General features: G+C 66.3%; 47 protein-coding genes and 1 pseudogene. 13 read left to right on the top strand and 35 right to left on the bottom strand.

Annotated features, from left to right (window positions below; translation table 11 throughout):
- Positions 1-186 (top strand): annotated as a pseudogene (locus AC07OC_RS25765) (DUF4148 domain-containing protein); the annotation flags it as partial.
- Between the two features lie 146 nt (positions 187-332).
- Positions 333-1,190, top strand: coding sequence for a hypothetical protein (locus AC07OC_RS25760; protein ID WP_218341839.1), 858 nt, complete (start codon positions 333-335; stop codon positions 1,188-1,190).
- Positions 1,191-1,321: 131 nt separating this feature from the next.
- On the opposite strand, the gene AC07OC_RS25755 is transcribed toward AC07OC_RS25760, so the two are convergent.
- From AC07OC_RS25755 to AC07OC_RS25715, 9 genes are all read right to left on the bottom strand, one after another.
- A complete protein-coding gene (locus AC07OC_RS25755; protein ID WP_218298036.1) occupies positions 1,322-1,738 on the bottom strand; it encodes a F0F1 ATP synthase subunit epsilon in 417 nt (138 codons plus the stop codon).
- A gap of 75 nt (positions 1,739-1,813) precedes the next feature.
- Complete coding sequence (gene atpD / locus AC07OC_RS25750) at positions 1,814-3,220, bottom strand: F0F1 ATP synthase subunit beta (protein WP_055396243.1); 1,407 nt, start codon at positions 3,218-3,220, stop codon at positions 1,814-1,816.
- 33 nt (positions 3,221-3,253) lie between these two features.
- Entirely contained in the window at positions 3,254-4,120 is an 867-nt protein-coding gene (gene atpG / locus AC07OC_RS25745; protein WP_218298035.1) for a F0F1 ATP synthase subunit gamma, read from the bottom strand.
- A gap of 18 nt (positions 4,121-4,138) precedes the next feature.
- Positions 4,139-5,692 (bottom strand): F0F1 ATP synthase subunit alpha, encoded by a 1,554-nt coding sequence (atpA, locus tag AC07OC_RS25740; RefSeq protein ID WP_055396240.1) that lies wholly within the window; start codon positions 5,690-5,692, stop codon positions 4,139-4,141.
- A gap of 42 nt (positions 5,693-5,734) precedes the next feature.
- Positions 5,735-6,277 carry a F0F1 ATP synthase subunit delta gene (locus tag AC07OC_RS25735; protein ID WP_218341840.1) on the bottom strand — a complete coding sequence of 181 codons (543 nt, stop codon included), beginning with the start codon at positions 6,275-6,277 and terminating at the stop codon, positions 5,735-5,737.
- 10 nt (positions 6,278-6,287) lie between these two features.
- On the bottom strand, positions 6,288-6,758 hold the full coding sequence (locus AC07OC_RS25730) for a F0F1 ATP synthase subunit B (RefSeq protein ID WP_007847746.1): 471 nt from the start codon (positions 6,756-6,758) through the stop codon (positions 6,288-6,290).
- Positions 6,759-6,792: 34 nt separating this feature from the next.
- Positions 6,793-7,062, bottom strand: coding sequence for a F0F1 ATP synthase subunit C (gene atpE / locus AC07OC_RS25725; RefSeq protein ID WP_099657604.1), 270 nt, complete (start codon positions 7,060-7,062; stop codon positions 6,793-6,795).
- A gap of 58 nt (positions 7,063-7,120) precedes the next feature.
- Positions 7,121-7,999 (bottom strand): F0F1 ATP synthase subunit A, encoded by an 879-nt coding sequence (gene atpB, locus AC07OC_RS25720; protein ID WP_218298033.1) that lies wholly within the window; start codon positions 7,997-7,999, stop codon positions 7,121-7,123.
- Between the two features lie 19 nt (positions 8,000-8,018).
- Positions 8,019-8,492, bottom strand: coding sequence for an ATP synthase subunit I (locus tag AC07OC_RS25715; protein WP_218298032.1), 474 nt, complete (start codon positions 8,490-8,492; stop codon positions 8,019-8,021).
- A gap of 276 nt (positions 8,493-8,768) precedes the next feature.
- Between AC07OC_RS25715 and AC07OC_RS25710 the strand changes: the two genes are divergently transcribed.
- Genes AC07OC_RS25710 through lipA form a run of 3 tightly spaced genes read left to right on the top strand, consistent with a single transcriptional unit; the run spans position 8,769 to position 10,836 of the window.
- Positions 8,769-9,086: a YbeD family protein gene (locus AC07OC_RS25710; protein WP_218298031.1), complete on the top strand. Its 318-nt coding sequence runs from the start codon at positions 8,769-8,771 to the stop codon at positions 9,084-9,086.
- 47 nt (positions 9,087-9,133) lie between these two features.
- Positions 9,134-9,832: a lipoyl(octanoyl) transferase LipB gene (lipB, locus tag AC07OC_RS25705; protein WP_218298030.1), complete on the top strand. Its 699-nt coding sequence runs from the start codon at positions 9,134-9,136 to the stop codon at positions 9,830-9,832.
- Between the two features lie 14 nt (positions 9,833-9,846).
- Positions 9,847-10,836: a lipoyl synthase gene (lipA, locus tag AC07OC_RS25700; RefSeq protein ID WP_218298029.1), complete on the top strand. Its 990-nt coding sequence runs from the start codon at positions 9,847-9,849 to the stop codon at positions 10,834-10,836.
- A 47-nt stretch (positions 10,837-10,883) separates the two neighbouring features.
- On the opposite strand, the gene AC07OC_RS25695 is transcribed toward lipA, so the two are convergent.
- Entirely contained in the window at positions 10,884-12,365 is a 1,482-nt protein-coding gene (locus tag AC07OC_RS25695) for a TolC family outer membrane protein (protein ID WP_218298028.1), read from the bottom strand.
- Between the two features lie 138 nt (positions 12,366-12,503).
- Here AC07OC_RS25695 and AC07OC_RS25690 point away from each other — a divergent pair, with 138 nt between their 5' ends.
- Both AC07OC_RS25690 and AC07OC_RS25685 read left to right on the top strand, forming a co-directional pair.
- Positions 12,504-13,202 carry a transglutaminase-like cysteine peptidase gene (locus AC07OC_RS25690; RefSeq protein ID WP_218298027.1) on the top strand — a complete coding sequence of 233 codons (699 nt, stop codon included), beginning with the start codon at positions 12,504-12,506 and terminating at the stop codon, positions 13,200-13,202.
- Between the two features lie 31 nt (positions 13,203-13,233).
- Entirely contained in the window at positions 13,234-15,147 is a 1,914-nt protein-coding gene (locus tag AC07OC_RS25685) for an EAL domain-containing protein (protein WP_218298026.1), read from the top strand.
- Positions 15,148-15,415: 268 nt separating this feature from the next.
- On the opposite strand, the gene AC07OC_RS25680 is transcribed toward AC07OC_RS25685, so the two are convergent.
- The 5 genes from AC07OC_RS25680 to AC07OC_RS25660 form a co-directional block, all read right to left on the bottom strand.
- Positions 15,416-25,258 carry a retention module-containing protein gene (locus AC07OC_RS25680; protein WP_494602550.1) on the bottom strand — a complete coding sequence of 3,281 codons (9,843 nt, stop codon included), beginning with the start codon at positions 25,256-25,258 and terminating at the stop codon, positions 15,416-15,418.
- Between the two features lie 141 nt (positions 25,259-25,399).
- Positions 25,400-25,630 carry a hypothetical protein gene (locus AC07OC_RS25675; protein ID WP_255591960.1) on the bottom strand — a complete coding sequence of 77 codons (231 nt, stop codon included), beginning with the start codon at positions 25,628-25,630 and terminating at the stop codon, positions 25,400-25,402.
- Positions 25,623-26,288, bottom strand: coding sequence for a response regulator transcription factor (locus AC07OC_RS25670; protein WP_218298024.1), 666 nt, complete (start codon positions 26,286-26,288; stop codon positions 25,623-25,625). Before AC07OC_RS25670 ends, AC07OC_RS25675 begins: the two co-directional genes overlap by 8 nt.
- Before the next feature lie 5 nt (positions 26,289-26,293).
- A complete protein-coding gene (locus AC07OC_RS25665; RefSeq protein ID WP_494602548.1) occupies positions 26,294-27,709 on the bottom strand; it encodes an HlyD family type I secretion periplasmic adaptor subunit in 1,416 nt (471 codons plus the stop codon).
- Position 27,710: 1 nt separating this feature from the next.
- Positions 27,711-29,873: a type I secretion system permease/ATPase gene (locus AC07OC_RS25660; RefSeq protein ID WP_218298022.1), complete on the bottom strand. Its 2,163-nt coding sequence runs from the start codon at positions 29,871-29,873 to the stop codon at positions 27,711-27,713.
- A gap of 136 nt (positions 29,874-30,009) precedes the next feature.
- On the opposite strand from AC07OC_RS25660, the gene AC07OC_RS25655 reads away from it, so the two are divergent.
- The 3 genes from AC07OC_RS25655 to AC07OC_RS25645 all read left to right on the top strand — a co-directional run bounded on the left by AC07OC_RS25655 (position 30,010) and on the right by AC07OC_RS25645 (position 32,417).
- Complete coding sequence (locus tag AC07OC_RS25655) at positions 30,010-30,756, top strand: AraC family transcriptional regulator (protein WP_218341843.1); 747 nt, start codon at positions 30,010-30,012, stop codon at positions 30,754-30,756.
- Positions 30,757-30,902: 146 nt separating this feature from the next.
- Positions 30,903-31,736 carry a DMT family transporter gene (locus tag AC07OC_RS25650; protein ID WP_369641153.1) on the top strand — a complete coding sequence of 278 codons (834 nt, stop codon included), beginning with the start codon at positions 30,903-30,905 and terminating at the stop codon, positions 31,734-31,736.
- Positions 31,737-31,811: 75 nt separating this feature from the next.
- Positions 31,812-32,417 (top strand): class I SAM-dependent methyltransferase, encoded by a 606-nt coding sequence (locus AC07OC_RS25645; RefSeq protein ID WP_492254415.1) that lies wholly within the window; start codon positions 31,812-31,814, stop codon positions 32,415-32,417.
- A 66-nt stretch (positions 32,418-32,483) separates the two neighbouring features.
- On the opposite strand, the gene AC07OC_RS25640 is transcribed toward AC07OC_RS25645, so the two are convergent.
- The 6 genes from AC07OC_RS25640 to AC07OC_RS25615 form a co-directional block, all read right to left on the bottom strand.
- Positions 32,484-33,728 (bottom strand): MFS transporter, encoded by a 1,245-nt coding sequence (locus AC07OC_RS25640; RefSeq protein WP_494602545.1) that lies wholly within the window; start codon positions 33,726-33,728, stop codon positions 32,484-32,486.
- A 185-nt stretch (positions 33,729-33,913) separates the two neighbouring features.
- Positions 33,914-35,671 carry a phosphoenolpyruvate--protein phosphotransferase gene (ptsP, locus tag AC07OC_RS25635; protein ID WP_218298017.1) on the bottom strand — a complete coding sequence of 586 codons (1,758 nt, stop codon included), beginning with the start codon at positions 35,669-35,671 and terminating at the stop codon, positions 33,914-33,916.
- Positions 35,668-35,937, bottom strand: a complete 270-nt coding sequence (locus AC07OC_RS25630; RefSeq protein WP_218298016.1) for an HPr family phosphocarrier protein — start codon at positions 35,935-35,937, stop codon at positions 35,668-35,670. Before AC07OC_RS25630 ends, ptsP begins: the two co-directional genes overlap by 4 nt.
- The gene (locus AC07OC_RS25625) at positions 35,906-36,358 is read right to left on the bottom strand and encodes a PTS sugar transporter subunit IIA (RefSeq protein ID WP_218298015.1); all 453 of its coding nucleotides are present in this window, start codon (positions 36,356-36,358) and stop codon (positions 35,906-35,908) included. The genes AC07OC_RS25630 and AC07OC_RS25625 overlap by 32 nt, the downstream gene beginning before the upstream one ends.
- A complete protein-coding gene (locus AC07OC_RS25620; protein ID WP_369641150.1) occupies positions 36,355-37,626 on the bottom strand; it encodes an MFS transporter in 1,272 nt (423 codons plus the stop codon). The genes AC07OC_RS25625 and AC07OC_RS25620 overlap by 4 nt, the downstream gene beginning before the upstream one ends.
- Positions 37,623-38,177: a hypothetical protein gene (locus AC07OC_RS25615; RefSeq protein WP_218298013.1), complete on the bottom strand. Its 555-nt coding sequence runs from the start codon at positions 38,175-38,177 to the stop codon at positions 37,623-37,625. Before AC07OC_RS25615 ends, AC07OC_RS25620 begins: the two co-directional genes overlap by 4 nt.
- A gap of 160 nt (positions 38,178-38,337) precedes the next feature.
- Between AC07OC_RS25615 and AC07OC_RS25610 the strand changes: the two genes are divergently transcribed.
- Positions 38,338-38,841, top strand: coding sequence for a TlpA disulfide reductase family protein (locus tag AC07OC_RS25610; protein WP_218298012.1), 504 nt, complete (start codon positions 38,338-38,340; stop codon positions 38,839-38,841).
- Positions 38,842-39,077: 236 nt separating this feature from the next.
- Here the strand turns inward: AC07OC_RS25610 and AC07OC_RS25605 are convergent, their stop codons facing one another.
- Positions 39,078-39,533 (bottom strand): c-type cytochrome, encoded by a 456-nt coding sequence (locus AC07OC_RS25605; RefSeq protein ID WP_218298011.1) that lies wholly within the window; start codon positions 39,531-39,533, stop codon positions 39,078-39,080.
- 169 nt (positions 39,534-39,702) lie between these two features.
- Between AC07OC_RS25605 and AC07OC_RS25600 the strand changes: the two genes are divergently transcribed.
- Both AC07OC_RS25600 and AC07OC_RS25595 read left to right on the top strand, forming a co-directional pair.
- Entirely contained in the window at positions 39,703-40,386 is a 684-nt protein-coding gene (locus AC07OC_RS25600) for a cytochrome b/b6 domain-containing protein (RefSeq protein WP_218341848.1), read from the top strand.
- Between the two features lie 49 nt (positions 40,387-40,435).
- A complete protein-coding gene (locus tag AC07OC_RS25595) occupies positions 40,436-40,927 on the top strand; it encodes a GNAT family N-acetyltransferase (RefSeq protein ID WP_218298009.1) in 492 nt (163 codons plus the stop codon).
- 67 nt (positions 40,928-40,994) lie between these two features.
- On the opposite strand, the gene AC07OC_RS25590 is transcribed toward AC07OC_RS25595, so the two are convergent.
- The 13 genes from AC07OC_RS25590 to AC07OC_RS25530 all read right to left on the bottom strand — a co-directional run.
- Positions 40,995-41,501 carry a peroxiredoxin gene (locus tag AC07OC_RS25590; protein ID WP_218341849.1) on the bottom strand — a complete coding sequence of 169 codons (507 nt, stop codon included), beginning with the start codon at positions 41,499-41,501 and terminating at the stop codon, positions 40,995-40,997.
- A gap of 134 nt (positions 41,502-41,635) precedes the next feature.
- Positions 41,636-41,905, bottom strand: coding sequence for a 30S ribosomal protein S17 (rpsQ, locus tag AC07OC_RS25585; RefSeq protein WP_218298007.1), 270 nt, complete (start codon positions 41,903-41,905; stop codon positions 41,636-41,638).
- Positions 41,906-41,914: 9 nt separating this feature from the next.
- Entirely contained in the window at positions 41,915-42,112 is a 198-nt protein-coding gene (rpmC, locus tag AC07OC_RS25580; protein WP_218341853.1) for a 50S ribosomal protein L29, read from the bottom strand.
- A gap of 17 nt (positions 42,113-42,129) precedes the next feature.
- Positions 42,130-42,546 carry a 50S ribosomal protein L16 gene (gene rplP, locus AC07OC_RS25575; RefSeq protein WP_218341850.1) on the bottom strand — a complete coding sequence of 139 codons (417 nt, stop codon included), beginning with the start codon at positions 42,544-42,546 and terminating at the stop codon, positions 42,130-42,132.
- Positions 42,547-42,548: 2 nt separating this feature from the next.
- Positions 42,549-43,430 (bottom strand): 30S ribosomal protein S3, encoded by an 882-nt coding sequence (gene rpsC, locus AC07OC_RS25570; RefSeq protein ID WP_218341851.1) that lies wholly within the window; start codon positions 43,428-43,430, stop codon positions 42,549-42,551.
- Positions 43,431-43,445: 15 nt separating this feature from the next.
- Entirely contained in the window at positions 43,446-43,778 is a 333-nt protein-coding gene (gene rplV, locus AC07OC_RS25565; RefSeq protein ID WP_007847806.1) for a 50S ribosomal protein L22, read from the bottom strand.
- A gap of 9 nt (positions 43,779-43,787) precedes the next feature.
- Positions 43,788-44,063 carry a 30S ribosomal protein S19 gene (gene rpsS, locus AC07OC_RS25560; RefSeq protein WP_010467177.1) on the bottom strand — a complete coding sequence of 92 codons (276 nt, stop codon included), beginning with the start codon at positions 44,061-44,063 and terminating at the stop codon, positions 43,788-43,790.
- A 10-nt stretch (positions 44,064-44,073) separates the two neighbouring features.
- The gene (gene rplB, locus AC07OC_RS25555) at positions 44,074-44,898 is read right to left on the bottom strand and encodes a 50S ribosomal protein L2 (protein ID WP_010467175.1); all 825 of its coding nucleotides are present in this window, start codon (positions 44,896-44,898) and stop codon (positions 44,074-44,076) included.
- A 2-nt stretch (positions 44,899-44,900) separates the two neighbouring features.
- The gene (gene rplW / locus AC07OC_RS25550) at positions 44,901-45,215 is read right to left on the bottom strand and encodes a 50S ribosomal protein L23 (RefSeq protein ID WP_007847815.1); all 315 of its coding nucleotides are present in this window, start codon (positions 45,213-45,215) and stop codon (positions 44,901-44,903) included.
- Positions 45,212-45,832 carry a 50S ribosomal protein L4 gene (gene rplD / locus AC07OC_RS25545; protein ID WP_010467171.1) on the bottom strand — a complete coding sequence of 207 codons (621 nt, stop codon included), beginning with the start codon at positions 45,830-45,832 and terminating at the stop codon, positions 45,212-45,214. The genes rplW and rplD overlap by 4 nt, the downstream gene beginning before the upstream one ends.
- A complete protein-coding gene (rplC, locus tag AC07OC_RS25540; protein WP_218298005.1) occupies positions 45,832-46,506 on the bottom strand; it encodes a 50S ribosomal protein L3 in 675 nt (224 codons plus the stop codon). Before rplC ends, rplD begins: the two co-directional genes overlap by 1 nt.
- A gap of 225 nt (positions 46,507-46,731) precedes the next feature.
- The gene (rpsJ, locus tag AC07OC_RS25535) at positions 46,732-47,043 is read right to left on the bottom strand and encodes a 30S ribosomal protein S10 (protein WP_005796953.1); all 312 of its coding nucleotides are present in this window, start codon (positions 47,041-47,043) and stop codon (positions 46,732-46,734) included.
- A 26-nt stretch (positions 47,044-47,069) separates the two neighbouring features.
- On the bottom strand, positions 47,070-47,146 hold a 77-nt coding region (locus AC07OC_RS25530; protein ID WP_198556962.1), incomplete at its 5' end, for an EF-Tu C-terminal domain-related protein.

Genomic DNA, 47,146 nt, shown 5'->3' with positions numbered 1-47,146 from the left:
AACCGCACCCGCGCCGAAGTGGCCGCCGAAGCCGCCACCGTGGCCCAGACCCGCTCCATCGAGCCCGCAGGTTCGCGCGTGGTGACCTACAAGTCCACCGCCGACCGCGCTGCCGTGCGTGCCCAGGCTGCTGAAGCCGTGCGCACCGGCCAGATTTCGGCGGGCGAAATCGGCAACGCCATGTAATGCCCAGATCCCGCATGCGGCGCATGCGGGACGGAAGGTGCAGATGCAAGCCAAAAAGGCTGGGGCCCCGCGAAGGGCCCCGGCCTTTTTCGCATGGGCCGGTCGGTCACAATGGCCGGGCTGATGGTTCCCGCCACGCCGCCGCCATGCCCCCCTTCCGATCCATCGACCACGTCATGCTGCGGCTCCCTGCGGCAGAGCCTCTGTTCGAACTGTTCAGCCGGACCTTCGGCCTGCCCGTGGCGTGGCCCCTGCAGCGCACCGGCTTCGCCACCTATGGCTGGGTGCACGTGGGCAACACGGACCTGGAGTTCTGGGCGGCAGCCGACAATGGCGACCTGCCGGCCTGCGCGCCGCCGCCGCTGGTCCATGGTTTCGCATTGGAGCCCTCCGGGCCCTTGCCCGGCGCCATGGCCCACGCCATCTCGCTGGGCATCGCCTGCAAACCTGCCCGCCCCTTCCAATCTGCAGGCCACCGAGGCGAAGTGGTCACGAACTTCACCAACTCTGTCCTGCTGGATCTGTCAGCCCCCAGCTGTTGCGTGTTCTTCTGCGAATGGGCACCGGGCGCCCCCATCTACCCCTGGGACGATGCCACCACACCCGTGGAACGCCGAATGCGGCACAGGCAGGTGCTGGAGGCAAGCGGTGGCGGCCCCCTGGGGTTGCTCGGGCTGCACGCGGTCCGCATGGGCACGCCGGATCTGGCGGCCCATCGGCGCCATTGGCAGGCGCTGAGCGGTTCTTCCCCCGGCGGCCACTCCATCGCGCTCACCCCGGAGGTCTCGCTGGAACTGGTGCCGGGCGAGCACCTGCGGATTGAATTGCTGTCCTTCAGGGTCCGTTCGCTGGCCGTGGCACGCACCTTTCTGGCCCACCACCAACTGCTGGGGGCCGGCACGGAGGATGGTCAGCTTGGCGTGGCCTGCGAAGGCCTGCACATCCATCTGGTGGAGGCACCGGCTCCGCCCGGCGTCCGCGGCTGCGGCTGCGGCAGTCCATGAAACACCTGCGCCCGCCCAGGCGCTGCAGCCCGGATGGCGCGGGGTGTGGAGGCTCCTTCATTGCATTGCGGCATAAAAAAACCCGGCAAAGCCGGGTTTTCTCTGGGCAGATCCGCGAGGGTCTGAATTGCTTACTTCTTCTGACGGAACTTGCGCAGTGCCGCGATCTGCGCAGCCATCACCGCCAGTTCGGACTGCGCCTTGGCCAGATCGATCTCGCTCTTGGCATTCTTCAGCGCTTCCTCGGCAGAGGCCTTGGCAGCATTGGCCTTCTCGTCGTCCAGGTCCTTGCCGCGGATGGCGGTGTCGGACAGCACGGTCACACAGTTGGGCTGCACTTCCAGAATGCCACCGGCCACGAAAACGAACTCTTCGCTGCCGTCGGCCATTTCGATGCGCACCGAGCCCGGCTTGATGCGCGTGATCAGCGGGGTGTGGCGGGGAAAGATGCCCAGTTCGCCAGCTTCGCCAGGCAGCGCGACAAAGCGTGCTTCACCGGAGAAGATGGACTCTTCGGCACTGACCACATCAACGTGGATGGTGTTCATCATTGCTCCTAGGAAAAGGTGGGTTGCTTGATTGCTGAAGGCCGAGCGGCGGTAGGCTGCTCAGCCGCCGGGCAATCAGGCCACCTTCTTGGCCTTTTCGAAGGCTTCGTCGATGGTGCCCACCATGTAGAACGCCTGTTCCGGCAGGTGATCGCATTCGCCGTTCACGATCATCTTGAAACCACGGATGGTTTCCGACAGGGGAACGTACTTGCCTGGCGAGCCCGTGAACACTTCGGCCACGTGGAAAGGCTGCGACAGGAAACGCTGGATCTTGCGCGCGCGGGCCACGGCCAGCTTGTCTTCAGGAGCCAGTTCGTCCATGCCCAGAATGGCGATGATGTCGCGCAGTTCCTTGTAGCGCTGCAGCGTGCCTTGCACCGCACGGGCCGTGGCGTAGTGGTCTTCGCCCACGACGTTCGGGTCCAGCTGGCGGCTGGTGGAGTCCAGGGGGTCCACGGCAGGGTAGATACCCAGCGAGGCGATGTCACGCGACAGCACCACGGTCGAGTCCAAGTGGGCGAACGTCGTGGCGGGCGATGGGTCGGTCAAGTCATCGGCTGGCACGTACACGGCCTGGATGGAAGTGATAGAACCCACCTTGGTGGACGTAATACGCTCTTGCAGGCGGCCCATTTCCTCGGCCAGCGTAGGCTGGTAGCCCACGGCGGAAGGCATGCGGCCCAGCAGGGCGGACACTTCGGTACCGGCCAGCGTGTAGCGGTAGATGTTGTCCACGAAGAACAGCACGTCACGGCCTTCGTCACGGAAGGACTCGGCGATGGTCAGGCCGGTCAGCGCCACGCGCAGACGGTTGCCTGGGGGCTCGTTCATCTGGCCGTACACCATGGCAACCTTGGACTCTTCGAGCTTCTCCAGGTTCACCACGCCGGAATCGGCCATTTCATGGTAGAAGTCGTTCCCTTCGCGGGTACGCTCGCCCACACCAGCGAACACCGACAGACCGCTGTGGGCCTTGGCGATGTTGTTGATGAGCTCCATCATGTTCACGGTCTTGCCCACGCCGGCACCACCGAACAGCCCCACCTTGCCGCCCTTGGCGAACGGGCACACCAGGTCGATCACCTTGATGCCGGTTTCCAGCAGCTCTTGCGAAGGCGACAGTTCGTCGTACGCAGGGGCCTTGCGGTGGATGGAGGCTGTCAGTTCCTGGCTCACGGGACCACGTTCGTCGATGGGCGCGCCCAGCACATCCATGATGCGGCCCAGCGTCGCCTTGCCCACGGGCACGGTGATGGAGTTGCCGGTGTTGGTCACCATGATGCCGCGGCGCAGGCCGTCGGACGAACCCAGCGCAATGGTACGCACCACGCCGTCGCCCAGCTGCTGCTGCACTTCCAGCGTCAGGGTCGAACCGTCGAGCTTCAGAGCGTCGTAAATCTTGGGCATCTGGTCGCGTGGGAACTCAACGTCCACCACAGCGCCGATACATTGAACAATCTTGCCTTGCACTTGAGCCATTTTTCGCTCCAATAAAGATGTTGGTTGAGCTGCTTACACAGCAGCGGCGCCAGCCACGATTTCCGAAAGTTCTTTCGTGATCGCTGCCTGGCGCGTCTTGTTGTAGACCAGCTTCAACTCGCCAATGACGCTGCCGGCGTTGTCGGTGGCGGCCTTCATGGCCACCATGCGTGCCGACTGCTCGGACGCCATGTTTTCCGCAACCGCCTGGTAGATCAGGGACTCGACATAGCGGACCAGCAGATCGTCGATCACGGTCTGTGCATCGGGCTCGTAGATGTAGTCCCAGCCATGCTCGGTCTTCTCGGCCTGCATCTGCGCGGACGACAGGGGGAGCAGCTGCTCCACCACCGATTCCTGCTTCATGGTGTTGATGAACTTGGTGTACGAGAGGTACACCGCGTTGATCTTGCCTTCCGCATAGGCGTCGAGCAGCACCTTGACCGGGCCGATCAGCTTGTCCAGATGGGGCGTGTCGCCCAGGCCCGTCACGTGCGAAACCACCTTGGCACCGACACGGTTCAGGAAACCCAGGCCCTTGTTGCCGATGGCAACCGCCTCGGTGGACACGCCAGCGCCCTGCAGCTCACGCAGCTTGGACGTCACGACGCGCAGCACGTTGGTGTTCATGCCACCGCACAGGCCCTTGTCGGTCGTCACCACGATCACGCCGGCCGTCTTGGCATCGTTCACCTTCATGAACGGATGCACATATTCCGGATTGGCGTGGCCGAGGTTGGCTGCAATGTTGCGGATCTTCTCGCTGTAAGGGCGGGCAGCCCGCATCCGTTCCTGCGCCTTGCGCATTTTGGATGCAGCCACCATTTCCATGGCTTTGGTGATCTTCTTGGTGTTTTCCACCGATTTGATCTTGCCGCGTATTTCCTTGCCTGCTGCCATGATGGATCCTCGTCCGGTTTAAGCGAACGACTTCTTGAACGCGGCGATGGCAGCGGTCAATTCGGCTTCTGCGTCCTTGTCCATGGCCTTGGCCTGTTCCAGCTTGGCCAGCAGTGCGGCGTGGCTGGTCTTCAGGAACTGGTGCAGGCCGTGTTCGAAGTCGAGAACCTTCTTGACGTCGATGTCGTCCATGAAGCCCTTGTTCACCGCGAACAGCGTGGAAGCCATCAGCGAGATGGACAGCGGGCTGTACTGTGCCTGCTTGAGCAGTTCGGTCACGCGGGCACCGCGGTCCAGCTGCTTGCGGGTGGCTTCGTCCAGGTCGGAAGCGAACTGCGCGAACGCAGCCAGTTCACGGTACTGGGCCAGGTCGGTACGGATACCGCCGGACAGGTTCTTCACCAGCTTGGTCTGGGCAGCACCACCGACGCGCGACACCGAGATACCGGCGTTGATGGCGGGGCGGATACCGGCGTTGAACAGGCTGGTTTCCAGGAAGATCTGGCCGTCCGTGATCGAGATCACGTTGGTAGGCACGAAAGCGGACACGTCGCCGGCTTGCGTTTCGATGATCGGCAGTGCGGTCAGCGAACCGGTCTTGCCCTTGACTTCACCCTTGGTGAAGGCTTCGACGTAGTCGGCGTTCACGCGGGCTGCGCGCTCGAGCAAACGGCTGTGGAGATAGAACACGTCGCCAGGGTAGGCTTCGCGGCCTGGTGGGCGGCGCAGCAGCAGCGACACCTGGCGGTAGGCAACAGCCTGCTTGGACAGGTCGTCATACACGATCAGGGCGTCTTCGCCACGGTCGCGGAAGTACTCGCCCATCGTGCAGCCCGAGTAGGCCGACACGTACTGCATGGCGGCCGATTCGGAGGCCGATGCGGCCACGACGATCGTGTATTCCATGGCGCCGGCTTGTTCCAGCGCGCGCACCACGTTCTTGATCGACGAAGCCTTCTGGCCGATGGCGACGTAGATGCAGGTCACGCCCTGGCCCTTCTGGGCGATGATGGCGTCGATGGCCACGGCGGTCTTGCCGGTCTGGCGGTCGCCGATGATCAGCTCGCGCTGGCCACGGCCCACGGGCACCATCGAGTCGATGGACTTCAGGCCGGTCTGCAGGGGCTGGTCCACCGATTTACGGGCGATCACGCCCGGCGCGACCTTTTCGATCACGTCGGTGAGCTTGGCGTTGATGGGACCCTTGCCGTCGATAGGCTGGCCCAGGGCGTTCACCACGCGGCCGATCAGCTCGGGGCCGACCGGCACTTCCAGAATGCGGCCCGTGCACTTGACGGTGTCGCCTTCGGAGATGTGTTCGTACTCACCCAGAATCACGGCGCCGACAGAGTCGCGCTCGAGGTTCAGGGCCAGGCCGTAGGAGGGCTGGCCGTCCTTGGTGGCGGGGAACTCGAGCATTTCGCCCTGCATCACGTCCGACAGGCCGTGAACGCGCACGATACCGTCGGACACGGACACCACGGTACCCTGGTTGCGGATATCGCTGCTGGCGGCCAGACCTTCGATGCGGCTCTTGATGAGTTCAGAAATTTCTGCGGGATTGAGTTGCATGACTCTTTCCTTCTTTCTTTGGTTCGCTGTCCTCGCCGCGCGTTACGCGGTGAGGGCCGCTTTCATTTGTTCAAGACGGGCCTTGACCGAAGTGTCCAGCACCTCGTCACCCACCACTACGCGAATGCCACCGATCAGGGATTCATCCAGCTGAACGGTGAGATTGAGCTTGCGGCCAAAGCGCTTTTCCAGCGCAGCGCTGACCTCGGCCAATGCTGCTGCGTCCATCGGAAAGGCGCTGTGCACCACGGCATCCGAAGAGCCGCTGCGGCGATTCACGAGGGCACGGAACTGCGCGGCGACTTCCGGCAGCGCGTTGAGGCGCCCGTTGTCGATGACCGTGCGCAGGAAATTCTTGGCCGTGTCGGACAGCGCCGAACGCGCAACCCCCGTGACAACGGCAAACACCTGGTCTGCCGTCACCTTGGGGTTGTCCGCCAGCTGACGCAACTGGGGGTTGGCGGCAATGGCCGCCAGTTCATCGACCCAGGCAGCGGTGCTGGCCAGGTCCATGCCCGCACCCGCGGTAGCGGCCTTGAACAGGGCATCGGCGTAGGGGCGGGCAATGGTGGCGAGTTCAGCCATGTGTGTCCCCTTACAGCTCGGTCTTCAGGCGGTTGAGCAGGTCGGCGTGAACGCCGGCATTGACTTCCTTGCGGAGAATCTGCTCAGCACCCTTGACGGCCAGCGCAGCCACCTGCTCGCGCAGGGCTTCGCGGGCTTGCACCGTTTGCTGTTCGGCTTCGGCACGGGCGGAAGCAACGATCTTGTTGCCTTCTTCCGTGGCGCGTGCCTTGGCTTCTTCGATGATGGCCTGGGCACGTCGGTCGGCGTCCGCAAGACGCGAGGCCGTTTCGTTGCGTGCCTGTGACAGTTCCTTCTCGACGCGCTGGTTGGCAGCGGTCAGTTCGGACTTGGCACGGTCGGCAGCAGCGAGGCCTTCGGCGATTTTCTGGGCTCGTTCATCCAACGCCTTCGCGATCGGGGGCCACACGAATTTCATCGTGAACCACACCAGGATCAGGAAGACGATGGCCTGAATGAACAGGGTCGCGTTGATACTCACGGCAACACCTTTCTAGAGTGGCGTTGAGTGGGAATTACTTGGGCAGGTTGACCAAGAACGTGGAGACGAAGGGGTTGGCGAATGCGAACAGCAGGGCGATGGCCACGCCGATCAGGAAAGCAGCGTCGATCAGACCGGCCAAGATGAACATCTTGGTTTGCAGTTCGTTGATCAGCTCAGGCTGACGTGCCGACGATTCGAGGAACTTGCCACCCATCAGTGCGATACCGATGGAAGCGCCGATAGCGCCCAGACCAACGATCAGACCACAAGCCAGAGCGACGAGACCGAGAATGTTTTCCATGATGACTCCTGAGTTAAAAAAGAAAGGTTGAAAAGGAAAGAGAAACGAAAGGGAACCGTTAGTGCGCGTTGTGCGCCTGACCGAGGTAGATCAGCGCAAGCATCATGAAGATGAAGGCTTGCAGCGAGATCACCAGAATGTGGAACAGCGTCCAGATGGTGCCAGCGATGACGTGGCCCACAGGCAGCAGCACACCCGACAGCGACAGTGCAGCCGCGCCACCCATCAGGGCGATCAGCATGAACACCAGTTCGCCAGCGTACATGTTGCCGAACAACCGCATGCCATGCGACACGGTGTTGGCGACATATTCAATGACCTGCATGAGCAGGTTCACCACGCCCAGGATCAGGGCGAAGATGGGATTCTTGCTGGTGCCGAACGGGGCCGACACGAGTTCGTGCGCCCAGCCACCGGCGCCCTTGATCTTGACGCTGTACCAGAAGCGCAGCACCAGGATGGCGAACGCCAGGCCCAGGGTAGTGGACAGGTCGGCCGTGGGCACGACGCGCAGGTAGGCGTGGTGCGGGTCGTGGCCGGCGGCGCCATAGATCTGGGCCCAGATCGCGGGCAGCAGGTCCACGGGCAGCATGTCCATGAAGTTCATCAGGAAGATCCAGACGAACACCGTGAGGCCCAGCGGGGCGATGAACTTGCGGCTTTCGGCGTTGTGGATGTTGGCCTTGGCCTGGTTGTCCACCATCTCGACCAGCATCTCCACAGCCGCCTGGAAGCGGCCCGGCACGCCGGAGGTTGCCTTACGGGCAGCTGACCACAGGATCAAAAGAGTGAGGGCACCCAGAACCAAACCCACGATGATCGAGTCATAGTTGATGACCGTGAAGTCAACAATCTTGGTCTGGTTGATGTTTTGAAGATGCTGCAGGTGGTGAACGATGTATTCACTTGCAGTCGGAGCGTGCGCTTCTGCGGCCATCGGACAACTCTTCTCTCTATCAATCGGTTTTTCGGACACCGGGCCGCACCAACAGTGCCACCCAGTACGTTTTCATTGTGATCACCATGCCTACCAGCAGGGCAATCCAGTTCAGGCCCGCCACCAGCCGGGGTGCCGCTGCGAGCAGCGCCACCGTCAACACGATCTTGGCGATTTCCCAACCAAAGAACCCCACCATGGCGGCACGCGGATTGGAAGACGCCTTGTGGCGCAACACCCCCCGTGCAAACAAGCCAGCCGGAACCACCACCGCCAGAGCGCCATAAGCCGCAGACCAGCCTACCGACGCCCTGCCCGTCAGAAGCCAGGCCACCAGGGCCACCAGCATCCCGACCAGCGCCTGACCCGCCACCACCTTCCATACGGAGATGGGAGGATTGCGACTGCGCCACTGTTCGGCCTCTTGGGCCGTCAGGGGCTTGAAGTCAGATTCTTCAGCCTCAGTTTCAGTCTCAGGCGCGATTGTTTTCATTGTTGAATGACGCCCGCGTTACAGACTGCAACTTTCACAAAGCCTCTAATTATAAGTAAAAACCCGTGGCGCTCGACAAAGACCCGCAACCCCGGTCCAAAACCGGTGCGCAAGCCTGCGCCGTTGTGGTGACGGGCCAACGGCTTTTTCCCTTTCCCTGCGGCCCCCGCGCACCGATCTGGCGCATGCCGCCCCGCCAGGGTTTTCACAACGGACACGCCGTTGAAGCACAATGGCAAAGCCCTGCCAGCTCCTGAAACCGAAGCACTTTCCGCCATGACATCCTCCAGCCTGCCGCCTGAAAACGGCCCCGACACACAGCCTAACGATCCCCGCAAGGACTCTCTGATCGAATACCCCTCCAGGTTCCCGATCAAGGTCATGGGTGCGAAGGTGGATGGCTTCGTGCATGCCGTGACGGAACTGGCCCGCCAGTTCGACCCGACCTTCGACGCTGGCACCATTGAACTGCGCGACAGCCGGGCCGGCAATTACCTCGGAGTTACCATCACCATCACCGCGACCAGCCGGGAGCAGCTCGACAATCTGTACCGCGCGCTGTCGTCGCACCCCATGGTGAAGGTGGTGCTGTAAGGCCCGCGCCCGCATCAGCCAGACAGAGATAGATAGAGATAGCACTCATGGCCATCGACCTTCGCGTGCTTGGCCGCGTGGACTATGCCGCCACGGTGCAGGCCATGCAGGACTACACGGCCACCCGCGCAGCCGAGACCGTGGATGCGCTATGGATATGCGAGCACGCGCCGCTGTACACCCAAGGGCTGGCCGGCAAAAGCGACCACCTCCTGCACCCCGGAGATGTTCCTGTCGTTGCCACCAACCGGGGGGGCCAGGTCACCTTCCATGGCCCCGGCCAGGTCGTGGCCTATCCCCTGATCGACCTTCAGCGCGCGGGCTACTTCGTCAAGGAGTATGTGTACCGCGTGGAGGAAGCCGCGATCCGCACGCTGGCGCACTTTGGCGTCACGGGCCATCGCGTCGCCGGGGCCCCCGGCATCTACGTGCGCCTGGACGACCCGCACAGCCATGCACTGCTGCCGCAGCGCCCCCAGAAGCGCCCGGAGAACGGCGCCATCGCCGCGCCGGACTTCACGGGCCTGGGCAAGATCGCGGCCCTGGGCATCAAGGTCAGCCGGCACTGCACCTACCACGGCGTGGCGCTCAACGTGGCGATGGACCTGGAACCCTTTGAGCGCATCAACCCTTGCGGTTACGCAGGATTGCGAACGGTGGACCTTTCTACAATCGGGGTCCACACCACCTGGGAGGAAGCCGCACAGGTGCTGGGCCAGCAGCTCAGCATCCGGCTCGCGCCCTGAACCGCCTACACGCCATGAGCACCCCTGAAGTCGTCCGCGAAGCGCAATCCACAGAAGCCTACAACCCGCTGGCCAAGCAGAAGGCCGCGGCCAAGCTGTCGCGCATCCCCATCAAGGTGGAGCAGGGCGAGGTGCTCAAGAAGCCTGAATGGATCCGGGTGAAAGCCGGCAGCCCGACAACGCGCTTCTATGAAATCAAGGAGATCCTGCGCGAGCACAAGCTGCACACGGTCTGTGAGGAAGCCTCCTGCCCCAACATCGGCGAATGCTTCGGCAAGGGCACGGCCACCTTCATGATCATGGGCGACAAATGCACGCGACGCTGCCCGTTCTGCGACGTGGGCCACGGCCGCCCCGATCCGCTGGACAAGGACGAGCCGCTGAACCTGGCCAAGACCATCGCCGCCCTCAAGCTCAAGTACGTGGTGATCACCAGCGTGGACCGCGACGACCTGCGCGACGGCGGCAGCGGCCACTTCGTGGAATGCATCCAGAACATCCGCGAACTGTCGCCCGCCACGCAGATCGAGATCCTGGTGCCCGACTTCCGGGGCCGCGACGACCGCGCGCTCGAGATCCTCAAGGCCGCGCCGCCCGACGTGATGAACCACAACCTGGAGACCGCGCCCCGCCTGTACAAGGAAGCGCGCCCCGGCTCCGACTACCAGTTCAGCCTGAACCTGCTCAAGAAGTTCAAGGCGCTGCACCCCAAGGTACCGACCAAGAGCGGCATCATGGTGGGCCTGGGCGAGACAGACGAAGAGATCCTGCAGGTGATGCGCGACATGCGCGCGCACGACATCGATATGCTGACCATCGGCCAGTACCTGTCGCCCAGTAACAGCCACCTGCCGGTGCGCCGCTACGTGCATCCCGACACCTTCAAGATGTTCGAGCAGGAGGCCTACAAGATGGGCTTCAGCCACGCTGCGGTGGGCGCCATGGTGCGCAGCAGCTACCACGCGGACCAGCAGGCGCACGCCGCAGGCGTCGCCGCCGCCTAGTCCGAACGCCTCGCGAAGCCAGGCGGCCGGGGCCTTCGCCCCGCCCCCTAGCGGGCAGCGGCGGGCCGGGGCGCACCCGTGGGCTGCGCGGGCAGCGTGGCACGCGGGCGTGCCGGCGTATCGGCAACCGCCCTCGCCTTGTCCACGGCGATCGATACCGGGACTTCGGCGGGACACAGGTCGGCGGGGTCGATGCCACTGCGCTGCTGGCCCGCGTCTGCGGGCGAGGGCATGTCGGCCCGGCTCACATTCAACGCGGCCAGCAGCTGCCCCATCGCGCCCAGGGTCCGCGCCTGCGCCACCACCTGGTCGTAGCGCGCGTTGACATAGGCCCGGCTCGCCTGGAATGCCTCGTTCTGCGTGTCCAGCAAATCCAGCAGGGTGCGCTGCCCGAGATCGAATTGCTGGCGGTAGGCTTCCCGGGCCTTTTCCGTCGACAGGCGGTGCTGGTCCAGATAGGTCATCTGCTCCACCAGCCTCCGCGCATCATTGAACGCGATCGCCGTGGTCTGGCGCACGTCCCTGCAGGCCTTTTCCTTCAGCTCCCGGGCCTGGAACTTGTTCTCCACCGCCTGCTGCTCCCGCGCCTTGTCGGCACCGCCCCTGAAGAAGTTGTAGGTCAGCACCAGCTCCACGGTGCTGTCGCGCGAGCGCCCCTGCTCCCCGATGAGGTTGCGGTCCCACGACTGGCGGGCCCTGAAGTCGACCCGGGGCATGAAGCCGGCCTTCTGCGATGCAATGCCTGCCTCGCTGGCCAGCATGTTCTCGATGGCAGCGTTGATCGTGGGACTGTTGTTGAGCGCAAGGGCCACCACCTCGTCGGTCTTTTGCGGCAGCTGGGTGAGCCGAAAGCCTTCGGGCAAGGGCGGCAGCGCGGGCGGCGGCAGCTCGCCCACCAGCCGCTGGTAGCGGGCGCTGACATCGTGCAGGTTGGAGATTTCCGTCAGCAGATTCGACTCCGCCAGCGCGAGGCGGCCCGTCGCCTGTTCGAGATCGACGCGGCGCCCCACGCCCGCGGAAGTGCGCTCGTCAATCTGGTTGGTGGTCAGCTTGTGCTCCACATAGTTCTGCTTGGCCTGCTCCACCAGTTCGCGGTACCGCGCCACATCGGCATAGGCGCGCACCGCTTCCAGCGCCGCTGTCTCGGAGGCCTCCACCAGTTCGTAGTACCGCGTGAGCTTGGCGTGGCCGAGCCGCCGCACTTCGCTGCTGGTGAAGAAGCCATCGAACAGCATCTGGTTCAGCGTGAGCGCCGCGCCGGTATGGTGGTACGAGCCCGTGCTGCCGGAAGGCCGCACACGGTTCTCGCGGCCGGTGCTGGCCACCGCGTCCAGCTGGGGAAGGAAGCCGGCGCGCGCAACGCTTCGCTCTGAATCGGCTGCCCGGAAACCGAACCATCGCGCCTGGACGTCCGGGTTGCTCACCACCGCCTTTCGGGCTGCGTCCACAAGGCCTTCCGGGAGAGCTTGTGCGGATGCACTAGTGCTGACCACGACGGCCGCGGCGATCAGGGTAAGAGGAAGTTTCATGACAACTCCGAATCATTTGTGATGCAGAATTGAAACGTAGCATTTCGATTGAAACTCGCACAGTTTTTTTTTACAACTCTGCAACCACTGGTTGAATCCAGTTACTTCCGCGCAAGGTAGCCGCGTTTCGCGTGTTCCATGCATTTCCTGCAGCCACTTTTCCAGCACGCGCCCCGGGCCACCGCGCACTTCCGGGTGGTGCTGGCATTGGCCGTCGCAACCCTGCTGGGGGCCGTATTCAGCGCCCCTGACCTGGACAGGATTCAAGCCCTCGCCCTCCAGCGCCACGGCCCCAAGGGGGCCGAGCAGATCAGCGCCTGGCGCGCCATGCTCAACGAGGGCCAGCACCTGAGCGAGGTGGACAAGCTCGCCCACGTCAACAGCTTCTTCAACCGCCGCATGCTGTTTGAAAGCGATGCGGTGGTCTGGCAGCAAAACGACTACTGGGCCACGCCGCTGGAATTCATGGGGCGCGGCGCGGGCGACTGCGAAGACTTCTCCATCGCCAAGTACATCACGCTGCTGCACATGGGCGTGCCCAACGACAGGCTGCGGATGATCTACGTGAGGGCCCGCATCGGCGGCCCCGGCAGCAGCAAGAGCGAAGCCCACATGGTCCTGGGCTACTACGCCCATCCGGCCGAAGAGCCGGTGGTGCTGGACAACCTGATCACGGCCATCCGCCCGGCCTCGTCCCGGCCGGACCTGTCTCCCGTGTTCAGCTTCAACAACGAAGGGCTGTGGGTGTCCGGCGCATCCACATCGTCGGCAGACCCGACGACGCGGCTGTCACGCTGGCGCGACGTACTCGAACGCATGCGGCAAGAGGGTTTCTGACCCCCTGCACCAATCACCGGAGATAGCGACCATGTCACTCACCAAACAACTCTGGCTTGCCATCGGACTGGTCATGGCGCTGGCCTTTGGAGGCAGCATGCTCGTCAGCGTCCTGTCCGCGCGGCACTACCTGCAGCAGCAGTTGCAGATCAAGAACTTCGACAACGCCACGTCGCTGGCGCTGGCGCTTTCGCAGCTCGACAAGGACCCGGTCACGGTGGAGCTGCAGGTCGCCGCGCAGTTTGACGCTGGCCACTACCGCTTCATCCGCATCGCCTCGCCCACGGGCCAGACGCTCGTGCAGCGCACCTTCGACGGGCAGCTGGAAGGCGCGCCCGGCTGGTTCGCCCGGCTGATCCCGATCAGCGCGGAGCCTGGCAGGGCGCTGATCCAGGATGGATGGAAACAATATGGAACGCTGACCCTCGCAAGCCACGACCAGTACGCCTACCGCAGCCTCTGGAGCGGCACGCTGGAGCTGCTGGCCTGGTTCGTCCTGGGCAGCCTTGTCGCGGGCGGCGCGGGAACCATCGCGGTGCGCCGCATCACGCGCCCCTTGCGCGATGTGGTCGCGCAGGCCGAGGCCATCGCGGAGCGGCGTTTCATCAAGATTACGGAGCCGCGGACACCCGAACTGCGCAGCGTGGCGCGGGGCATGAACGACATGGTCGCGCGCCTGCGGTCCATGTTCGGGGAGGAGGCGGCCCGCCTGGAAGGGCTGCGCAAGAAGGTCAACCGCGATGCAGTCACCGGCCTCTCCAGCCGCGAGTACTTCCTGTCGCACCTGCGCGAAGCCCTGGAAGGCGAGCAATTCCTCTCATCGGGCAGCCTGGTGATTGTCCGCCTGGCCAATCTGGAGAGGCTGAACGCGCAACTGGGCCATCAGCGGGTGGATGCCCTGCTCAAGCACCTGGGCTCCGTGCTCTACAAGAGCGGCGAGGGCAAGCCCGGCCAGCGCGCGGGGCGCCTCAACGGCGGTGAGTTCGGCGTCCTGTGCCCCTCCACGCCGTCCCCGTCCGAGGCCGCGCAGGATATCTTCGCGCGCCTGTCATCGCAATGGCTGCCCCACTGGTCTGCCACGGCCCCCGACCTGTTCCACATCTGCGCCGTGGGCTACCGGCGCCAGGAAACCCTGGGCGCGCTTTTCAGCAGGGCGGATGAGGCGCTGGCGCGGGCGCAATCCCTGGGCCCCAACAGCATGTTCGCCGACGAAGGCGAGCACCCCGCCGAGGCCCGGCCCGCCGAACAATGGCGCACGCTGCTGACCGAAGCCGTCACCGGTGGCAGGCTGCAGCTGGCCTTCTACCCCGTTGTCGACGGACGCGGCGAAGGCGCCATCCACCAGGAAGGCGTGATCCGCCTGGCGTCCGACGCCTCGGGCGCCCTGCTGTCCGCGGGCGACTTCATGCCGATGGCAGCGCACCTGAACCTCACGGCCCCCATCGACCTGCGCGTGGTGCGCCTGGCCATCGAGCACCTGCGCGGCACGGCCGGCGACATCGCGATCAACCTGTCGTCCGAGACCATCGCGGACTTCCACTTCCGCAACGAGCTGATGCAGTTGCTGCGCGCCTACCCCGACATCTGTCCACGCCTGCTTTTCGAGGTGCCGGAGTACGGGGTGTTCCGCGCCTTCGATGCGTTCAAGGAGCTTGCCCACACCCTGCAGCAACTCGGATGCCGCGTGGGCATCGAATACTTCGGCCAGCGGTTCACCGAAGGCAACAAGCTCGCCGACCTGGGGCTGGACTACATCAAGGTGCATCCCAGCTACGTGCGCGGCATCGCGGGCAATCTGGGCAACCAGGAGTTCCTCAAGGGGCTGTGCAGCATCGCCCATGCCATTGGTATCCAGGTCATCGCGCTGGGGGTCGAATCGCGGGACGACCTGCCCCTGCTGGCCTCGCTGGGCTTTGATGGCGCTACGGGGCCGGGCATCCGTTGAGGCGTTCGGCGGCGCCTGGCATCTTCCTTGCCATCCTCGCGCGCTGCCGCACGCAAGGGATGCCGCTCTGGCGCGGCGTCATGCGCCGCGGCGGCTCCGCGCGACATGAAGGGTCCGGTGCCAGCGAGGGCGAAGGCACTCTGCCGCCGGCCTCTTGCCTGTCATCAAAACAGATAGCTGCCACCGCTTGATCCACAAGCGGTGGCAGCCTTTTTCTTGCCCATCCACAACCCACGCACCCCAGGCCCTTGCGCCTGGGGTGCGTGGCTCAGTCGTCGTTCGGCTTGGTCACCGTCGCCACATCGGGGGTCCCCAGGGCCAGGTCCACGGCCAGGGCCTCCGGCGTGGTGTCTTCCACCACCACGGTCTGGGACGCTCCGCCCGCCGCCGGTCCGTTGCTGTCCACCGCGATGTTCGTGTCGCCCGAGGCATCCGCCGCCAGAGGCAGGCTTGCGAGCAGGTCGCCACCGTCGTCCGTCAGCAGGTCCGCCACCTCGATCTTGTCGCCCTCCTCCAGGTCCTTGACGACATCCTTGTCGGTGCCGCCGGGGCTGCTGTCCGCGAGGTTGATCTCGATGGTGTCGTCGCCATCGCCGCCGGCCAGGATGTCGCTGCCAGGGCCCCCATCCAGCACATCGTCGCCGTCACCTCCCTGCACGGTGTCATTGCCCTCGCCAGCCTGCACGGTATCGTCGCCCGCGCTGCCCACGATGGTTTCCGGCGCATCGCCACCCTTGATGGCCAGCCCGCCCGCCGCCGCATCGGACAGCTCCACCTCGTCGCCATCGAGCGTGTTGCCGGTGTCGATGACGATCTTGACGTCGATCGGGTCCGCCAGCGTGTCGCCGTCGCCATCGACGATCACGGCCTGCAGGTCGATCCACATCTGGTCGGCATAGACAGGCGTCGTGACCGGAGGTGTCGTCACCGTCTCGGTGTAGGTCAGGGTGGCCGCATCGGTCACCCGGTAGTCCGTGCAATCCTCGGCGGTGAACTGGACGGTGTTGAATGTGGCCGAGCCCGCCGGATCCACCCTGACGGGCGTCTCCACGCTGGCGGTACCGCCATTGGTGTTGCCGCCGCTGGCCGTGCCCTCCTGAACGATGGGCGATCCCACCACGGTCGTGGCGCCGCCGCTGCCGGTGTTCACCGCCGTGACCACGGCGGCTTCCTCCTTGCCCAGGTGGTCGAGCTTGAAGTCGGCGGAGGTCACGTTCAGGCGCGTGCCGTCGGCCTTGAAGAACTCGACCACCAGGCGCTCGCCCGCGCCGTCGCCGGCCTTCACGGCATCGCTCCTGTCGGAATCGCGCTCGCCCACCGAGCTGTCGTTGCCGATGAAGTTGTCGCCGACGCCAAAGCCCCCCCCGCCATTGCCGTTGCCCGTGGACGACCAGTTGACCTCGGGGTCGTTGGCCTGGTTGCCGTCGGTCTGCAGCGAGGTGTCGTCCTGGGTGACCTCCCACTTCCCGTTCTTCCACTGCACGGTGTTGGCATTGGTCTCGTCCTTGTCGGCCGAGATCTGCATGTAGATGCCCGTGGCGGAGTCCACGTACCGCGCGCCCATTTCGCTGCCGCCAGCCGACGAGTGGGTATAGCTGCTGGGCTTGAACACATCGTCGTTCTTGCTGTCGCCGAAGACCACGGTCTTCTCCACGGTCGTCGTGCTGCCGGGTGTGACCGTCTCGCCCACCTGCACCTTGTCGGCCACCGCCACCATGTTGGTGACGTAGCTGGTCGTGCCGTCGGCATTCACCACGCCGTTCACGGTGAACGCGGTCTTCAGCACACCGCCGTCGTCGTACACCGCCTTGATGCTGCCGTCGCTCGTGGCCTGGTAGAACACCTTGTTGCCGTCCACCGTCATCACGGTGGAATGCACATCGCCGCCCTGCAGGTACGACATGGAGACATACCGCACGGGGGACGTGCCCACGGTGGTGGCCGAGGTCGCCGTGAGGTTCACGTCCGCCCCCACCACGTCGGCACCCACGCGTGCGCCCAGGTCCGCCGTGACCTCGCCCACGCCGCTGTTGGCGACCAGGGTGTCCTGCGTACCGCCCACGTAGACCGGCGCGTCGTCCTGGATCTTGATGTTGAAGCCCTGGACCTCGGTCTCGCCGTCCACCGTCTTCTGCGCCACCAGCTGCAGGTACAGGTTCTCCTCGCCGCTCTCGGTGTAGGCGTGGTCCACCTGGCCCTTGAGTTCCACCTTGTACTGGCCGCTGTCGTCGATGGTGGCCACGGCCACCGTGCGCACATCGGCGCCCGCGCCGGCCGTGCCGGTCAGGGTCTTGCCATCGGCCGACGTGCTCCAGCGCACCTCTTCGCCCGCCGAGGTGATCTTCTGCACCGGGGCCACCAGCGCGTAGGTGGCGCCCCCCATGCCCAGCGTGCCAGCCGTATCGGTGGTGTGCGGGCTGCTGTCCACGTTGCCCGTGGCCAGGCCGTCCTCGTACACCATGCCCAGGCCCTGCGTGCTCTGCTGGTGGCCGGTTTCGATGGTCAGCGTGGCGCTGTCGGTGTCGCCATCGCCGTCCTTCATCTGGTAGCTGAACGTGTCCGTCGTCTCGGGCGCCACGGCTTCCTCGAAGCTGACCGCCTTGACGAAGTAGTCCGAGCTGTCGCTGCCCTTGTCACCGGCGAGATAGTCCACGCCCGAGAACACCACGTTCTGGAAGGCGATGGGGTTGCCGTCAGCGCCCAGCACCTCGATCTCCACCTGGCCCTGGTGCACGGGGTCGCTGCCGTTCGCGCCGTTGTGGAACAGCGCGCCGCCGATCATGCCCTCGCCCACCTTGTTGCCGGCGGCGTCGAACGCCTCCCAGCGCCCGGTCTCGCCCTGGTTGCCCGTCTGGCCCGATTCGTTCTGGAACAGGTTGGAAATGTCCACCACGGCCCGCACGGCCATCGTGCCCAGGTCCACCGACAGGGCCTCCGTGCCCTGGCTGGGCGAGTAGCCCACCTGCTCGGGTGTGCTGGCGCCCACGTCGCCCGGCACGGGCTCGGTGGGGTCGTCCACGCCCGCGCCATTGCCCTGGCTGGTGACCACGGCGCCGCCGGTCTGCGCGGGCGTGGGGCTGGTGATCAGCTGTTCGCCCAGGTTCGTGGTGTAGGGCTTGCCGTAGTCGAAGGCATCGGTGCCGGCCGGCACGCCCGCGCCCCCTCCGAGCTGCACGGTGGTCTGGTGCCCGGTGTAGGTGTAGTCGCCATCGGACTCGATGGTGAGCGAGCCGTACTGGCCCGCCACCGTGGCGCTGCCACCGCTGGCCACGGCCGTGCCAGGCGTCCACACGGCGCCCTCTGCACCCGCGCGCACCTGCACGACCTCGGCCTTGGCGCCGTCCTGCATGCCCTCGTGCTGGTCCTTGCCGGCATCGCCCGAGGTGGTGCCCGCCCCCGTGAGCACGTTGCCGGTGGCGACCCAGTGGTCCACCACCCACTGCGTGCCATCCGTGTCGTCCTTCGCCACGGGGCCGTCGTCCGCGATGAACAGCATGCGGCCCAGGTCGATGCTCGCGTTGACATGGTCGCCATCGCCATCGGTGGCCGTGAGCTGCAGGCCGATCTTGCCCGCCAGCGCCGACTGCACCTCGTTGGAGTCGCCCGGCGTCGAATGCACCACCGTGCGCTGCTGGTCGAACGTGACCTCGCCCGTGGCGGCATCGACCGACAGCTGGAAGACCGTCTTTTCCACGCCGTCCACCGTCACGTAGCCGATGAGCGTGCCGCCGGGCCCGCTCTTGAGCAGCACATCGGCGGGCTGGCCGTTCGAGTACTGCGCGGTGTCCTTGAAGCCCGAGGGCGTGCCTTCACCACCGGTCAGGACCAGCCCATAGGCCTTGCCCTGTAGCGCGGCCGCACCGTCGGCGCCGTAGCTCACGGTGAAGCGCGTGGAGCCCACATCGGACTCAGCGTCGATGTTCAGGAAGCTGTCGTCCACCAGCAGCGGCATGGTGACGTTGAGCAGCACGTCGTTGTAGTCCAGGTCGCCACCGCCCGCGATGTCCTCCCAGTTCTGATTGCCCGAGACAGGGCCCACCGCGAGGGTGTTCACATGGGACAGGCCGTCGAGATTGAGCGCGCTGTTGTCGAACAGTGCGGCCGCGCCCTGCCCGGCGAGCGGAGCGCCACCCGCGTGCGCGACCCACTGGCCGCCGCTGTCTTGCGAGAAGGTGACCGCCGTGTTGTTGCCCAGCGAACCATTGAGGCTGTCGCCATTGGGGATCATGAAGAAGCCGACCTGGCCGGGCAGCACGCCCGGCGGCAGGGTGACGCTGGTCACCGGCTGGTTCTTCACGTTGTCCCACACCACCGTGCCCGTGGTGGGCATGCCGCTGGCGTCCTTGATGTAGTAGCCCCAGGTGTTGTTGTAGCCCGCGTCGCTGCCCACCAGTTGCACGGTGATGCCCGGCACGGGCACGGGCTCCACCGTGGTGATGACGGGGATGTCGTCCTTCACGCTGGCGGCCAGCTCCACGCCGATGGCGTCGCCGTCACGGTCCTCGCCCACGATCTGCACGCGGCCCAGGTTCAGCGTGTCCTCGCCTTGCGCCGAGTGCATGAGCGCCCCCGTCACCGTGAGCGTGTATTCGCCATTGGCCTGGACCTCCAGCACGGCGGCCGCCCCCGTGGAACTGCCTTGCGGCTGCCCGTCGGCATTGAAGTACACCTTGCCCCCCGTGCCCAGATCCACGTTCACGGTGGTGCCGCCGAACTGCAGGCCGGTGACCTTGCCGAAACCGTCGGCGCCCCACTTCACGGCGCCGGTCATCACCTGCACGCCGGTCGATGCCTCCAGCTGCGCGCCATGGACCAGGTCGCTCGCATCCCGTTCGTCATTGCCGATCTTCGCGCCGCCACGCAGTGCGGACTCTTCCTCGAGCGTGGCGCTCAGCACCATGGCGGCGCCATCCACGAGCCTGGCGGTGGGGGCGTCGTCCTCCACCGTCACCTTGAGCGCCATGGTGTCCGTGAGGCCGGTGGACGGGTTGAGCGGGCGGTCGTTCGCGATGACCGTGAAGTTCAGTTCCTTCACATCGCCATCGGTGGCCGTGCCCGCGGGGGGCGGTGCATGGTCCACGGGGCCCAGCAGCACCACGCTGCTGGTGTAGCCGCTTTCATAGGTGCCCCCGATGGTCACCTTGATGATCTCGGTGCCGCCCACCTGGCCGATGAGTTCCGTGCCCGACGCGTTGGGGGTCCAGACGATGGGCGCACCGCCCGAGGTCAGCGCTGGCAGCAGGCTGCCCGTCGTATCGAAGCGCACGCCCACGGTGTCGCCGATGTCGGGGTCGGCCACACCGAAGCTGGCCGCATCCGTGGTGGTCTGGTCCGGGCTCTCGCGGTTGCCCGGCTCCAGCGCGTCTTCCTGCACGCTCACCGCGATCTGGTCGGCATTCGGCCCGGAATAGCGCGAGACCTCGTCGCCGTCCTTGTTGCCATCACCATCCTTGTCCACCCAGATCTCGGTCGTCTGGTCGTTGCCGGTCACGAATTCGGGCGCGTCGTTCACGCCCTGCACCGTCACGCGCACGTTGGCCACGTCGGTGTCGCCATCCGCATCCTTCATCTGGTAGTTGAAGCTGTCGGTGACCGAGGCGCCTTCGCCCAGCGCCATCGCCTTGAGGTCATTCAGCGCATAGGTGGCATCGCCATTGGCCGCGATCCTGAGTGTGCCCAGGGTGCCGTTGGCATCGAACGACGGGCCGTCCAGGTCGGTCGTGTTGCCCGACCTGTCGCCACCGGCGCGGTTGAACACCACTTCGGCATGGGCGCCATCCGCCTTGGCCTCGTACATGTCGTTGCCCAGCACATTGCCCACGGCATGCTCCGTGGTGCCCATGGTCCCCGCCGAGGCCGTGAGATTGGCGGCATCGTCCGCAGCCACCGGGCCCGTGTCCTGGAAGTTGATCTGCCGGCCGATGTCGTAGGTGGCGGTATTGGACTTGTCGCCATCGCCATCCTTGGCCTGCGCGGTGAGCTGGATCACGCCGCCGCCGATGTTGACTATCTCGTGCGGATCGTTGGTGGGGTGCACCACCGCGCGGTACTGCTCCACCGTCACCTGGCCGTTGTTGGCCGCGTCGCCCGCCACCGAGACCTTGAACACATTGGTCTGCACACCGCCGATGAGGATGTAGCCGACGGCCGCGCCGCCCTCCATCTTCACCAGAACGGCAGAGCCGGTCGCGGTGTCCTTCAGCGCCGACGCCTGGCCCTGCGCGCCGACGCTCAGGCCGAAGGTCTTGCTGCCGCTGGCCGCCGCGCCATCCGCGCCGAAGTGGAACTGGAAGCTGCCCGCCAGCGCCTTGCCGTCGTTGTCCGAACTCGTTCCCAGATCGGCTTGCGCATCCTTGACCAGCAGCGGCACGTTCCAGTTCAGGTCCAGGTTGACGTCGTCGTAGTCCTTGTCCGAGCTGCCGGAGGTGATCTTGAGATCTTCCCAGTTGAAGTTGCCCCTGCTGTCCTGGCCGGCCGCCGTGCCCGACGGGGTTTGCTGCAGGTGGGACTGCCCGTCGCTGTTGAGCGCCTGATCGGAGAAGTAGATGGGTGCCCCCTCGCCCGCGAGCGGCGATCCGCCGGCGAACGCGGTCCACTTCCCGCCCACGAGCTGGAACGACACCGCCTGGGCGTCGCCCAGCGCGCCGTTCTGGCTGTCGCCGTTGGGGATGATGAAGAAACCGATCTGGTCGGCCGTCACGCCCGTGGGCAGCGACACGGTCATGCCGCCTTCGGTCTTGACGTTGTCCCACAGCACGAACCCGCCCCTGGAGGTGTCGATGGAACCATCCGGGTTCTTGAAGTAATAGCCGAAGCTGTTGTTGTAGCCGGCCTCGCCGCCCTTGTACTCCACCGTGAAGCTGTGCTCGGCGACCGGCACGGCGTCGGACACCGTCACGATGGGCACGTCGTCCTGGATGGAGGCGTTCAACTCCACGCCGATCCTGTCGCCATCGCCATCCTCGCCCACGAAGGTGATCCTGGGCAGGTTCAGCCAGTCTTCGCCCGCGCCTTTGTGGATGAGGTTGTCCAGCACCTCGAACCGGTAGGCGCCGTCCGCATCCACCGTCAGCACCGCCGCGCCGCTGGTGGCCCCGGGGGGCAGGGCCTTGCCGTGCTGGTCGAAGTACACGGTCACCACGCCGGCCACCGGGCTGTAGCTGTTCTCGGTGAAGATGCCCGTCTGCACCTTGACGCCCGTGATGCCGCCGAAGTCATCGGCGCCCCACTTCACGGAGCCCTGGAAGCCCGTGGCGTCGGTGTGGGCGTGGCTCAGTCCATCCGCCGTTTCGTTGTTGCCCAGCGTGCCGCCGTTGTGGGGCACCGACTCTTCCTCGACTTTCAGGCTGAGCTTGACGGCACTGCCATTCTCCCTGGCGTGCTCGGGCACATCATCCTGGATCTTGGCGTAGAGATCCACGCCGATCCGGTCGCCGTCGCCATCGACACCCACGAAGGTGAAGGTGCGCAGCATCAGGTTCTCGCCCTGGCCCGGATCGTGGTCCAGCGGCCCGATGACCGTCAGGCGGTAGCCGCCCGTGGCGCCGTCGATGCGCAACTCGACCGACCGGGGGGTTGTGGTGTCCCCATCTGCAATGGGCTGGCCCTCGCGGTCCAGGTACACGGTGGCAATGGTGTTGCCCACGGCATATTCCTGAGCGCCGACCTGGACGGCGGCCACGCCGCCGAACTGGTCTGCGCCCCAGCGCACCACCCCCGTCATGGACTGGGCACCCGTCGACGCGCTCAGCGAGCCCACGGGGATGATGGCCAGCCAGTCGAGCGACTCGTCATTGCCGATCACGCCGCCGTCGCCGTTGGACGCGGACTCCTCCTCCAGCAGCGCGACCAATGGCACCGGGATGCCCAGCAGCTTGACGTGCACGGGGATGTCGTCCTGCACCCGCGTTTCCAGCGCGACGGTGATGGCATCGCCGTCGCCATCTTCGCCGACGAGGCGCACGGTTTCGAGATTGAGCCAGTCCTCGCCCTGCACCACGGTGCCGCCCGCGGCGTGGTTCATGGTGGCAAGCACCGTGAGCGTGTAGCTGCCCGTGGCCTCGACCACCAGGCTGGCGGCGGCCCCGTCGGGCTGCGCTCCACCGGGGCCCGAGGGAATCACTTCGCCGTTGGCATTGAACCAGACCGCCTGGCCGACAGGAACGTTGGTCGCGCCTTCACCGCTGCCCACGCGCACGCCCGTGAGCTTGCCAAAGCCATCGGCGCCCCAGTTGATCGCGCCATTGATCTGGGTCAGGCCTCCACTGTCGACGGATGTGAGCGGAAGGTCGTTCTCGTCGTTGCCTATCGTGTGTCCGCCCTCCATGGCGGACTCTTCTTCGGCCTGCAGCGAGAGGACGCGCTCCACGGGTTCCCCGGGGCCCTCGCCCTGCCCGGGGGCCTCGTCATAGCGGTGGACCGGCACGTCGTCGCCAAACAGCAGGCGCCCGCCCAGGTCCAGCTCGGCCGCCACGGTATCGTCGTCGTTGTCGGTGGCCTCCAGCACCACGCTGAGAACCCCGGTTCCCAGCGCCTGCAGCTCGTCGCCGCCGCCGTCCACGCCATCGGGCGCGGCATGCCGGATGGCCCCGGTCTGCGTCATCACCACGGCACCGGTCTGCGGGTCGATCTGCAGCGTCAGGATCACGTTGCCGCTGCCGTCGCGTCCCACCACCACGGAGGGGTCCCCGGTCGTGCTCAGCACGATCTCTGTGTTGGTGCCGGTGGCGTAGAGCCCCGTGGCTCCGCCATTGCCGATCTGGAATGCGAAGGCATAGCCGTCGCGCACGGCAGGGCCTTCTCCCTCGCTGCCGCCAGGCAGCAGCTTGGGGCCGTCCGCCCCGAAGGACACCACAAAGGCCGTGCCGTTGAAGGTGTTGCTGTCCGTGTCCGAGTCCACGGCGTCCGGGTTGTTCTCCGTGCCCTCGTACCCCGTGTTGGTGGCCTGGTTGACGCCGCGGTCCGACGTCGTCAGCGTGGGCGCATCCTCGGCGCTGGTCGTGATCACGGGGACGTCGTCCTGGACCGACATGTTGAGCTGCGCAGTGAACTCCCCACCTTCCCCCGTGACACCACTGAAAGTCACCACGGGCAGCCCGAGGAAGTTCTCGCCGTCACCCGGCGCATGCTGCAAAGGTCCGATGACGGACAGGCTGTAATTCCCGTTGGGCGCGATGAACAGACGCACTGCGGGCGGCGTGGAATCACCTTCTGGAATCGGCTGACCCAGTGCGTCGAAATAGATGGTCACCCCCTCTGGGGGAACCGGCACATTCGCGAACCCAGGCAACCCGATGGAGAAAATCGTCCCGCCCTCCAAGTCCAGGGTACCTTTGTGGAAGCTGAGGAGGCCATCGTCCTCCTCGTTGTTGCCCAGGATCCCACTGGGTCCCCCGGACGGGGCGGATTCTTCTTCCAGCGTCGTGCTCACGTTCAGGCGCACCGGTTCCGGCGCAGGCGGAGGTGGCGGTGGCGAAGCAGGGGGAGGGCCGGGTGGGGGGGGAGCCGGCGGAGGAGGAGGTGCGGGCACCGGGGGAGTGGGTGGCGCAGGGGGAGGAGGCGCTGGCACCGGCGGGGGCGGCGGAGCCACGGGCGGGGGCGGCGCCGGCGTGGGCGCCGCGTCGACGGTGAGCACCGCCAATGGATTGAAGTCGATGTCGGGCGCCGATTGCGGTGTGAAGCTGTATTGGTAGGCCAGCGGGTCCACCCCCTCGAAGATGCGCAGCAGCTGCACGAAGCTGCTGCCCTCGCCTTCGCCCCCGGCACCGCCGCCCAGGCCGGCGGCCGTGGCGTCCAGCTGCTCGTTGAGGTCGCCCCCACGCTGCAGCGCCTGGATGACCGTGTCGATGGTGCCCTGCCCGACGCTGGCCTCCTGGGCGGTGGGGCGTTCAGCGGTCTGCGTGACGCTGTCATCGATCTTGACGCTTTGCGCGGGCGCCACGGCCAGCGTCTGGCCGTCGTCCAGCAGCAGCTCCACCCGGCCTCCTGCCGTGGTCTGGACGATTTCACCCTTTTGCAAGGCGTCTCCGGCCTTGAGGGGACGGCGATGGCCATCGGCATCGACCGCGAAAGCGGTGCCGGTGACGGCAACCACGGTGGCGATTTGGGACATGGGCTGGCTCCGGTAAACCCCTACGCCCTGCGCAGCGGCAGGAAGTAACGGCATGTGACTGATGTCAGTGAAGGCTACTGACGCCGCCCCGTATCCACTATTGGACTTAGGTCCACTTTTGGGCCCGCCGGCCCCGGAAACTCAAATAGTTTCGTTGCCCGAATCGTCACCCAATAGATCCAGGCTATTGCTCAGGCGGGCCCGGGTCTCCTTGCGCTCCAGGAGCTTGTTCTGCGCGGCCAGCGGCAGGTCGGTGAAGCGGATCACGCCGCGCACGATGAGCAGATCTATCAGGTCCTCGGTCACCCGGGCCAGCCCGGCGTCGGAGGAGCTCAGCGGATTGCCGTGGGGCGGCAGGCTCTTGTCAGGCATGGGATGCGGGCCCCTGTGCAACCTGCGGGCCCTGGTTCATGCGCAGCACGAGCTGCACCCGGTCGCGCACGCCGAGCTTCTCGAAGGTGGCCCCCAGGTGCGCCTTGACGGTGCGCTCCGAGATGAACAGCCGGTCCGCGATCTCCTTGTTGGACAACCCCTGGGCCACCGCGCGCGCGACCTCCAGCTCCCGCGAGGACAGCCGCAGCTGCAGGTCCTGGTGCGCCTGTGGCACGGCGTGCGGCGCCGTCAGGCCCGCGGTGGCGGCGGCCAGGCGCGACACCAGTGCCCGGCCCACCCACAGGCCGCCGTGCTGCACCACCAGCGCCACTTCCTGCAGCATCTCGGGCACGGCAAACAGGTGGCAATAGGCGCGAGCGCCTTCGTTGATGGCCTTCAGGCCTTCGCGGTCGTCCGGTACGCCGGTGGCCACCACCACGCGCGCGCGCTTGTCCGACTGGACCAGTTCGCCCAGCAGCGCCGGCCACTCGGGGTACTCGGTGCTCAGCCACACGATGGCCGAGCGCCCCCCGCCGCCGCCGCGCAGCGCGGCCACCATGGCGGGCCACTGCGCCTTGTCGATGCGCGTGCCCTGCGGGAATGCGGCCCCCCAGCGGTCCAGGGACTGCGGCACATCGCTGGCCAGGTAGTGGTTCATCGCATTCACCTCTCGGACAAGGCGTTCGCCTTGGCGCGCAGCACCGGCTTGAGCAGGTAGGCCAGCACGGTCTTCTTGCCCGTGAGGATGTCCACCTGCGCCACCATGCCGGGGATGATGGGCAGGTTCGCCCCCAGGCTGGCCTTGCGCGTGCGCACGCGCACCAGGTAGTTGGCATTGCCCTTGTCATCGACGACCGAGTCCGCGCTGATGTTCACCACCTCGGCCGCCAGGCCGCCGTAGATCGAAAAGTCGTAGGCCGTGAACTTGACCATGGCCTCCTGGCCCGGGTGCAGGAACGCGATGTCGCGCGGACTGACCTGCGCCTCCAGGATGAGCGCGTCGTCCAGCGGCACGATCTCCACCACCTCCTTGCCAGGCTGCACCACGCCGCCCACGGTGTTGACCAGCAGGCGCTTGACGGTGCCCCGCACCGGCGAGCGGATGTCCGCGTGCTTGACCTTATCGGCCAGCGCCCGGCCGCCCTCGGACAGGCTGGAGAGCTTGCTCATGGTCTCCGACAGCTCGGCGCTCATCTGGTTGCGGGCCGTGAGCTGCACCTCCTCGATGCGCCGCGAGGCCTCCTGGATCGCGGCCTGCACGCGGGAGATCTGCGCATCCGCCTGCTCGCGGTCGCCGCGCAGGCGCGCCACCTCGCGGTCCAGCCGCAGCACCTCCACCTCGGACACCGCGCCCGTGGCCACCATGGGCCGCGTGGCGTTCAGCTCCTTGAGCATCAGCTCCAGGCCACGCTCGGCCTGCTCCTTGCGGGCACGCACCTCATTGAGCTCCTGCTGGCGCTGCAGGAGCTGGTTCTGCGAGATGGACACCTGCGCGCTGATCTCCTCGCGCCGCGAGCGGTACAGGCGCATCTCCTGCGCAACGATGTCCGGCGCGTCCCGCAGGAGGTCCGGCGGAGGAATGAATGTGCCGCCCTGCGTCAGTGCCTGCAGGCGCAGGGCCTTGGCCTGCAGCGCGAGCAGGCTCGCCCGGCTTTCCAGCATGTTCGACATGAACCGGGTGGAGTCCACGCGCAGCAGCAACTGGCCCGCTTCGACGATCTGCCCCTCCCGCACCGGCAGCACTTCCACGACGCCGCCATCCACGCTCTGGATGACCTGCACCTGGCTCGTGGGCACCACCTTGCCGTCGCCCCGCGTGACTTCGTCGAGCTCCGCATACGCGGCCCAGAGCACCAGCAGCAGCAGAAAGAGCACCGCCAGGCGCAGAAGGACCCGGGCGCGCAGGGGCTCCTGCTGCAGCCGCGCCCAGTCGGCATCGTCCGCCCAGTCCAGCGTGTCGGCCGCGCCCGTGGGCGTCAGGCGCCGGACCATGCGCCCGAAGACGGATTCGCTGGCCACCCCGCCCGTCCTGACGGCACGGCCGATCTGCTCGAAGGCTTTCTCGTTGAGTTCGGCCATCTCACACCGCCTTTCCGATGCGGCCCTGGCGCAGGGCCTGCACCACCTGCTCCTTGGGGCCATCGGCCACGATGCGGCCCGCGTCCATCACGATGATGCGATCCACCAGGGCCAGCAGCGAGGTCCTGTGGCTGATGAGCACCAGCGTGCGCCCCTTCGAGAAATCGGCCAGCCTGCGCTTGATGTCCTCCTCGCTGGAATGGTCCATGGACGAGGTGGGTTCGTCCAGCAGCAGCACCACGGGATCGTTGATGACGGCGCGCGCGATGGACACGCCCTGCCGCTGCCCGCCCGACAGCGACTCGCCCCGCTCCCCCACCAGCATGTCGAAGCCCTGCGGGTGCGCATTCACGAGCGGCAGGATGCCGCCGATCTCGGCCGCCCGCACCACGGCCGCGTCGTCGGCCAGCGGGGCGCCCAGCGTGATGTTCTCGCGCAGCGAGCCATAGAAAAGCACCACGTCCTGCTGCACGTAGCCCACCTGGCGGCGCAGCTCGGCGGGGTCCAGCTGGCGCTGGTCGATGCCGTCGATGAGCACCGCGCCCGAGGTCGGCCGGTACAGCCCCAGCATCAGCTTTTGCAGCGTTGTCTTGCCCGAGCCGATGCGCCCGAGGATGGCCACCCGCTCGCCGGGCTTGATGGACAGCGTCACGTTGCGCAGCGAGGCCGTCTGCTGGCCCGGGTAGGTGAAGCCGACATCCCTGAACTCGATCGCGCCCTGCAGCCGCCCCCGGCTGATGAAGCTGGCGCCCTCGGGGCGGTCCACCTCGCGCTTCATCATCTCGTTGAGCGAGGTCAGGGCCGTCGATGCCGTGTGGTACTGCACGAGCAGGCCCGCCACCTGCCCCACCGGCGCCATGGCCCGCGACGCGAGCATGGTGCATGCGATCAGCCCCCCCATGGTGAGCTGGCGCTCGCCGATCATGTGCACGCCCACGATCACGATCACCAGGTTGATGAGCTGCTGCAGGAAGGCCGAGGTGTTGCTGGCCGTGGCCGACAGAAGGCGCAGCTGCACGCCCACGCGGGCCAGCAGCGCCGTGCTGCGCTCCCACTTGCGCTGCAGGGGCGCCTCCGCGCCCAGCGCCTTCACGGTCTCGAAGCCCACCAGCGCCTCCACCAGCGTGGCATTGCGCTGCGCGCCCGCGCGGTAGGTGGTTTCGGACAGCGCGTGCATGCGCCCCTGCACGGCCAGGGCGTAGAGCAGCATCACCGCCGCGCCGCACAGCAGCGGGATCAGCATCGGCCACGAGATCCAGCCGATCACCACGATGAAGATCAGGCCGAACGGCAGGTCGATGAACGCCACGACGGACGCCGAGCTGATGAAGTCCCGCACCGACTCGAACGAGCGCAGGTTCGACGCGAACGAGCCCGCCGAGGCCGGCCGCTGCTCCATGCGCGTGCCCAGCACCTTTTCCATGATGTAGGCCGACAGCTTCACGTCGGCACGGCTGCTGGCCAGGTCCACGAAGCGCCCGCGCAGCGTGCGCAGCACCAGGTCGCCCACGAGCATGATGGACAGCCCCAGCGCCAGCACCCACAGGGTGTCGATGGCGTTGTTGGGCACCACCCGGTCATAGACATTCATCGTGAAGATGGGCATGCCCAGGGCGAACAGGTTGGCCAGGAAGGCGGCCATGAGCACGTCGCGGTACAGCCCGTGGTTTTCGGCCAGCACGGTCCAGAACCAGTGCCCATGGCGGCCCGCCCTGACCTGCGGGGCGCGCGCATCGAAACGCTGGGAAGGGCGCACATACACCGTGGTGCCCAGGTAGTCCGCCTCCAGCGCCGCGCGCGACACCTGGATGGGCGCGTCCCCCAGTTCGGGCAGCACGACACGCGCTTCGCTGCGGCCGTCGCTCCAGCCCAGGAGCACGCACGCGCGCTCGCCCTGCAGCAGCAGGACCGCCGGGAGCAAGGCGTCCTTGACGCGGGTCAGCGGCTCCCGCACGAGACGGCTGCTCATGTGCGCGCGCTGGGCCGCACGGGCAAAGAGGCCGGGGGTCAGCCGGTGGTTTTCAGCAGGCAACCCGGCCATCACCGCCTCGGGCGTCGAAGGCAGGCCGTGGGCCTTGGCAACAATGAGCAGGCACGCCAACAGCTCGTCGGAACCGCTGCCTGAAAGTTCTGCAGGCTGCGCCAAGCCCGCACTTGAAACCATATGAATTCCTTGTTGCCACTTGTTGAAATTCACTCTAGCAACATAAATTCAAAGCGCGAAGGAAAAAATCGCCACCCCGGCGCGCGCCCGCCCGGCTGGTGGTCCGTGTGCGGTTGCAGCAAAATCCACGGTGCACATGCCCTCCTCCGAACAGCTTTCGCTGCGCCGCTACGGTGCCTCTCCCGGCAGCCACAGCCATGACCACTTCCAGGTCCTGCTGGGGCTGTCCGGCGCCCTCGACCTCGAAGTCGAGGGGCGCGGCGTGCGCGTCAGCCCCGGCGGGGGGTGCGTGATCGCCCCGGGCGACCGCCATGACTTCGAGTCGGCGCGCGGCAGCCTGTGCCTGGTGCTCGACAGTGCGCAGCCCGGATGGGCGCGCTGCCTGCGGCCGCACGGCCAGGGCGCCAGCGCGCCCCCCGCCGAGGCCCTGCCGCTGGCGCACTACCTGGCGGGCGCACTGCAGCAAGGCCGCCCCCTGGCGCAGGCCCACGGCCCGGCGCTGTTGCTGGAGGCGTGGCTGGCAGGCTCCGGCCCCCGCGCCTGGCCCCCCGGCCTGGCACCCTCGCGCCAGCGGCCGATCGACTGGGCCGCGCTGCGGCAGTGGGCCGCCCAGCAGTGGGACGGGGCGCTCTCGGTCGCCGACCTGGCCGCGCGCGTGCACCTGAGCCCCAGCCAGTTCGCGGCCCGCTGCCGCGACGAGCAGGGCCTGGGGCCCATGGCCTGGCTGCGCGGCCAGCGGCTGGCACAGGCCCGGCTGCTGCGCGGCGGCGGGATGGCCGTGGCCGAAGTGGCGCAGCGCACGGGCTACCGTTCACCCTCGGCGCTGACCGCGGCGCTGCGGCGCCAGGCGGGCGCGGCGGGGAGCCCGGGCCCCGGTGAATGAACCGGCGAATGGGTGAGTGAGCAAATGAATGGATGCATGGATCGGTGAGGGGATGACCGGTGCGGCGCCGCCGCACCGCCGCTGCGCGACGAGCGGCCGCCGTTGCGCGACGATGCGGGCCGCCGCTCGCGCATACAGTCAAGCCCATGCAAGCCAATCTCTATGCCCTCGGCGCCATCGCCCTGTGGGCCTCGCTCGCCTCGCTGGGCGTGTCGCTCACCCACATTCCGCCGTTCCTGCTCACGGGCATCGCGCTCATCATCGGCAGCGTGCCGGCCTGGCCCTTCGTGCTGCGCGATCCGTCGCAGTGGCGCATTCCGGCGCGCACGCTGGCGCTGGGGGTGTACGGCCTGTTCGCCTACCACTTCCTGCTGTTCATCGCGCTGCGCCACGCGCCGCCGGTCGAGGCCAACCTGGTCAACTACCTGTGGCCGCTGTTCATCGTCGTGCTCTCGCCCGTGGTGCTGCCCGGCGTGTCGCTGCGCACGCCGCATGTGCTGGCGGCACTGCTGGGCTTTGGCGGGGCCGCCATCGCCATCGCGGGCGGGCGCGCGCTGAGCGGCACCCTCGCCTGGGGCTACCTGCCGGCGCTGGCGGCGGCCTTCATCTGGGCCACCTATTCGCTCATGACCAAGCGGGTGGCGGCGTTCCCCACCACCGCCATCGGCCTGTTCGGGCTGGTGTCGGGCGTGCTGTCGCTGCTGTGCCACGCGCTGCTGGAGCCCGCCGTGGCGCTGCAGCCGCGCGACTGGGCGCTGCTGGCCGTGCTGGGCCTGGGCCCGCTGGGTGCCTCGTTCTTTCTGTGGGACAAGGCACTCAAGCTGGGCGACGCGCGGCACATCGGCATCCTGAGCTACGTCACGCCGCTGGCGTCCACCGCGCTGCTGATCGCGGTGAGCGGCCGCCCGTTCACCTGGAGCATCGCGCTGGCCACGGTGATGATCATCGGCGCGGCCGTGATGGGCATGCGAGCGCGCTGATTCAATCAAAATGGCCCAGACGCTTGCCCATCAAGCGCTGATAGCTATCTATCCGATAGCAAACCTGATCTTCGCATGGACACCCTCCCCATCCCCGGCACGGCGGGCTATGGCACGAACGCCGCCGCGCTGGCGGCGCAGTATGAAAGCATCGCGTTCGCCGATGTGCACCGCAGCACGCTGCACCTGTTCCCGCGCACGCCCAGCCGGGTGCTCGACATCGGCGCGGGCTCGGGACGGGACGCAGCCGCGCTGGTGCGCGCGGGCCACCATGTGGTGGCCGCCGAGCCCACGGCGGCCTTGCTGCAGGAGGGGCAGCGCATCCACGCGGGGCTGCCCATCGAGTGGGTGGACGACCACCTGCCCGCGCTCACCGGCCTGCGGGGCCGCCAGTTCGACCTGGTGCTGCTGACCGCCGTGTGGATGCATCTGGACGCCGCGGAACGCACCGCCGCCATGCGGGCCGTGGCGGACCTGCTCGCGCCGGGCGCGCTGGTGGTGATGTCTCTGCGCCATGGCCCCGTGCCCCGGGGGCGGCGCATGTTCGACGTGTCGATGCAGGAAACGGCGGCGCTGGGCGCACGGCACGGGCTGGCCACCGCGCACAGCGGCACGCGGGACGACGCCCAGGGGCGGCCGGACGTGCGCTGGAGCGTGCTGGCCCTGCGGCGGCCCGTGTGAATCTGCATCCAGCGGGCCTCCCGTGCTTGTCCGGAAAGCGCGAAAAGCTATCTATTCAGGAGCAATTCACGGCATGCGCGGGGCCGCGCGCTCCCGGCGCACGCGCAGGTAGAGCCAGCCGGTGATGGAGAGGTTCAGCAGGTTCCAGCCGATGCCGTTGAGAAAGGCGGCGTGGTAGCTTCCCGTGGCGTCGAATATCCAGCCGGAAAGCCAGCCGCCCAGCGCCATGCCGACGAGCGTGGCCATGATGACGCCCCCCACCCGCACGCTCGCCTGGCCGGGCGGGAAGTACTCGCGCACGATGATGGCGTAGGTGGGCACGATGCCGCCCTGGAACAGCCCGAATAGCCCCGAGATGACGTACAGCGGCACCAGGCCGTCATAGGGAAGGAAAAGCACGAGGGCGATGCCCTGCAGCGCCGATCCCAGCAACAGGGTGCGGATGCCGCCGATGCGGTCGCAGATCAGCCCGAAGACCAGGCGGCTCACGATGCCGCAGGCCAGCATGAGCGACAGCATCTGGGCGCCCTGGGCGGCGCCGAAGCCCAGGTCCGTGCAGTAGGCCACGATGTGGACCTGCGGCATGGCCATGGCGACGCAGCACGCGATGCCTGCCAGGCACAGCAGCGCCATCGCGTGGTTCGGAGCCAGGCCGAAAGGGCGGGCACGGTCCGGCACCGCCCGGTTCGCGCCCGCTGCCGCAGACGCCGGAATCGCGGGAGGGCGCTGGCGCATGCGCAGGGACAGCGCGAGCATACCCACGCCGCAGATGCTGCCCAGCACCATGTAGGTAGGCCGCCAGCCGATGGAGTCGACGCCGTATTGCACGATGGGCGGCCAGACCGCGCCCGCCACGTAGTTGCCGCTGGCGCACACCGCCACCGCGATGCCCCGCCGGCGATTCCACCAGAGCGCCGTATCGGCCAGCAAGGGCGCGAACGTCGCGGAGCCGCCAATGAACCCCATCACCGCGTGCGCAAGACCGAAAGCCCAGATGCTGCCCGACAGGCTCGCCCCCATGAAGCCGCCAAACACCGCCAGGGCACCCAGCCAGAGCACGGGCATCAGGCCGTGGCGGTCCGCCAGCCGCCCTGTCCATAGCCCGCCCAGGCCCAGGCAGACCATCATCAGGGTATACGGCAGCGAGGCGCTGGCGCGGCCGATTCCGAACTCGGTCTGCACCGCCGGAAGCACCACCGACACCACGTACATGCTGCTGTTCCCCAGCACGACGAGGCCCAGGGTCGCAAGAAGCCGCCGCAGTGCCTGGGGCGAGTCGATGAGGGACGGGTCTGCGTGGGCAAGCTGCATGGGAGGCATGGGTTTTTCTGGATGCAGCGCAGGCCATCAGAACGGGCGGGGAGAAGTGCATCCGCCGGCCTTGCAGGCTGGCGGACGCCGCGCTTCACTTTTCAAAAAAATCTGGCAAAACCGGCCCCTGGCGCCGGTCCATCAAGCGCAGAAAGCTATCAATTAAGGAGCATTTCAGCACCACCCTACGGCGCCAGCGCGGCCGCGGGTTCGTCCCCCTCCAGCACCTGGCGCGCCCACGGCGCGAGCTTGCGCGTGTCGGCGCGCAGCACCTCCTGCTTGATGGCCAGGATCTGCGCGGGGTGCATGGAAAAGCTGCGCAGGCCCAGGCCCAGCAGCAGGCGCGTCATGGTCACGTCGCCGGCCGTTTCGCCACACACGCAGACGCTCTTGCCCTGGCGTTCGCCCTCGGCGATCACATCGCCCACCAGGCGCAGCACGGCGGGGTGCAGCGGGTCGTACAGGTGCGCCACCGCCTCGTCCGCGCGGTCGATGGCCAGCGTGTACTGGATCAGGTCGTTGGTGCCGATGGAGAGGAAATCGAAATACCGCAGGAAGGTGCGCACCATGAGCGCCGCCGCGGGCACCTCGATCATCGCGCCCAGCTGCACCGGGCCGTAGGGCACGCCGCGCGCATCCAGCTCGGCGCGGGCCAGGTCCACCTGCGCGATGGTCTGCTGGATCTCGTGCGTGTGCGCCAGCATCGGGAACAGCAGGTTGACCTTGCCATGCGCCGCCGCGCGCAGCACGGCGCGCAGCTGGGTGCGGAACATGGCCGGGTCGGCCAGGCTCCAGCGGATGGCGCGCAGGCCCAGGGCCGGGTTCAGGTAGCTGTCCTTGTGGCTCTTGTGGTCCAGCGGCTTGTCGGCGCCCACGTCGATGGTGCGGATGGTGACGGGCAGGCCCTGCATGCCGTCGATGGCTTCGCAGTAGGCGCGGTACTGCTCGTCCTCGCCGGGCAGGTTGCCGCTCTTGCCCATGAACAGGAACTCGCTGCGGAACAGGCCCACGCCCACGGCGCCGGCGCGCACGGCGGCGGCGGCGTCGCCCGGTTGCTCGATGTTGGCCAGAAGCTCGATCTTGTGGCCGTCGAGCGTGATGGCCGGGGTGTGGCGCAGCCGGGCCAGGCGCTCGCGTTCCAGCTCCACCTGGCGCTGGCGAAAGCCATACTCGGCCAGGATGATGGGCGACGGGTCCACGATGACCACGCCCGCATCGCCGTCGATGATGACCCAGTCGTCCTGGCGCACCAGCTGGCTGGCCGCGCGCGCGCCCACCACGGCCGGAATGTCCATGCTGCGCGCCACGATGGCGGTGTGGCTGGTCTTGCCGCCCACGTCGGTCACGAAGCCCGCGAACACGCTCTGCTTGAACTGCAGCATGTCGGCGGGCGAGAGGTCGTGCGCGACCAGCACCAGGGGCACGTCCACCGTGTCGTCGAGCAGCAGGTCCTGCTGGGTCTTGCGGCGCGGGCTGCTGGCGGGGGGCGCCACGGGGCTGGCCACGCCCTTCATGTAGCGCAGGATGCGCTCGACCACCTGTTCCAGGTCGGCCTTGCGCTCGCGCAGGTATTCGTCCTCCATCTCGTCGAACTGGCGCGCGATGACTTCGAGCTGCGTGGTGAGCGCCCACTCGGCGTTGTACAGGCGCTCGGTGATCCAGTGCTTGACCCCGCCCGTGAGGGCCTCGTCCTGCAGCAGCATCAGGTGCACGTCGAGCAGCGCGGTCAGTTCATGCGGCGCATCGGCGGGCATCTCCACCTGCAGGCGCTGCAGTTCCTCGACCACGGCATTGCGCCCGTTGCGCACCCGCTCGATCTCGCCCTCGATCTGCTCGGGCTTGACGAAATAGTGCGCCACGTCCACCCGGCTGGACGCCACCAGCACCGCACGGCCGATGGCGATGCCGCGGGCGACTGCGAGACCGTGGACGGAGAAGGTCATTCACCCTCGCCAAACTTGTCGGCAATCAGGGCCAGGAGCCCGTCCATGGCCTCCTGTTCGCGCTCGCCGCTGGTTTCGATCTCCACCTCGGTGCCCATGCCGGCGGCCAGCATCATCACGCCCATGATGCTCTTGGCGTTGATGCGCCGGTCGCCACGGCTCATGAAGACATCGCAGGGAAAGCTGCCGGCCAGCTTGGTGAGCTTGGCCGACGCGCGGGCATGCAGGCCCAGTTTATTGTTGATGGTCGTACGGGTCTTGATCATGTCGGTTGCGGGTATTCTGGTTCTGCGGTGCGGAGATGGCCACCTGCATGACGCCCTGGGTGCCACCCACCACGGCGCGGGTGACCACCGAATCAAGGGGCTCGTGGCGGTAGCTCACGGCCCGCAGCAGCATGGGCAGGTTGGCGCCCGTCACCAGGCGCGAGCGCACGTTGCCGATGAGGCGCTGCGCAATGTTGCAGGGCGTGGCGCCGAACACGTCGGTGAGCACCAGCGTCGAATCCGCGCCCAGTTGATCGAGCATGATGCGGGCCTGCGCCAGCGACTCCTCGGGCGGCTGGTTGGGCTGCACGTCGAGCGCGGACACGCTGCCCCCGCAGTCGGGGAACACATGCAGCGCGCATTCGCGCAGCGCATGGGCCAGCGGGGCGTGGGCGATGATGAGGATGCTGGTGGTGCTCATGGCGCGGTGGTTTGCAGCACATTATGGCGCCGCCCCCGCAGCAGGAACCACGCGTAGGCGCCCGCGTTGCACGCGAGGTACACCGCCATCGCGGCCTGGAAGGACTGCACCGCGGACAGGCCCGCGGCGGCGAAGGCGTCCACCGCCAGGCCGATGCCCCACTGCACCACGAACACCCCCGCAAAAATCACGAGGTTGTAGGCCGACAAGGCCCGCCCCGCGAGCGCCTGCGGGAACGCCATGGCCACCGCGGGCTGCGACAGCGACACGAACGTGCACGACATGCAGAACAGCGCCCACGCCCCGCCCCCGGCCCGGGGCCCCGCCACGATGGTGCCCAGCAGCACCACCAGGCACAGCGGGAGGCCCGCCGCCATCAGGCGGTCGGCCCCCAGCCCTTTTCGCAGCAGCCAGGGGTTGAGCATGCCCCAGGTCCAGAACGTGCACAGCATGGAGACATTGATCCAGAAGAGACCCGTGGCGGCCTCCAGCGGCGTGTAGCCCGCCACGCGCTGCATCCAGGGCCCGGCCCACAGGGTCTGCATCGCCACCATGCCGCCGTACACGAAGAACCCCAGGGGCGCCAGGCGCTGGAAGTAGGGATGGCGCCACACCATGGCGTAGCCGTGTTGCGCGCCCTCGGTGGCCCCGGCAGGAGACACCGGTCCGTCTGCCCGCGGGGTGGCGGCGCCCCAGGCCGGCACCCAGACGGCAATCACCACCATCGATACCGCGATCAGCGCGGCCAGGACCCAGAACAGAGGCCGCCATCCCACCAGCGGCAGCGCCCATTGCACCGGCAGCGTGGACGCCACCATGCCCAGCGAGCCGGTCATCAGCATCCACGAGTTCGCCCGCATCTGCAGGGTGGGCTCGAACCAGCGCCGGTAGCCGGTGAGGGGCGCCATCAGGCAGGCACTGACGCCGGCGCCGCACAGCACGCGGCCGGCCAGCAGGCCCGAGAACCCCGTCGCCACCGAGAACACCAGGCTGCCCACCACGGCCACGCCCAGGAAGCCGAGGGCGACCTTCTTGGGCCCGTGCCGGTCCAGCCAGGTGCCCAGCGGCAGCTGCGTGGCCGCGAACCCCAGGAAGTACCCTCCGGCCAGCAGCCCCAGGTCGCTGGCGTGCAGCGAGAACTCCTGCGACAGCGTGGGCGCCAGGGTGGCCGTCACCGCCCGCACCAGGGCCGACAGGAAATACGCGAAGGCAAATGCCAGGAAGACAATCACCGCGGCCCGCCGCGGCAGCACGCCGGGGGCCGTCATTGGAGCGTGATCCCGGCAAAGAACTGGTCGGCCACCTCGGGGCGGGGCTTGGGGGTGTAGACCACCGCGTGGTACAGCCGCACCTGCGGGCCCACGGCGCGCGCGAACCACACGGCCTGGGCCGTGACGGCGCTGCCATCCGGGCGCTGGCCCTGGACCACGGTGCGCACCGACTGGGGCAGGGGCAGCACGCCCGGCGGCGCGTACGGCGTGTCGACCGCGCGGGCGGCCGCGCCGCTGCCCAGGTTGGCGATCGCGGCCGCCCGCCAGTGCGTGAGCGCCGCGCCCACCTGCGCGGGGTCGGCCAGCGCGGCATGCGACACCGCAAAGGTCGCGCCATCCGCATCGCAGCCCGCCATGGCCAGCTCGACGGGCGAGCCCGCCAGCTCCACCGGGCGCACGGCCCGGTCGGGCTTGCAGGGCAGCGTGATGGTGATGGCCGCCTCGGGCAGCGGCACGCTGCGCCAGTTGAGCGCGGGGCTGCAGCCTGCCAGCCACGCCAGCAGGAGCATGGGCGGCAAGGCGGCCGCGCGGGTTGGTGTTCGGTTCATTGGCCGATTATCGGCACAGCACGCAGCGCGGGCCGCGTGCGCCGTTTTGCGCGAACTTTTGCGCAGCACACGACTCCACCCAAGCTGCGACAATCGGGGCACCGGCTGCGGCCGGGTTTCGGCGCGGGCCCGGCCCACAGTTCTGGATGGATAGGAAGTCATGGCGATCAAGCATTGGGCAGCAGGTGTGGCGGTGGCGGCGTTCGCGGCCGTGGGCGCCTATGTGTACCTGGATACGGGCCGCTCCGTGGCGCCGGAGTCGAACTTCGTGCTGCTGGACGGCTCCAGCAAGTCCACCGCCGATCTGCGCGGCAAGGTCACGCTGGTGAATTTCTGGGCCACGAGCTGCACCACCTGCGTGGCCGAGATGCCCGAGATCGTGGCGACCTACAACAAGTACCACGCCAAGGGCTTCGACACCCTGGCCGTGGCCATGAGCTACGACCCGCCCAGCTACGTGGTGAACTTTGCCGAAACCCGCAAGCTGCCCTTCCAGGTCGCCATCGACAACACCGGCAAGGTGGCCCAGGCCTGGGGCGATGTGCGGCTCACGCCCTCGACCTTCATCGTGAACAAGCGCGGCGAGATCGTGAAGACCTACGTGGGCGCACCCAACTTCCCCGAGCTGCACCAGCTCATCGAAAAGCTGCTGGCCGAGACCTGAGCCGCTACGGCACCTTCAAAGGCAAAAGGCCGATTTCATGCGAAATCGGCCTTTGCCGCTTATGGATTCAGCGCAAACAGCTACCACTTTAATAGCATGCGCATTGAGCGCGCGCGGCCCCGGCCAGCGAACGCCGCACAAGGGCTGCCCCGCCGCGCTGGCGTCGTCCCCCCTCCCGGAGCGCGCAGAGAGAAGGGAGAAGGGAGAAGCGGCAACGCCGCTCAGGGCGACGCACTTTACTTGGCGCGGTAGTTGTCGTGGCAGGCCTTGCAGGTGCCCGCGGCAGCGCCAAAGGCCGTCTTCAGGTTGTCCAGGCTGCCGGTCTTGGCCGCGGCGGCCAGCTTGACGGATTCGGCCTCGAGCTTCTCGGAGTGTTCCTTGAACTTGGCCTGCTCGGTCCAGATCTCGGGCAGCGCCTTGGTGGGAGCGCCCTTGTCCGTGCCCGCCCCGAAGCCCGCCCAGGGCAGCTTGGCCATGTGGGCCACCACATCCGCGTTCTCCTGCGCCGCCTTGGCATCGAACGGAATGCGCCCGTTGGCCATGGCACCGAGCCGGCCAAAGTGCTGGCCCATCACGAAGAGTGCGCTCTGGCGGTATTTGATGGCGTCCTCGGCCTTGGCGAACTGGGCGGAGGCCGGTGCCGACACGGTCAGCGTGGCAGCGGCAAGGGCGAACGCGGCAAGTGCTTTCATGGGGGTATTTCCTTTTTTCGTGGGGGGGGTAAATGCAAAAACCTTTTGACCCGCAGGGAGTATGCCGGTTTACCACGGGTTTCGCAGCGGCGCCCTCCTTCCGGGTTTACCCCGCCTCCTTCACAATGCGGCCATTCCCCTCCTCCTCAACACCCAGCCCACCGCCACCATGACGCAGCAGCACACCGTACGCATCTGGGACCTTCCCACCCGCATCTTCCACTGGACCCTGGCCGCCTGCGTCGTGGCCCTGGTGGTCACGGCCAAGGTGGGCGGCAACGCCATGGAGTGGCATTTCCGGCTGGGCCACGTGGTGCTGGCGCTGCTGGTGTTCCGCGCCGTCTGGGGACTGATCGGCGGGCGCTGGTCGCGTTTCGCGAGCTTCCTGTACTCCCCCGCCCGGCTGCTGCGCTATGTGCGCGGCGCGGCGCACGCCGAGGACAGCATCGGCCACAGCCCCCTGGGGGCGCTGTCCGTGTTCGCGCTGCTGGCCGTGCTGGCCGCGCAGGTGGCAACCGGCCTGCTCAGCGATGACGAGATCGCCTTTGCCGGCCCGCTCACCCGGTTCGTGCCCAATGCGGTGGTGGGCCAGGCCACGGGCTACCACAAGGAAATCGGGCAGTACCTGGTGCTGGCGCTGGTGGCCTTGCACCTGCTGGCCATCGTGTTCTACGTGCTGGTGCGCAAGCAGCGCCTGGTCAAGCCCATGCTGCACGGCGACAAGCTGCTGGCGGCGCCCGCGCCTGCATCGCGCGACGATCTGGCCACCCGGGTGGTCGCGCTGGTGGTGCTGGGACTGAGCTTCGGGCTGGCCTGGTGGGTGTCGACACTGGCGGCGGCGCCCGGGTTCTGAACCGAACTGGCTACACTGCGGCTTCCGTCGTTTCACACCACTCCGTGCCTTGGACAAGCCTGCCGTCACCCTGCGGATCCCCTCCTCGCCTGCCGAGCTTCAGGCGGTCCGCGACATCTTCCGCGAATACGCCGACACCCTGGGCGTCGATCTGTGCTTTCAGGACTTCGAGAGCGAGCTGGCCCACCTGCCCGGCGACTATGCCGCGCCGCGCGGTGCCCTGCTGCTGGCCGAGGTAGAGGGCGCGATAGCGGGCTGCTGCGCCCTGCGCCCGCTGGATGCGGCCGACTACCCCAATGCGAGCGAGATGAAACGCCTGTACGTGCGCAAGGCGTTCCGTGGATTCGGCCTGGGCCGCGAGCTGGCCGAAGCCATGCTCGACCTCGCGCGGCAGGCAGGCTATGCCTGTGTGCTGCTCGATACCCTTGACGACATGGAGTCGGCGCGCGCGCTGTACACCGACCTGGGCTTCGAGGAGATTCCGCCCTACTACCACAACCCCATTGCGGGGGCCCACTACCTCAAGGTCGATATCTTCTGAGGTTTTTGGGCTCTGGCGCCTGGTTCACAAGCGCCAGAAGCTACCAATTGAATAGCAAATCAGGGCATCACGCCCTGGCCTGGGCCAGCAGGGTGTCGGCGTCGCTCACCTCGAACTTGCCAGGGGCCTCCACGTTGAGCGTGACCACCTTGCCATCGCGCACCAGCATCGAATAGCGGTTGCTGCGCAGGCCCAGGCCCTTGCCGTTCAGGTCCAGCGTCAGGCCGGTCGCCTTGGCGAAGGTGGCATCGCCGTCGCCCAGCATGCGCACCTTGCCGTCGGTCTTCTGGTCGCGCGCCCAGGCGCCCATCACGAAGGCATCGTTCACGCTCACGCACCAGATCTCGTCCACGCCGGCGGCCTTGAATTCGGCTGCCTTTTCCACGTAGCCAGGCACATGCTTGGCCGAGCAGGTGGGCGTGAAGGCGCCAGGCAGCGCGAACAGGGCAATCGTCTTGCCTGCCGTGGCCTTGTCCACCGGCACGGGATTCGGGCCGATGGAGCAGCCTTCGCCCTCGACTTCCGAGTATTCCATCAGGGTGCTGGCTGGCAGGGTGTCACCGACTTTGATCATTGATCTCTCCTTGGGTTGCTGGGGGTATTGAACACATTCGCCTGCAGGCCTGCAAAAAAACGCGGCCCACAAAACAAAACGACCCACATTGTGGGTCGTTTTGAGGGGCTGTGCTGCCTGGAAGCCGGGAGGGCTTAGAGCAGGCCGGCCTTTTGCACCAAGCGGGTGGCAACCCAGTTCTTGGTCTTGGAGAGCGGACGGCTCTCGGTGATTTCGATCACGTCGCCCAGCTTGTACTCGCCCTTTTCGTCATGGGCGTGGTACTTGCTCGACTTCGCAACGATCTTGCCGTAGAGCTCGTGCTTCACACGGCGCTCGACCAGCACGGTCACGGTCTTTTGACGCTTGTCGCTGACCACCTTGCCAACCAAGGTGCGCTTGAGGGATTTTTTAGGTTCCGTCATATGGGCTCCTTACTTGGCGGCTTGCTTTTCAGCAAGAATGGTCTTGGCACGTGCGATATCGCGGCGGGTGGTGCGCAGCGTGTTGGTGTTACCCAGTTGCTGCGTAGCCTTTTGCATGCGCAGGCCGAAATGGGCTTTTTGCAGTGCCTTGATTTCGGCTTCGATGCCGACAACGTCTTTTTGGCGCAGTTCAGTAGCTTTGGTCATTTTCATGGTCTCCTGAATTACGAGCCAAGGTGACGGCTGACGAACGTGGTGCGCAGCGGCAGCTTGGCAGCAGCCAGGCGGAACGCTTCGCGGGCCAGTTCTTCGGGCACGCCGACGATCTCGAACACGATCTTGCCGGGCTGGATTTCAGCCACGTAGTACTCGGGGTTGCCCTTACCGTTACCCATACGCACTTCTGCGGGCTTGGTAGAGATTGGCTTGTCCGGGAACACGCGGATCCAGATACGGCCGCCACGCTTGACGTGACGGGAAATCGCACGGCGCGCAGCTTCGATCTGACGGGCCGTCAGACGGCCACGATCGGTGCACTTCAGACCGAAATCACCGAACGCAACGGTAGCACCCCGTGTTGCGACGCCAGTGTTACGGCCCTTTTGCTCCTTGCGGTATTTACGGCGAGCAGGTTGCAGCATAGTTATTCTCCTTTACCGTCCGCTGCTGTAGCGGGCGCGGCGACTTTGCGTACGCGCTTAACGGCATTGTTATCAGCGCCACCAGCTTCCGCTGGCTTATCGCTGCCGTCGGCTGGAGCAGTGTTGCCACCGACAGGACGACGTGGGCCACGGCCTGCGCCTGGACGGTCGCCACCTGGGCGGCCATCACGGCGTGGACCGCGTGGGCGGCGCTCTTCGTCTGGACGAGGCGTTTCCACGGCAGGCAGGTCATTGCGGCCCAGCGTGTCACCCTTGTAGACCCAGACCTTGACGCCGATCACACCGTAGGTGGTCTTGGCTTCAGAGGTACCGTAGTCGATGTCCGCACGCAGCGTGTGAAGTGGCACGCGGCCTTCACGGTACCACTCGCAACGAGCGATTTCGATACCGTTCAGACGACCGGACGACATGATCTTGATGCCCTGGGCACCCAGACGCATGGCGTTCTGCATGGCGCGCTTCATGGCGCGGCGGAACATGATCCGCTTTTCGAGCTGTTGCGTGATGCTGTCGGCGATCAGCTTGGCATCGATTTCAGGCTTGCGCACTTCTTCGATGTTCACTGCGACAGGCACGCCCAGGCGAGCAGCGAGTTCCTTCTTCAGGTTCTCGATGTCTTCACCCTTCTTGCCGATCACCACACCAGGACGTGCCGAGTAAATGGTGATGCGGGCGTTCTTGGCAGGACGCTCGATCAGGATGCGCGACACGGCCGCGTTCTTGAGCTTGGCCTTCAGGTACTCGCGCACCTTGATGTCTTCGGCCAGCATGCCCGCGAAATCGCGGTTGCTGGCGTACCAACGGCTGGACCAGTTGCGGCTGACCGCAAGGCGGAAGCCGGTAGGATGGATTTTCTGTCCCATAGTCTTCCCGAGCCTTTAGTTGCCAACCGTCACGTACACATGGCACGTGGGCTTGCTGATGCGATTGCCGCGGCCTTTGGCGCGCGCGGTGAAGCGCTTGAGCGTGGTGCCTTGTTCGACGTAGATGGTCTTGACCTTCAGTTCGTCGATGTCGGCGCCATCGTTGTGTTCGGCGTTGGCGATGGCCGACTCCAGAACCTTCTTGACGATTCCCGCAGCTTTTTTCTGCGTGAAGTTCAGGATGTTCAGAGCCTGGTCCACTTTCTTGCCGCGGATCAGATCGGCGACCAGACGGCCCTTGTCGACCGACAGACGGACGCCCCGGAGGACTGCACGTGTTTCAGACATGGTCGTTCCTTACTTCTTCGCTTTTTTGTCAGCGGGGTGACCCTTGAAGGTGCGCGTCAGGGCGAATTCGCCCAGCTTGTGGCCCACCATCTGGTCGGTGACATAGACAGGTACGTGCTGCTTGCCGTTGTGCACGGCAATGGTCAGACCGATGAACTCGGGCAGAACCATAGAGCGACGCGACCAGGTCTTGACTGGTTTCTTGTCCTTGGTGGCAACGGCCTTTTCGACCTTGGCCAGCAAGTGATGGTCAACAAATGGACCCTTTTTAAGAGAGCGAGTCATCTGTTACCCCTTACTTCTTGCGACGCGACACGATCATGATCTGTGTGCGCTTGTTGTTACGGGTGCGATAACCCTTGGTCAGATTGCCCCAAGGATCGACTGCATGGCGGCCTTCGCCGGTGCGGCCTTCGCCACCACCGTGAGGGTGATCCACTGGGTTCATGGCAACGCCGCGAACCGTAGGACGAATACCCATCCAGCGCTTCACACCGGCCTTGCCCAGTTGGCGCAGGCTGTGCTCTTCGTTGGCCACTTCACCAATGGTGGCGCGGCATTCGATGTGGATCTTGCGAACTTCACCCGAGCGCATGCGCACCTGGGCGTAAACGCCTTCGCGGGCCAGCAGCGTTGCCGAAGCACCTGCCGAGCGGGCGATCTGCGCACCGGCACCGGGCTTGAGCTCGATGCAGTGGATGGTCGAACCCACGGGGATGTTGCGGATCGGCAGCGTGTTGCCAGCGCGGATCGGGGCTTCCGAACCGGACAGCAGGGTTGCGCCCACTTCCAGGTTGCGGGGAGCGATGATGTAGCGGCGCTCGCCATCGGCATAGCACACCAGAGCGATGTGGGCCGTACGGTTGGGGTCGTACTCGATGCGCTCAACCTTGGCCGGAATGCCGTCCTTGTTGCGCTTGAAGTCCACCACGCGGTAGTGGTGCTTGTGGCCACCGCCCTTGTGGCGGGTGGTGATGTGACCGTTGTTGTTACGGCCGGCCTTCTGGAATTGTGGTTCCAGCAGGGGGGCGTACGCTTCACCCTTGTACAGGTGGTCACGCGTGACCTTCACCACGGCACGTTGGCCGGGCGAAGTGGGTTTCATCTTGATGACAGCCATGATTACGCGGCCTCCCCGGAGAGGTTCAGCTCTTGACCTGGCTGCAGCGTGACGTATGCCTTGCGAACATTGTCGCGGCGGCCGACGGTCTTGCCGAAGCGCTTGGTCTTGCCTTTGGTGTTCACCACAGAGACGCCCTTGACCTCGACCTTGAACATCAATTCCACAGCGGCCTTGATTTCTGGCTTGGTAGCGTTCTGCAGCACCTTGAACGTCACAGCATTGGACTTCTCGGCAACCATGGTGGCCTTTTCGGACACGATGGGAGCGACCAGCACTTGCATCAGACGACCTTCGTCAAACTTGAGTGTGCTCATGCGAACATCTCCTTGAGTTTGTCGATTGCACCCTTGGTGACGAGCACTTTCTTGAAACGGACCAGCGACACGGGATCTGCGTAACGGGGCTCGACGACGAGCACGTTCACCAGATTGCGCGAAGCCAGGTACAGGTTTTCGTCCACTTCCTCGGCGATCACCATCACCGATTGCAGGTTCATCGCCTTGAACTTGTCGGCCAGGACCTTGGTCTTGGGCGAATCCAGCTTCAGGGAGTCGACCACAGCCAGACGGCCTTCGCGGGCCAGCTGCGACAAGATGGCAGACATACCGGCGCGGTACATCTTCTTGTTGATCTTCTGCGTGAAGTTTTCGTCAGGCATGTTCGGGAAAATCCGACCGCCCCCGCGCCACAGTGGCGACGAGGTCATACCTGCACGTGCATTACCCGTACCCTTTTGCTTGAAAGGCTTCTTGGTCGAGTGACGGACTTGCTCGCGGTCCTTCTGGGCGCGAGTGCCTTGGCGTGCGTTGGCCTGATAGGCCACCACGATCTGGTGCACCAGATCTTCGTTGTATTCACGACCGAACACGGTTTCAGGAACATCCAGCTTGGATGCGCCCTGGCCTTGGTCATTCAGGAGTTCGAGCTGCATTAGTTCGCTCCTTTGGAGGCTTTGGCCTTGACCGCTGGACGCACCGTCACGAACCCACCCTTGGAGCCCGGAATAGCGCCCTTGATCAAGAGCAGTTGACGCGCTTCGTCGATGCGGATCACATCGAGGTTTTGCGTGGTCTTGGTGACATCGCCGAGGTGGCCCGTCATGCGCTTGCCGGGGAACACGCGACCTGGGTCTTGTGCCATACCGATCGAGCCAGGCACGTTGTGCGAACGGCTGTTACCGTGCGACGCGCGCTGCGAGCTCATGTTGTGGCGCTTGATGGTACCGGCGTAGCCTTTACCGATCGAGGTGCCTTGCACGTCGACTTTCTGACCCACGGAGAACACGGACGTCACAGCCACCGAGGCGCCAGCTTGGTACTGGGCTGCGGTATCGGCGGTCACGCGGAATTCCTGGATGATTTCACCGGCTTCCACACCTGCCTTGGCAAGGTGGCCGGCTTCTGGCTTGGTCACGCGCGATGCTTTGCGCGAACCGAACGTGACCTGCAGGGCCACGTAGCCATCGTTCTCTTGGGTTTTGATCTGGGTAACGCGGTTGTTGGACACATCCACCACCGTGACAGGCACTGCGTCCCCATCATCGGTGAACAGACGCATCATGCCCACTTTGCGACCCAGCAACCCGAGGGAGTTGCTCAGACTCATTGGTTTTCTCCAAAACTCTCACCGCCGCAACTTCAATTGGCTACGGCGTTTCCGCAAGCTCTCGCCTGCGTGCATGAAAGAAGGTTAATAAAACTCCGCACGGCCGGCACCCTTTCAAAGGCGCAAATCGAGCGAAGCCCTAAAGTATAACGCGAACTGCTTTCGCAAGCAAGTTCGCGTTATTTCGGACCTTGCGGGGTGGGCGAACCCACCCCGCAAAAGCCATTACTGCAGCTTGATTTCGACGTCCACGCCCGCGGGCAGGTCGAGCTTCATCAGGGCATCCACGGTCTTGTCCGTAGGATCCACGATGTCCATCAGGCGCTGGTGCGTGCGGATTTCGAGCTGGTCGCGGCTGGTCTTGTTGACGTGCGGCGAGCGCAGGATGTCGAAACGCTTCATGCGCGTCGGCAGGGGCACGGGGCCCTTGACGATGGCGCCGGTGCGCTTGGCGGTGTCAACGATCTCGGCAGCGGACTGGTCGATCAGCTTGTAGTCAAACGCCTTCAGGCGGATGCGGATTTTTTGCTTGGACATGGCAAGTTCCTTGTTCTGCTTATGAATTAAGCAATGATCTTGGCCACGACGCCAGCGCCGACCGTACGGCCGCCTTCGCGGATGGCGAAGCGCAGGCCTTCTT

This window comes from Acidovorax sp. GW821-FHT10E04, from assembly GCF_059415185.1.
Note: the sequence above shows the minus strand (reverse complement) of the source record. Positions and strands in the feature narration are given on the sequence as shown.

What these genes read in the sequence shown, in the direction of transcription:
- AC07OC_RS25655 (WP_218341843.1), top strand. Translation starts at nt 30,010, where the DNA reads ATGCCCTCCTCCGAACAGCTTTCGCTGCGCCGCTACGGTGCCTCTCCC.
- rplC (WP_218298005.1), bottom strand. Translation starts at nt 46,506, where the DNA reads ATGAGTCTGAGCAACTCCCTCGGGTTGCTGGGTCGCAAAGTGGGCATG.
- rpsC (WP_218341851.1), bottom strand. Translation starts at nt 43,430, where the DNA reads ATGGGACAGAAAATCCATCCTACCGGCTTCCGCCTTGCGGTCAGCCGC.
- AC07OC_RS25620 (WP_369641150.1), bottom strand. Translation starts at nt 37,626, where the DNA reads ATGACGGCCCCCGGCGTGCTGCCGCGGCGGGCCGCGGTGATTGTCTTC.
- rplV (WP_007847806.1), bottom strand. Translation starts at nt 43,778, where the DNA reads ATGTCTGAAACACGTGCAGTCCTCCGGGGCGTCCGTCTGTCGGTCGAC.
- AC07OC_RS25630 (WP_218298016.1), bottom strand. Translation starts at nt 35,937, where the DNA reads ATGATCAAGACCCGTACGACCATCAACAATAAACTGGGCCTGCATGCC.
- rpsS (WP_010467177.1), bottom strand. Translation starts at nt 44,063, where the DNA reads ATGACTCGCTCTCTTAAAAAGGGTCCATTTGTTGACCATCACTTGCTG.
- AC07OC_RS25670 (WP_218298024.1), bottom strand. Translation starts at nt 26,288, where the DNA reads ATGAACCACTACCTGGCCAGCGATGTGCCGCAGTCCCTGGACCGCTGG.
- AC07OC_RS25665 (WP_494602548.1), bottom strand. Translation starts at nt 27,709, where the DNA reads ATGGCCGAACTCAACGAGAAAGCCTTCGAGCAGATCGGCCGTGCCGTC.
- atpE (WP_099657604.1), bottom strand. Translation starts at nt 7,062, where the DNA reads ATGGAAAACATTCTCGGTCTCGTCGCTCTGGCTTGTGGTCTGATCGTT.
- rpmC (WP_218341853.1), bottom strand. Translation starts at nt 42,112, where the DNA reads ATGACCAAAGCTACTGAACTGCGCCAAAAAGACGTTGTCGGCATCGAA.
- rplW (WP_007847815.1), bottom strand. Translation starts at nt 45,215, where the DNA reads ATGAGCACACTCAAGTTTGACGAAGGTCGTCTGATGCAAGTGCTGGTC.
- AC07OC_RS25710 (WP_218298031.1), top strand. Translation starts at nt 8,769, where the DNA reads ATGACATCCTCCAGCCTGCCGCCTGAAAACGGCCCCGACACACAGCCT.
- atpG (WP_218298035.1), bottom strand. Translation starts at nt 4,120, where the DNA reads ATGGCAGCAGGCAAGGAAATACGCGGCAAGATCAAATCGGTGGAAAAC.
- rplP (WP_218341850.1), bottom strand. Translation starts at nt 42,546, where the DNA reads ATGCTGCAACCTGCTCGCCGTAAATACCGCAAGGAGCAAAAGGGCCGT.
- AC07OC_RS25625 (WP_218298015.1), bottom strand. Translation starts at nt 36,358, where the DNA reads ATGAGCACCACCAGCATCCTCATCATCGCCCACGCCCCGCTGGCCCAT.
- AC07OC_RS25610 (WP_218298012.1), top strand. Translation starts at nt 38,338, where the DNA reads ATGGCGATCAAGCATTGGGCAGCAGGTGTGGCGGTGGCGGCGTTCGCG.
- rplB (WP_010467175.1), bottom strand. Translation starts at nt 44,898, where the DNA reads ATGGCTGTCATCAAGATGAAACCCACTTCGCCCGGCCAACGTGCCGTG.
- AC07OC_RS25590 (WP_218341849.1), bottom strand. Translation starts at nt 41,501, where the DNA reads ATGATCAAAGTCGGTGACACCCTGCCAGCCAGCACCCTGATGGAATAC.
- ptsP (WP_218298017.1), bottom strand. Translation starts at nt 35,671, where the DNA reads ATGACCTTCTCCGTCCACGGTCTCGCAGTCGCCCGCGGCATCGCCATC.
- atpB (WP_218298033.1), bottom strand. Translation starts at nt 7,999, where the DNA reads ATGGCCGCAGAAGCGCACGCTCCGACTGCAAGTGAATACATCGTTCAC.
- AC07OC_RS25755 (WP_218298036.1), bottom strand. Translation starts at nt 1,738, where the DNA reads ATGAACACCATCCACGTTGATGTGGTCAGTGCCGAAGAGTCCATCTTC.
- AC07OC_RS25695 (WP_218298028.1), bottom strand. Translation starts at nt 12,365, where the DNA reads ATGAAACTTCCTCTTACCCTGATCGCCGCGGCCGTCGTGGTCAGCACT.
- AC07OC_RS25645 (WP_492254415.1), top strand. Translation starts at nt 31,812, where the DNA reads ATGGACACCCTCCCCATCCCCGGCACGGCGGGCTATGGCACGAACGCC.
- atpA (WP_055396240.1), bottom strand. Translation starts at nt 5,692, where the DNA reads ATGCAACTCAATCCCGCAGAAATTTCTGAACTCATCAAGAGCCGCATC.
- AC07OC_RS25760 (WP_218341839.1), top strand. Translation starts at nt 333, where the DNA reads ATGCCCCCCTTCCGATCCATCGACCACGTCATGCTGCGGCTCCCTGCG.
- AC07OC_RS25640 (WP_494602545.1), bottom strand. Translation starts at nt 33,728, where the DNA reads ATGCAGCTTGCCCACGCAGACCCGTCCCTCATCGACTCGCCCCAGGCA.
- AC07OC_RS25660 (WP_218298022.1), bottom strand. Translation starts at nt 29,873, where the DNA reads ATGGTTTCAAGTGCGGGCTTGGCGCAGCCTGCAGAACTTTCAGGCAGC.
- rplD (WP_010467171.1), bottom strand. Translation starts at nt 45,832, where the DNA reads ATGCAGCTCGAACTCCTGAATGACCAAGGCCAGGGCGCATCCAAGCTG.
- AC07OC_RS25650 (WP_369641153.1), top strand. Translation starts at nt 30,903, where the DNA reads ATGCAAGCCAATCTCTATGCCCTCGGCGCCATCGCCCTGTGGGCCTCG.
- AC07OC_RS25680 (WP_494602550.1), bottom strand. Translation starts at nt 25,258, where the DNA reads ATGTCCCAAATCGCCACCGTGGTTGCCGTCACCGGCACCGCTTTCGCG.
- atpD (WP_055396243.1), bottom strand. Translation starts at nt 3,220, where the DNA reads ATGGCTCAAGTGCAAGGCAAGATTGTTCAATGTATCGGCGCTGTGGTG.
- rpsJ (WP_005796953.1), bottom strand. Translation starts at nt 47,043, where the DNA reads ATGTCCAAGCAAAAAATCCGCATCCGCCTGAAGGCGTTTGACTACAAG.
- lipB (WP_218298030.1), top strand. Translation starts at nt 9,134, where the DNA reads ATGGCCATCGACCTTCGCGTGCTTGGCCGCGTGGACTATGCCGCCACG.
- AC07OC_RS25615 (WP_218298013.1), bottom strand. Translation starts at nt 38,177, where the DNA reads ATGAACCGAACACCAACCCGCGCGGCCGCCTTGCCGCCCATGCTCCTG.
- lipA (WP_218298029.1), top strand. Translation starts at nt 9,847, where the DNA reads ATGAGCACCCCTGAAGTCGTCCGCGAAGCGCAATCCACAGAAGCCTAC.
- AC07OC_RS25690 (WP_218298027.1), top strand. Translation starts at nt 12,504, where the DNA reads ATGCATTTCCTGCAGCCACTTTTCCAGCACGCGCCCCGGGCCACCGCG.
- rpsQ (WP_218298007.1), bottom strand. Translation starts at nt 41,905, where the DNA reads ATGACGGAACCTAAAAAATCCCTCAAGCGCACCTTGGTTGGCAAGGTG.
- AC07OC_RS25675 (WP_255591960.1), bottom strand. Translation starts at nt 25,630, where the DNA reads ATGCCTGACAAGAGCCTGCCGCCCCACGGCAATCCGCTGAGCTCCTCC.
- AC07OC_RS25685 (WP_218298026.1), top strand. Translation starts at nt 13,234, where the DNA reads ATGTCACTCACCAAACAACTCTGGCTTGCCATCGGACTGGTCATGGCG.
- AC07OC_RS25735 (WP_218341840.1), bottom strand. Translation starts at nt 6,277, where the DNA reads ATGGCTGAACTCGCCACCATTGCCCGCCCCTACGCCGATGCCCTGTTC.
- AC07OC_RS25600 (WP_218341848.1), top strand. Translation starts at nt 39,703, where the DNA reads ATGACGCAGCAGCACACCGTACGCATCTGGGACCTTCCCACCCGCATC.
- AC07OC_RS25715 (WP_218298032.1), bottom strand. Translation starts at nt 8,492, where the DNA reads ATGAAAACAATCGCGCCTGAGACTGAAACTGAGGCTGAAGAATCTGAC.
- AC07OC_RS25605 (WP_218298011.1), bottom strand. Translation starts at nt 39,533, where the DNA reads ATGAAAGCACTTGCCGCGTTCGCCCTTGCCGCTGCCACGCTGACCGTG.